This window comes from Nodosilinea sp. LEGE 07298 (assembly GCF_015207265.1).
GTDB lineage: Bacteria > Cyanobacteriota > Cyanobacteriia > Phormidesmidales > Phormidesmidaceae > Nodosilinea.
In genome coordinates, this window is record NZ_JADEXE010000004.1 from 1 (window position 1) to 57,123 (window position 57,123).

The following is a 57,123-nucleotide window of genomic DNA, read 5'->3' on the forward strand; positions in this document are numbered from 1 at the left end:
CCCCCTCTCCCCACAGACTCTCACCCACCGCCGCTAAAGACTGACCTGTAGATAGCCCTATTTCTCCACCAGCTCGCGGAACCAGTTATCGCTCCAGAGTTCGTCGAAGGCGGGTTCGGTACGGGCCTCTTCGCGGTAGTCGGGGTCGAGGCGCACAGCTTGCTGCAGTGCGTCCATGGCATTGTCAAACTGGCGCTGGAGGGCGTAGCAGAGGGCTTTGTTGTAGTGGGCCTTGGGATAGTCGGGGTCGATGGCAATGGCGCGATCGAAGCTCTTGATCGCGTCGTCGTCGCGGCCTAGCTTGATTAGAGCCAGCCCTCGGTTGTCCCAGGCTTTGGGGGCGTCGGGGTTGAACCGGGTGGCCTTGTCAAAGCTGACCAGGGCGTCGTCGTAGCGCTCTAGCTCGATTAGCGAGAGGCCTCGGTTGAGCCAGGCGATCGCATCGTTGGCCTGGTATTCGACCGCTTTGTCGAAGGAATTAAACGCCTCCTCGTGCTGCTGCAAAATGCCGTAGGACACGCCGCGATTTACCCAGGCTTCGTGGTACTCGGGGTGAATTTCGAGGGCGCGGTCAAAGGCGGTAATGGCGTCTTCGCGGCGCTTCAGGCGGCTCAGCACCATGCCTCGGTTGAGCCAGACTTTAGCATCGTCGGGGGTGACCTCGGTGAGCTGGTCGAATACGGTCAGGGCGTCTTCGTGACGGCGCAGCTCGCGTAGAATCAGGCCTTTTTGCATCAGCGCCCCGGTGTGTTTGGGCTCTAGCTCCAGAGCGTGGTCGAGGGAGTCGATCGCCCCTTCCAGCTGCTCTAGGGCCTGCTGGGCCTGGGCGCGGTTGAGCCACACCTGGGTGTTGACGGGCTGAATGTCGAGGGCTTTGTCGTACTCGGCCACTGCCAGGGCGTAGTCGTTGTCGGCCAGGTAGCGATCGCCCCGACCAATGTACTCATCGGCGGTGAGAAATAGCTGGGGCCGGTTGGTCTCCAGCCGACCAATCTTATCGGTAATGGTCTCAAACTGCTGTCGTGCCTCGCTCATAAACGAGTCGGCCAGGTACTGGGGAGCTACCTCGCCCAGGCGCTGCATAATCTCGTCTTTTTGGTGCTGGGCCTCGGCGGCGATCGCCTCTAGCCGCACCCGGTAGCCCTGCTGCAAATCCTCCAGCCGACCCAGGGATACCTCGCGCCCGGCCTGGATATCGGCCTCAAGACGGGCAAAGCGCTCGGCCATCTCGGCCATCAGACTGTCGAGCTGAGTGCGGGCGGCGGCTTCGCGCTCGGCGGTGGTGGTACCCAAGTTAGCCAAGTCTTCGCTGAGGCGGGCATCGAAGCTGTCAATTTTGTCGAGGACGCGATCGCGCTTGGTAAAGATTGCCCCCCGCACCTGGTTTAGCTGCTCGGTAAAAGCACCCTCCATCGCCCGCAGCCCATCGATGATCTGGATTTGCTGCTCCCCTGCCGCATCCTGTAGCACCCGCACCTGCTGGCGAAAGGCGCTGGCGGTAGCGTCGATATCGGCCAGCAGCGTCGATCGCTGAATTTCGGCCTCGGTTGCCATCTGGCCCAGCTGGCTCTGCAACGCCTGGGCAGAGCGCTGAAAGTCATCGAGGGTGTTCTGCTGGCGAGCATCTACCTCGGTGCGGGTGGCGACAAAGCGCTCCAGAGCTTCGTCTGCGGCTTGGCGCAGATCGCCCAACAGCATATCCTGCCGATTTTCGATATCGATCTTGAGGCCGCCAAACTGGGCCAAAAACTCGTCGGCCTGGCGGCGCAGATCGGCCAAAATGCGGCTGCGCTGGCCATCTACCTCGGTGCGCAGGTTGGCGAAGCGCTGGGTAAATTCGTCGATCGATCGCTGAATGGTTTGCAGAGCCAGATCGCGCTCGCCCAGGGCGCTGACTTGCAGATCGCCTAGCTGACGGCTGATATCGTCGGACTGGGTTTGCAGACGGCTGAGGCTGCTCTGGCGCAGGGCGTCGAGGGCTTCGGCAATGGCGGTAGTCTGGCGATCGACCTGGTCGCTGGCCTGGGTAGTCAGCTGCTGGCGCAGGTCGGCCAGTGCGACCATGACGCGATCGCGCTCCTCCTGCATGGCCTGGGTCATGGTGCCCATCTGGTCGGCGAAGCTGGTTTCGGCATTGCCAATTTTTTGCAGCACCGCGTCCTGCTGCACTTCCACATCGCTGCGCAGGCGGTTGACATCGCGCAAAAAGCCGGTCTGGTTTTCTTCTAAGGTGCGAAACACCACGTCGCGCTGGAGCTGGGTGTCTTTGCGCAGGGTGGTAATTTCGTCGTCGGCAGTGGCCCGTAGCCCGGTCAGGTGGCCGACAAAGTTGGCCTCGGTGCTCTCTAGCTTGACCTGCAAATCGCTCAGGGTCGACTGCCAGTCGTTGATGGTACGGGCCTTAAATTCAGCCAGGTCATCCACCAGTCGGTTGAGCACCTGCTTTTTGGTCACGGCCTCTTCCTGAAAGCGATCGGTGCGGCTGTTGAGTTCGGTCGCCCGTTCTTTCGCCTGGGTCAAAATATAGTCGAGGTCGCGGGTAGCAGTCTGAATTTTGGTCTCTAAATCGGTGATGTCGTTGATTTGGTTGCGCACCACCACCGAGACTTCTTGAATCACCGATCGCCGCATCAGCCACAGCATAACGACCCCTAGACCCAGCAGCAGCAGCAGGGTGCCCAGCATGACAAAAAATAGCGTGGTGGCGCGACGAAAGGCCAAATCGGCCTCGGTGCTGAGTCGCTCAATTTCGGCAGTGGTGGCCACCTGGGCCAGCAGCACGGGCTCTCGGACTGGGTCAGGCGTTGTGGCGATCGGCTGGGCCGTAATAGTTTGGCTTGTTTGCGCCGCAGCTTGTTCCGCCAGCACGGGCCGTGTCACCACCCCACCGCTGATCCACATCAGCGCCAGCAACAACAGGGGACGGGGAACATCGGCCAGGGAACGCATGGGCTGCCTCATCAGGACTTTCCTAATGGAATATGCCTAGGATACCTGATACTTCAGGGGGTTAGGACAGCGGCTGTCAACATTCACCCTTGGGATTAGCCCCTCTATTGGCCTACTAGCGACCATAGTTGTGACCGCTGGGCAAGATGGTGGTGCGATCGCAGCAGCTCTGGTCTAGATCACCCCCCGTAGCGCGAAATAGATTGCAACGGCTGAGGCTGGCCTGGCTGAGGTCAGCTCCCTCTAGCTTCGCCCCGCAGAGATTGGCCCGCTCTAGATTAGCTCCCTGTAGGGTAGCCCCCCGCAAGTCGGCCCCGCTCAGGTTGGCCTCGACCAGGCTGGCTCCGGCTAAACTGGCCCCCTGCAAGTTGGCGCGAACTAAATCAGCACCGTTCAGTATGGCCTCAGCCAGGTCGGCTCCGTAGAGGTTGACATTGCCCAGGTGGGCTTTGATCAGGCTGGCCCCGGCCAGTTTGGCCATACTGAGGTTGCCGTAGGGAATGTAGCACTCATCTAGGCAGCTGTTCTGCAAATCAATCTGGCGCAGATCTACCTCAAATAATTCAATACCGGTCAGATTGTGCATTGAGAAACATCGCTGACCGTTGTGATATGCCGTCAGCAAGGCATCTTTTGTAATTCGATCCATCGCAGTTGTTGAAGCCAGGTCGTAAACCTGAGTATTTATGCTCAACCAAAGGTCACCTGCCAATGTAATCGTTTACGTTTCGTAACGACGAAGCGTTAATGATGTCTTCAGTTTTCGGCGGTTCCGGAAGGCAGACCTGGGGGTTAGGAATGAGGTGAGCAGGTTTAGCAGCAAGAACCGTTGAAGTGTAGATAGTGGGAGGTTCTCTTCGTTTTGCTCACAGCTGAGAGCAAGTTTGCCATAGCGGCCGTAGACACAACCAATATCTTGGGCGTTGTCCTTGAGGTGGCGACTGAGAATTTGCCTTAGCTTTACCCGAGCCACAACAAAGCGGTGGCGATCGCGCTCAAAGCGAAATCGTCCAGCCCAATCCTGCTCTGCCCCACCGAGCAGTGGATAGAGCTGATGGATTGTTGCTGCTTCCTCCTCTGAGCGCTCAGAGGAGGAAGCTGGTGCCAGCCATCACCTGTGATGACAAGTATTTTCATTTGATCGATCGCATTCTCAAGCTAGAGAATGGCCAAATCGTCGAGCATTCAATGGCTAAGATCTTTTCTTGACAAGGTATAACAAGTTGTTTAAGGTGCAGAAGGCAACCTGCTTGTTGATATGTTTTCTCATCTAAACCATCCTGATTTACGGGGTTGGATCTGGGGGCAAAACCGATGCTGAGGGAAATGCGGTACCTGAAAGGGGCGCTGCTGGCGATCGCCGCCCTGGTGCTGGTGCTGGTCGTCGCCTGCGGCGGGCCATCCCAGCAGGCTCCGTCGGCAAGTTTTGGAGGAGGACGCACCGTTGAAACCGCACTGGGCGAGGTGGTTGTGCCTCAGTCGCCCCAGCGAGTGGTGGTGCTGGCCCAGAGTGCCCTCGACAACACGCTGGCCCTGGGGGTTAAGCCCATCGCCTCGACCTATGCCGGGTTCCCCCAGCGCTCCGACTACGGCAATTTCCCCGACTATCTCGCGAATAAAACCGAGGGCATTGCCAATATTGGCCACGCCTCTCAGTCCAATTTTGAGGCGATTCTGGCCCTCAATCCCGACCTGATTTTGAGCAATGTAGACGACCACGGCCAGTTCTACGATCGCCTCTCGCAGATTGCCCCCACCGTGCTGGTGGAAACCCGCGCCGATGCCCTCACCACCTACGCCGAGGCTCTGGGCAAAACCGAGCAAGCCGAGGCGCTAACCCAAGATTTTGAGGCCAGAATGCAGCAGTTTCGCCAGCAGATGGGCGCTGCCTTGCAAACCACTGAAGTTTCGGTGCTGCGCTTTCGCCCCAACCAGGTGCGCCTCTATATGAAAGATTCCTTCTGCGGCTACATTCTGGAGCAGGTGGGGCTGCCCCGCCCGCCAACCCAGGCCAAAGACAAATTTTTTGAAACCGTCAGTTTAGAGGCCGTTCCGGCGATGGACGGAGACGTGATTTTTTACTTTGAAGACAACCCTCAAGATTCTATGGCCCAGCAGGTGATGACCCACCCGCTCTGGCAACAGCTGCTGGCGGTGCAGCAGGAGCGGGTGTATCCGGTGTCGTTTGACACGTGGTTTTTAGGCAACGGCATTTTGGCCGCCAACGCCGTTCTAGACGATCTGTTTACCTATTTAATTGATGCCCCCGCATGACCTCACCTCAGTCGATTACCGCCTGCCCCGATGTCGATCTCTGCGCCGTATTTTCTAAACGCAGTGGCGAAAACCCGATTGGGTCGGCCCCGGAGTGCGATCGCTACTTGATTGTCGAAGTGCCTATGCCTTGGGGCCGCAATGTGCTACAGAGCAAAAACTTCCCTGCTGCGCTGCTGCCGGTGCTAGAGCAGGCGGCGGCCCGTAGTGCCAAGGGGCGTTGTCTGGCGATCGCCCCCGACCCTCGCTACAGCAAACTAGGCTATCGCCGCATTCTCTACTTTCAGCGCCCGGCTGCCCAGTTCGCCATCTATGACAAACAAGAATTTTGGGTGCCTGAAGACTTGGTCGTGCCGCTGGTGCAGGCCCTGCCCACCCCTGCCGCTCTGGCAGCGTTTGAGCCCTATCGTCAGCTCGCCCCAACGCGAGACTTCTTAGTTTGTGCCCACGCTGAGCTAGATATCTGCTGCGGTCGGTTCAGTCGGCCCGTGTACGACGCCCTCAAGACTTACCCCCAGCCCGTAAGGGTTTGGCGCACCAGCCACATCGGCAATCACCGCCTCGCCCCCACCCTAATTGACTTTCCCGAAGGCCGCTACTGGGGCCATTTAGAACCCGACACGCCTCACCATCTGGTGCAGCGAGATGTACCCATGACCAACCTCAGGGCTTACTACCGAGGCTGGGCCGGGCTACCGCCCCTGGCGCAGATAGTAGAAGGCGAAATCTTTGCCCAACTGGGCTGGAGCTGGTGCGACTATCGCCAGTCGGGGCAGGTGTTGAGCCTCGATGATGCCACGGGTGATGCTCAGGTGCAGATTGATTTCACCAGCCCAGAGGGTGAATCTGGAAGCTACCGCGCCACAGTGGCCGTCGGCGGCACGGTGATGACCCTCAATAATTCTGGCAAGGGCGATTTTAGAGAAGTGAAGCAGTACCGGGTTAGCGAACTGGAGCGGCAATCTAAAACGGCGTGATCACTCCAGATTGCCGCAGATGCGCACAGAAATTTAGTCGGGGCAGCTAAGCTCTTCTCTCCTGCCAAAGCCAGGGTAAGCACCTCCTTAAAGACTCATTTTATTGATATCGAATGTCAATGAAAAACTCATCCAGAGTATTTGGCGGCGAGAAAATCACATACCCAGAAGCCAATCAACCAGTTGTTCTCTAGAGTCTATAGGGGTTTTTTTGCGGGCTTGACCTAAAGCACAATCTCCTTGAGTACTTAAGAGCAATTCTCATCAATAGTTTTTTAATTTAACCTTATTGACTTAAGATCTCATTAGCACGGCGATTGGTATCGTTTCGCCGCGCTCGTTTCAAGCTGTTTAATGGTGTGTGAGGACTTGCTGTGAAGTTACTTTTAGGAACCTGCGCATTGGGGATATCCGGCGCGATCGCCGCCGCGATCGCCCTGCCCGCCTATGCCCAGACCACCGCAATTACCGCCGTGCAGCTGGTGCAAACCGAAGCCGGGCTATCGCTGACCTTTGAGGCGGCCACCGACGCGCCCCTGCAAACCTTTATCAACCGCGATGGCAACACCGTAGTGGTCGATGTGGTCGATGCTCAGCTGCAAACCCCTGAGGGTGGCTCGTTTGAGCAGGCCAATCCGGCGGCAGGCATTGAGTCGATTGTGGTCAGGTCTCTGGCCACCAACCGCCTCCAGGTCACCATCGTTGGCGCAACGGCGGCTCCAGAGGTCGCGATCGCTCAGCAAGCTACCAATTTAATCTTTGCCATCAGCGTTGAGGCCCCCGACTCTGCAACTGCCCCCGACAGCGAAGCACTGACGCCTGATTCCCCGGCATCCCCCGCCGCGCCTACATTAACCAGCGAAGGCGGAGTCCCCATTCGTGTAGTAGTCACCGCCACCCGCACCGAAGAAGCCCTGGAGGATCTGGGCCGCTCCGTCACCGTGATTGACCGTGAGCAAATTGAGCAGCAGTCGGCCCTCTCCCGCGATCTGGCCGATATTTTGGGCAATTTGGTGCCGGGCTTTGGCCCCCCCAACCAGCTGCGCACCACGCGGGGCCAAAACCTGCGGGGCCGCGAGGCCGCCGTTTTGATTGATGGCGTGCCCCTCTCCACCAACTTTCGGGTCAATCGCCAGGAGTTGCGCAGCATCGACCCCTCGGCGATCGAGCGGGTTGAGGTGATTCGCGGCCCCAGCGCCATCTATGGCGGCCAGAGCACTGGCGGCGTGATCAACATCATCACTCGCCCCCCTGCTGAAGGGGAGGTAGCGATCGAAACCCAGGTGGGCGGCAGCGCTTCTCTAGGCAGCCTGGAAGGGGATGGCTTCGGCAGTATTTTCTCCGTCGGAGCCTCCGGTAGCTTCGATCGCAGCGATTTTCGCCTCAGTCTCTCCCGCGACCAGACTGGCAGCTTCTTCGACGCCCAGGGCAACCGCATCGTCTCGGAGGCCAGCCTCAGCGAGACCACCAGCTACAACCTGCTGGGCAAAGTTGGCTACGACCTCAGCGACCAGCAGCGGCTCGATTTCACCATTAACTATTTCGATGCCGAACGCGACACCGAGTACGTCGCCGACCCCTCGACGCTGTTGATTCCTGGTCGACAGGTGGCCCAGTCCTTAAAACTTCCCGGCCTGCAGCGCGACAACAACCCCGGCGATCGCAACCTGCTGGTCAACCTCGGCTACACCCACGAAAATCTGCTCGGCAGCCAGGTGCAGGGCCAGCTCTATTATCAGGATGCGATCGCTCGCGGCGAGTTTGCCGACGGTCGCCTGGGCGGCGAGTTCTTTCCCTTCCTGTTTCAGTCGCGGCTTGATGCCGAGCGCTGGGGCGGTCGCCTGCAAATTGAAACGCCCCTAAACACCGCTAAAACCCTCAACCTGCTCTGGGGCGCAGACTACGAAAGCCAACAAAACCAGCAGATCACGGCCCAGTTTGACCCGGTGGCCTTTGACCGCGATCGCCGTCTCACCACCGTCCAAGAATTTGACTTTACCCCGCCCTACCGGCTCAACAGCCTGGGCCTCTTCACCCAACTCGACTGGGAAGCCAGCGAATCGCTGCTGCTGCGCGGCGGCCTGCGCTACGAAAACATCAACCTCGACGTCGACGACTACTTTTCCGTCACCCGACGACGACCCATTCAGGGCGGTAGCCGCAGCTTCGACGATATCGTTTTTAACGCCAGCGCTGTCTACAGCCCCATCGAAGACATTGTGCTCTTTGCCAGCGTGGCCCAGAGCTTCAGCGTGCCCGAGTTTAGCCGCATTTTAAGAACCCCCCCGGCTGGGTTTGTCAGCGTTGCCGACGACCTCGATGTCACTCAGCCGATCAAAGTTACCGAGTATGAGGTCGGGGTTCGCAGCAGTTGGCCAACGGTGCAGGCCAGCCTCAGCGGGTTCTACAACACTTCAGACCTGGGCGCTAGCCTGGTGCCCAGCGCCACTGGCCTGCTCAGCATTCAGCGCGCCCCCCAGCGCATCTACGGCGTCGAAGCCACCCTTGACTGGCAACCCGGCGATCGCTGGGGCCTCGGCAGCACCATCAGCTGGGCCGAAGGCGAAAACGACGTCAATCAAGACGGCGACTTTCTACCCCTCAACAGCGGTGAGATTGCCCCGCTTAAATTCACCGCCTACCTCGAAAACGAAACCCTGCCCGGCTGGAATAATCGTCTGCAAACCCTGATTGTCGGCAGCCGCAACCGAGCCGCAGCTGCGGGTGTAGAACCCTTAGCGATCGAGAGCTATGCCACTGTTGACTTTATTAGCAGCGTCGATGTTGGCTCGGGCACACTGCAAATTGGCGTCGAAAACCTGTTTGACAGCCAATACTTCCCAGCCGCGGCCCAGTTTCTCTCAGGCTTCGACGATCGCAACTACATCGGCGGTCGAGGCCGCACGGTGCGCATCCTGTATTCAACGACGTGGTAGTTCAACCGGAGAAAATCCCTCTGAATAGGCCAGGCTCCATCCATTAGTTAGGATAGCTCCCAGCAACGGGAGCCAGGATTGCAGGTGCCTCAGTGGGCTGGATCTACTAATTTACAGAGTTCGTCCGGTTGATTGGTCAGCTTGCCGGTAGCGTCTGTTTTGGCTTCGCTGAGCATAGGCTTCAGCTTGTTGAGGGCAGTGTTTTCCCTCACTTTGCCGGACAAACCAGGTTGCCAAAGTTCATCGCGCAACTGGCACTTAAGGGGGTGGTGATTGCCTTTGATGCAATTAGCACCCAAAAAGCCGTGCAACCCCGCGCCGGTTTCCGGCGCTAGGAAACACGCACTAAGACAAAACCTGTCAACTCATGATTGACACCAACCATCGTTACTTGGGTGCCCTTGAATTTAGCCCAGATACCCCCGAGACCATTTTTAGAATGAAATAGCCCTGTACCTACTTGCTGTGCTCGTGGATCAAAACATAGCTTAGCAGGGTAGTTTTGCCTGCCCAGGTCGCCCATTAGCTGGGTTAAGGAACAGAACGTTGTCCACGTCACCCTGACCACAGCGCGATTACAGTCTCTGCGTAATCACTATGCACTATAAAATTTTGGGTAATCATTGAAAACCACAAAATTTTTTCCCTGCAGATAAACATACTTGAACTTATGTGTATGCTTTTTGAAGAAAATAGTTAGATAGTGACCGATAGATTTTATTGTTTAGGGGTAGTCAACCCACCGTTTTATTTGTTAATGGCAAATAAAAAATGACCTAATCAGCCCAGCTAGTCAGGTTCTTGTAGACATTGAAATCGTGTCTAATCCGAGGCTTAAGACTAGGTATCGACTGACCTTTTTCAGGCTGGAAGCTTATCTGCTTTAGGCTAACTGGGGTTCAGATAGAGCCTGCATGAGCGCTATTTTTTTTGGCCGCTAATGGTCAATTTAAGTAGCCTTGAATTGGAGTTGATCAGCTTGGAGCTGGTGAGGTGTTGACACGTCGCTGTTGGCAAAACTGATCCGGTTAATCCACTTAGGAGGATATTTAACGATGAGTATTGTGGCTAAAGTTATTGCACAGTCAGATGAAGCCAATCGTTTTCTCAGTAGTGCTGAGCTAACGAAATTACAAGACTTTTTTGGCAACGGTACCACCCGCATCAGCGCAGCACAGAAATTGGCTGCCAATGAGCAAAAAATTGTTGACGAGGGCAGCAAACGGTTTTGGGCAAAATGCCCCAATACACCAAGTAACAGCGGTAATCCACAGAAAACTGCCCTCTGCCAGCGAGATCAGGGCTGGTATATTCGATTGGTAAGCTATTGTGTGCTAGCAGGTAACGCTAAACCCTTAGAAGATATTGGCTTGGACGGCATGCGCGATATGTACGTCTCTTTAGGCGTTCCTCTCACCAATCTTAAGTTGGCAATGCGCTGCCTCAAAGAAGTTGCCATGGGCACGTTAAGTTCAGAAGAAGGTGCACTGGCTGCTCCCTACTTTGATCAGCTGATTCGAGCTTTTTAGAGCTCCAGTTTTTGTAAATATAGCCGACGAACTGTTGATTTTACGCTTTAAGCGAGAGATACCATGCAAGACACTATTACCGCCGTTATCAACCCTGCCGACGAAAAAGGCAGCTACTTAGAAGGTGCTGAGCTAGAGGCCCTGCAAAAATACTTCCAAAGTGGTACGCTGCGGGTAAAAGCGGCTACCCAAATTGGCGAAACTGCCGCCAGTATCATCAGCGAAACCGTGGCTAAGAGTCTGCTTTACGGAGATATCACTTGCCCTGGGGGCAATATGTATCCCACTCGCCGCTATGCCGCTTGCCTACGCGATTTGACCTACTTTCTGCGCTACGCTACCTATGCCATGCTGGCAGCGGATGCTTCTATTTTGGATGAGCGAGTGCTAAATGGTTTGAGAGAAACCTATGGCTCTTTAGGCGTGCCCATCGAGCCAACTATTCAGGCCATTCAGGCGATGAAGGACGTGGTAACCCAGCGCGTTGGTGCTGATGCTGGGCAAGAAATGGATGTCTATTTAGACCACATTATTTCGGGTCTGAGCTAGGAAAAAGGGTTTGGATGTCAGCTTTACGGTACAGGGGCATAGGTTCATGGCCTGGTCTAGCACCTTGCACCCTGTACCTGCCTGACATCCCAAATCCTTTCCCCGTTCCTTCCTGCTCTTTCCCTTTGTTGATCACTCCTATAACAGTCAAATCATTGCCATGTACGCTGTTAACAAAACCCAGGAACAATACCCCTGGTGGGCGGGTAACGCCCGATTTATTGACCTGTCGAACACGTTCATTGTGGCCCATGTGGCCCAAGCCGCTCTGATCATGCTTTGGGCTGGGGCTTTTACCCTATTTGAGTTGGCGGTTTATTCTCCTGATCTCCCTATGTACAGTCAGGGATTAATTTTGCTGCCTCACCTGGTGACCCAGGGTTGGGGGCTGAACTCTGGTGGAGTTATTCAAGACACATTTCCTCTATTTGCCATTGGGGTGATTCACATTGTGGCGGCTGGGGTACTAGCGGGTGGAGCCTATTTTCACCGGACCCGGCTGGCTCCCAGCTTGGCCAAAGAGAGCGGGCGGGCCGCCAAATTTCACTTTGAGTGGGATGACCCTAAACAACTGGGGCTCATTCTGGGGCACCACCTGGTATTTTTGGGCCTGGGTGCTCTACTGCTGGTGATTAAGGCCATGGCCTATGGCGGCCTCTACGATGCCAACATAGGTGAAGTGCGCTTGGTCACAGACCCCACCCTAGACGTTGGCACCCTGTTTAGCTATCGCACCCACTTATTTGATGTCAATAACCTAGAAGATTTGGTAGGTGGTCATATCTATGTGGCGGTGTTGCTGGTGCTAGGGGGAGCTTGGCACATTTTGGTGCCACCCTTTAACTGGGTACGGCAGCGATTTTTGTTTTCGGGCGACGGCATTCTAGCCTATTCGCTGTTTGGCATTGCCATTGCTGGGTTTGCGGCTTCATACTACTGCGGCTTTAACACCCTGGCTTATCCCACCGAGTTTTACGGGCCTCCCCTGGCGCTGAAGTCGGCGTTCTTGCCCTCTTTTTATGACCCCAGCGGTGCTATGGCATCGGGATATTCCTCCCGCACCTGGCTGGCCAATGCCCATTTTTACCTGGCCTTTTTCTTTGTACAAGGGGGGCTGTGGCACTATCAACGGGCTATGGGCTTTGACCTCAGCAAAGCCTTTGCTAACTGGCAACAAAATATCACCGCAGTCAGCGATAATCCTGTTTTGACATACCAAAACCTGGTGCACCCAGACCCTAAACCGCTGTTGCAGGTGCGATACGAAGCCCCTCAAATAGAGCCACTTCCTTTACTGGCTATGGAGCAGGCATTTACTGATTTTATCTATCGCCCGTCTCAGGGCCTTGAGCAGCCTAGTTTGGCTACGGCAAGCGGCGTGCGGACAACGCTGTATCAGACCACTTACCAGCCTCACAAACGAACGTTTTATCATCCTCCTGAAGCGGACAAAGGCAAGGCTATGTTTGGTTATGGGGGCCGCACCCCAGCGAGTTTGTACGAACAGCCGAAGCGGTCTCAGGCCGATCGCAAGTATCCTACCCCGATAGGTGCGGTGGTATACGAGCCTAGCCAAAATCATGCCAATAGCGCTCAAACCCCTCACGCTGAAGCCGTTGTTTCTAGCAATGGCGCTAGTGCTGGGACTGGCTAGACTAGCCAAACTGCCAACTAGTCGATGGCGAAAGCGGCTGATAAGACCCGCTTTCGCTTTCGATTAGCTGGATTGCATTAATTCATGACGGGTAGGGGGGAGGCGCGATGGTCAAAGACCGATCCCTGAGAGCGATCGCATCTACCCCAGCACCTCTCGCAGCATCTGGCGCTGCTGACTCACCGAGGCCAGCGTGTTGGCCGTAATCAGCCCGCAGGCGGCGACGGCGGGCAGGCCAATACCGGGAAAGGTCGAACCGCCCACGCAGAGTAATCCCTCCAGCGGCGTCTTTGGCCCAGGAAACAGACCATCTTGAGCTGAGATGGCCGGGCCATAGCTACCCCGGTGGCATCGCAAAAAGCGCTCGTGGGTGAGGGGCGTGCCCACCAGCTCAACCTCAACCCGCTGACGCACATCGGGAATGATGCGCTCTAGGGCACGCCAAAGCGGTTCTGCCCGCGTCTGCTTCAGCGCTGCGTACTCGGGGCTGCGCCGATCTAGCCCCTGCCACAGCTCGTAGGGTTCGGTCGCGGGGGTGTAGACGTGGATGGTGTGCTTGCCGGGTGGGGCCAGCGATGGGTCGAGCACCGAGGGAATCGACATCACAATCAGGTTTCGCGGGGCATCAATCCCCCGCGCCCAATCTTCGACGGTAATGTAGTGGCAGGCCAGGTCGGGGGGCAAATTTGCGCCGTCGATGCCCAGGTGCAGGTGCAAAAAGCTGGGGCACTCGGGGGTAGCCTGGCGTTCTTCTACAAAGGGCTTGGGCAATGCGCCGTCGGGTACCAGCTTCAGCGTGTCCCAAATTGAGGCGTTGGAAATAACCGTATCAGCGGGGAGAATTTCGCCCGATCGCAGCGCCACCCCAGTAGCCCGCCCACCTTCTACCAAAATTTGCTCTACGTGCGCCCCCAGCCGCAGGGTGCCGCCAAATTTCTCCAGGCCGCGCACTAGGGCATCGACCATCGCCGCGCTGCCGCCGATGGGATAGTCGAGCGTCACGCCGGGACGGTACCATTCGGCAAACATGAAAGCCATTTCGGCGGTGCTGGTGCCCTCGGCAGGCAGGCCCGACAGCAAAAAGCAGAGCAGATTCATCCAGTTACGAATGAAGGGGTCGCGGGTAGTGCGATCGAGCACGGTGCTGAAGGGTTTGCTCGATTGAGTCAGGGCCGGAGCATTGCGCAGCAAATCCCAGCCGTAGGAGGCGACGGTTTGCAGGGCACCCAAATCTAGCCGCAGGGCAGCGGGGGGAAGGGCGGTGGCGGCTTTGCCCAGCGGCTCCATGGCCTTTTGTAGCCGCCGCCAATCTTGTACGGCGGCATCGCCCCGCAGGGATTGCAGCACCTCGGCAAACTGGTGATTGCCGACGGTGGTGTCAAAGTTGCCCTCGGGAATGCGCACGCCCCAGGTGTCGTAGTTGGCCCAGGTAATGCTGTCGGCTTCGCCAATCGCATCGAGCACGTGGCGCAGCGGATTGGTCGAGCCCCGGTAGGACATACCCGAATAGAGAGATGGCCCTGAGTCGAAGGTATAGCCCTGGCGCTCAAAGCCGTGGGCTGCCCCGCCAGCAATCGTGTGGCTTTCGCAGACGGTGACGCTGTGACCGTAGCGAGCCAGCAGCGCCCCGCAGCACAGGCCACCAATGCCGCTGCCAATGACCAGAATGTTGGAGGAAGATGCCATGCTCGATCGCTGAGAACAACAGCGACTGACTGCGATCGCTGCCTCTTAATCTTGACGCTCTTGCCCTATTTTTGCAAAGCGAGTAAAAAAGGCCCCAGCTATTTCAACGGTTTCACTTTCTTCAACTGTTCCCTAGGCATTGTGTTTTAGGGGCTTGCTGACATAGGTATAGCCATAGTCACGTTGGTTAGGACATCCAGAAACCCTATGAACGTTCAAATGTTTGAACGTTCATAGGAGACCTGTCTTAACCAAACTGGCCACAGCTATATGAATCAACAAGTCAACGTCCCTCGTAGGGGCAAACGACCGTTTGCCCCTACCCAAATTTATGCCTCAATTCAGCAACGCCGTATTTAGAAGGTTGCCTAGGGTTTAGTTGGACGGTTTTACCCAGGCTTTGAACTGCATGTAGGCCTCCTCTGGGGTGAGGGGTTCGCTGTGTTCGTCGGGGATGTAGAACTGGCGGCTGTCGGCAAAGTGGCGCACCACAAAACTGTGGACTAAGCCCTGCTGGAGGGCCTGGTTACCGAGGTCTTCGGCGGTATCGGCCAAGCTTTGCTCGTCGTGGAAAGTAGGTTTACTCATGGTTCTTTTCTAAAATTCGGCTCTGCCATAAAGGCCCATTAGCTCTGCCGCCGCCAGGGTGCGATCGCGCATGGCCTGCAAGACCTCTTCCTCACTGGCTCCAGCCGCCACATCGAGCGGCTGGTCGAGGGCGTAGAGTTTGAAAAAATAGCGATGAGTGCCCTGGGGCGGGCAGGGGCCACCAAACCCAATTTGGTCAAAATCGTTTTTGCCCTGCTGCCCACCGTTGGGCAGGGTCTCTCGCTGGGGCAGCCCGGCGGGCAGTTCGCGCAGGTCGGCGGGCAGGTTGTAGAGCACCCAGTGGGTGAACTGGTTGGGAGCGTCGCGATCGCGCACAATCAGGGCAAAGCTGCGGGCTTCGGCTGGTGGGTCAGCCCAATTTAGCGGCGGCGACAGGTTTTCACCATCGCAGGTGTAACGGTAAGGAATCGAGGTACCGGTCAAAAATTCAGAACTGTAGAGATGCATAGGCCTGCTGCGTAAATAACAATGAAATGAGTCCTGCCCTAGCTGTCTCCAGGACTGGCAGCATGAACAGGCTTCGGTGTTTTTGGGCTAGGGGGCTGAACCGTGATCAGCTCAGGGCCGGGGTGACGAGAATGATCCATCTGGTCGAGGGCGATGGGTTTAATCTGCTGAACTGACTGGTGCAGCGCCTGGATGATGCGGATATCGTTTAGCCCTTCTACCCCTGAGGGTTTTAAGTCTTCACCCTGCAAAATGCAGTTCGAGAAATAGGTAAACTCAGCCGCCAGCTGACTATGCGGCTCAAACGTTTGCTCCTGGGTTTCACCATCGATAGCCAAGCCGATCTATGGGCAATAGACAATCAATTCTTGGGATCATTTTTGAAGACTAATGCCATCACTCTAAGGGTCTGAGCAGTATGCCTCCTCTGGCAGGCGAAGCAAATTATCGATAACGACCCCTCAACCTTTAGTTAGAAATAGCGTAAACATCCCTGCAATTATGCTGGCTGAGCGAATTCGTAAGCCTTTCGGCAGGCTCCGCCAAAGACTCCGCTCAGGGGACGGTTACAAAAAACAGCTGGCGTGGCGGCGATCGCATCAAGGCCTTCGTATTTGGCTTTCAGACGTAAGCTGTGAAACTATTTGAAAGCCGGACTAATGTAGTACTTCTTAATCTAGCTGAACATGCGATCGCAGTAGATTGGCCCTTTACTATACGCCTCGCTGGTCCAAAGCTGGCTATAGCTAGACCCTAAAACTTCAAGCTTTGAGCTAATAAAAAAGGTTATGCCCCTGGGCCGATGAGGATTGTTGTGAAAACCAAAAGGATGAAGGAGAGCGCTATGTTAGCGCCTCACAACATCGGATATCGAGGAGACACCTATGACAGAGCAATCCACGCACAGAGGCATCGGGTTTTTCCCTGAGGAAGCGCAGGCCGAAAAAGCGGTTCGAGTGTTAGAGTCCTCTGGCTTCCCGATGGATCAGGTGTCGATTGTAGCCAAGCAGCTAGAGAAAGATGAAGTAGCCGGCGGCGCTAAAACAGGGCATCAGGTTCAGGGACAGGATATTAATGCCTCTAAGCGACGGCCCGAACAGGCCAACACCGGAGCCCTTTGGGGCGGTTTGCTAGGGGGGTTGAGCGCTTTTGCCATTCCTGGCGGCCTGGGGGCTTTGTTGGCGGTAGGTTCTGCGGGTGCAGCGTTTGCTGGCGTGATGGCCGGGCAGGGGGCAGGGGCCTTAGCCACCCAAAATCTAAAAGAAGGGTTGAAATCTCTAGGTATTCCCGATGAAAAAGTGGGGGGCTTCAGCGATCGCCTGATCAACCAAGACTTCATGGTGGTTATCGATGGCACCCAGCCCGAACTAGACCAGGCCAAGTCGGCTTTAGCCGATCACGATATTCAAGCCTGGAATATCTATCCTCTGCCTCAATCGTCTCAGGCTTGATTGGCAGATTTTTTGCTGAAAGCCCTACGGGAAGATTTTTCTGAGTTGGTTTCCGCCGCTCCTGCTGAGTAACCTGACCTATGGAAAGCCCCAAACCCTTCCCTTTACCCACGAAAGCATTCAAACTGGCAGGGTTTTTGCTCGGCTTTGGCCTGGGTGGATTCATAGATGCCATTGTTCTGCATATGCTGCTGCAGTGGCACCACATGATTTCAGGTCGGGTGTCGATGGATACCTTTACGGGATTGCAGCGAAATGTAGTCGGCGATGGGGTCTTTAGCGCTGGCATGTGGCTGATTACAGTGACCGGTTTAGGGGTGCTGTGGCGCGGCATGCAGCGAACCCCAGTGGTGCCTCTCACCACATCCGCGTTTATCGGCTGGATTTTGATCGGCTGGGGCGGGTTTCACCTCTTCGACAGCATCGTTTTTCACGGCCTGCTGGGGCTGCACCACATTCGGCAAGTACCCAACTTTTTGGTGTACGACATTGCCTTTTTTCTGATTGGCTTTGGGCTGATCGGCGTTGGATATTTGATGACACGTAAACAAGTTGATGCCTAATCATCTTCCGATCGCAGCTGTTTTGGTTTTACCCGGTCTAGTCGGGGCTGTATTTCTCGCGTTGTTTTTAGCCGAGCGGGTGCGGCCCCTGCGGCAGCCCACCCGACCGCTGTGGCAGCGGCTAAAGGTAAATGCTGGGGTAACAGCGATCGCGATCATTTTCAACTTTGCCGTAGTGCAAACCGCCGCCTACTTCACCATTCAGGCATCAGCAGCGCAGTCCTTTGGGCTGGTGCGATGGCTGCCGGTGCCGCCTCCAGTGGCGGGGGCGATCGCCTTTTTGCTGCTCGATCTAACCTTTTACTACTGGCACCGGGCCAACCACGGCATTCCCTTGCTGTGGCGCTTTCACAACGCCCACCACATCGACCCCGACCTCGATGTCTCAACCGGGTTTCGCTTCCACTTTGGCGAAATGGTGTTTTCGGCGGGGCTGCGGGCGGCCCAGGTGGGGCTAATTGGGGCATCGCTAGGAGCCTACCTGCTGTACGAGCTGGTTTACCAGGCAAATACTCTGTTTCACCACAGCAACTTGCGCCTGCCCTTGGCCCTGGAGCGGCGGATCAACTGGCTGTTGGTCACACCCCGCATGCACGGCATTCACCACTCCCAGGTGCGTGAAGAAACCAACTCCAACTACGGCATCATTTTTCCCTGGTGGGATCGACTTCACCAAACCCTGCGGCTCAACGTGCCCCAGTCAGAAATTACCATCGGCGTGCCAGCCTACACCGACCCCGCTGACAACCAATTGATTCAGGTTCTGAAGCTGCCCTTTCAACCCCAGCGCGACTACTGGCTACAGCAGCAGCAGTTTCCCACCGCCCGCGACCCCGCTGTTTTGAGCCCAGACCGCACTCAGATGGCGAGCCTAAAGCAAGCCGTTGGATAAGTTTTTCCCGTTTCGAATGTCTACAACATAATCCCATTAAGGAGCTACTTCCCATGATTCGTAAGTTTAATCTCATCGATCGTTTGACCTCCCCTAAAAGCGTAGGAGCTATTCTCCTCGCCCTCGGTGCTCTGGTACTGCCTGCCTGCGGGATAGGCCAAGAAGGAGGCTTAGGTGAAGACCAAGAACTCTATGAAGAAGAAGGCGAAGGCTTAGGCGACGAAGGCCTGGGCGAAGAAGAAGGTTTAGGAGAAGAGGAGTTAGGTGACGACTAATTCCTAGTTGATTCCTCAGACTGATCCTCTCAGTAGGCAAGCGTAATTGAATATAAGTCGATGTAGGTTGGGTTGAGGCACGAAACCCAACGCCCGCACGGGTTCCGCTATCGCTAACCCATCCTACATTTGAATTGGCCAACGCACTTACCTGCGCAACACCAACCTAGAAGGACTCGACCCCGACGGCATTCGCCACGGCCTGCAAACGCTGCTGCGATCGCCATACCAGAGATAACCACGGCTTTTCGAAGCCTAACGGGGCAGTCTAGCCCAGCCCACTCATAGCCGGTAGGCCTACCGGCTAATCAAGCCTGGCGCAGCTAGTTACCGCTAGCTGCGCACCCCCTCATAAAACTCTGTTTCTGCCTAAAGGTAGGTAGGAAAAGAACTTTTTAACATTATATTAAGTAAAAATTGAGTAAAGATATAGAAGGATACGGATCTATGACCAGCTCAATCGAGTTCAAGCTATTTGCGCCTTATAACGAAGGCGCTATTTTATTTGGCTCTTTTTCTGACTGGCAAGATATTGCAATGAAAAAGGGGGAAGACGGCTACTTTCGTACCTCTGTAGATCTAGAAGATGGACGCTACGAATACAAGTTTAAGGTACAGTCAAAAAGCTTTTTCCTAGAACCCGATGAGTGGATTGAAGTCATTGATCCTAAAGCCAACCATATAGAAGATACTCATCAAAATACGATTATCTATATTAAAGATGGTGAACCCATCGTCGATGACTACGTGTGGAGTCACGACGACAAGAGTTTGCCCCAAAACGAAGAACTCGTTATTTATGAAATTTTAGTTGGCGACTTTTCGGGTGGCGAAGATGACCCCCATCCTCGGGGAAAACTGCAGCACATTACCGAAAAGCTAGACTACCTCTGCGAGCTAGGCATCAACGCTATTGAGCTAATGCCTGTTCAAGAATCTCCAGGTGATCAAGGATGGGGCTATAACACCCATCACTATTTTTGCGTTGAGACCAGCTATGGCACATCCAAAGATATGAAGCATCTTGTGGACGAGTGCCATGCCAGAGGTATTCGCGTCATTTTAGATGTTATTTTAAATCACTCTGGTTCTGAGGCTCCGCTAACCAAAATTGATTACACCTACTGGTATCGTCGCGACCCCAAAGATGCCGAATATAACTGGGGGCCAGAGTTTGACTACGACCACTACGACGAGCATCTCGATCTTTGCCCAGCCCAAGACTTTGTCAAAGACGTGGTTCGCTTTTGGATTTCGGAGTACCACATTGACGGCTATCGATTCGATGCCGTCAGTCAAATGGGCCACTTTGACTTTCTCAAGGAAATAGCCAGTCAAAATGCTCAAGATGCTCAGCCCAAACCCTTTTACAACATTGGCGAGCTTATTCCAGAGTCTCCCGATGCGACCAATCTCGATGGCCCTCTCGATGGCTGCTGGCGCGATGGCTTTTTGCACAATCTTGTGCCCATGCTGTGGGGAGAAGAAACCGATATAGAGACTGTTAAGGACTTGGTTGACGCTAAGCGATCGGGCTATTTAGGCGCGGTCAATGCCATTACCTATCTCAGCAACCATGACCACGACCATTTAATGGTGCAGTTAGGCAATCATGAAATACTTGATGACGCTGCCTTCAAGCGAGCCAAACTGGGCGCGGCCCTGGTCATGACATCGATGGGCGTGCCTTTAATCTGGATGGGCGAAGAATTTGGTGCCTATAAACCAAAGTCTCTAGAACCGAATAAAACTGACTGGACTTTGCTGAAAAACGATCGCAACCACGACCTGTTTGAGTACTACAAAGGTCTTATCGCTCTGCGGAAGGAGAACCACGCCCTGCGCACCGAAAACGTCGAGTTTTTCTTTGAAGACCCAGACTCTAAGGTGCTGGCCTTCATTCGCTGGAACGATGAAGGTTCTAGGGTTGTCGTCATAGTTAACTTTTCAGATAATTACCTGGCAGACTACAAAATTGACGGGTTTCCCCACAATGGCACCTGGCACGAATGGACCAACAACTACGACGTAGAGATCAATGATGGGGTCTTGGTAACCGATCTGCCTGAATACGAAGCCAAGGTGCTGGTTTAGCGCTAGTACTCTGCGGCGCGAGTTTAGATACTATTCTCGGGGGCTAGGGAGCAGGGGGGCTAGGGAGCCAAGCAGGGATTGCGCCACGATACCTGCGATCGCGTCATTTACCTTGCTTTTACCGAGGAAATCGGGTCAGAATAAAGAGAATCCTTCCCTTCCTTGACTGGCGAGGCTCCGTTATCGGCACCGCTCAAAGGATAGTTGGATCTATAAGGTATAGCAACGGCCAGATTCTGCCCCTATGACTGCCACAACGCCGCAATTTCGCTCGCTCTCCCCAGCGGATCACCCCCAGCTCAATCATGGTGAGGCAGAGTTAACGGTGGATGTGGCCATTGTCGGCGGCGGTATTGTCGGGCTAACCCTGGCGGCTGCCCTGGCCCCCTGTGGCATGAGCATTGTTGTGATTGAGGCTCAAACGGCGACAGCGGCAGCCTCGCGGCAGCGAGCCTATGCGTTCTCGCTAACGTCAGCAGATATTTTCAAAGGATTGGGGCTGTGGCCGCAAATTGGGCCGCATATCTGCCATTTCGACAAGGTGCAGCTCTCCGATGGCGACTACGGCAAGGTCGTGCAATTTTTGCCAGAAGATTTGGGCACTGAGGCGGTCTACTACGGGGCCGAACACAAGGTGCTGATGGCGGCGCTACAGGGGGCGATCGCAGCTACCCCCAACATCCACTACCTCTGCTCTGCCAGCCTGGGCGAGATGCACGATCGCGGCGAATCGGTGATGGCTGAGGTGAGTACACCCGAGGGGATGGTTAGGGTGCGATCGCCGCTCATGGTGGCTGCCGATGGCAAAGGCTCACTCCTGCGGCAGCGGGCCGGCATTGGCAGCGTTGGCTGGCGCTACCAACAGTCCTGTGTGACTACCGTGCTAGAGCCGGAGCATTCGCACCAAAATACCGCCTACGAGCGGTTTTGGCCCAGCGGCCCCTTTGCCATTCTGCCGCTGCCCGGCCAGCGCTGCCAGGTCGTTTGGACCGCTCCCCACGCCGAAGCCGAAGCTATTCTAACCCTGCCCGAAGCAGACTTTATGGCTGAGCTAGAGCAGCGCTACGGTAGCCAAATGGGACGGCTGAGGCGACTAACGCCCCCGGCGATGTTTCCCGTACAGCTGATGCAGTGCGATCGCTACGTACAGCCCCGCCTAGCCCTGGTCGGAGACGCCGCCCACAGCTGCCATCCAGTCGGCGGACAGGGCCTCAACATGGGCATTCGCGATGCGGCGGCGCTGGCCGAAGTGTTAACTCATGCCTACCAACAGGGGCAAAACCTGGGAGATGTAGCCGTGCTGCGCCGCTACGAACGCTGGCGGCGATTAGAAAACTGGGTCATTCTCAGCTTTACCGATGTGCTGACCCGCACCTTCTCAAATCAGATTTTGCCGGTGGTGGTGCTGCGACGGGCCGGGCTGTGGACGCTGGGCTCGGTGCCGATTCTCAAGCGGTTGGCTCTGCGGCTGATGACGGGACGGTTGGGTCGCGTGCCCAAACTGGCACGCCTGGCCCAGCAAAGTAGGCATTAAGAGCCGATCCGAAAACCTCGGAGCCAATCAATCTGTATAGATGCGCTCGATGGAAAAGTCGTTGATCGTGTCTTCAAAGCGATTAAGGGTAACGCGCATTTCGTCGTAGGCGCGGGCCGTAGAAACGCCGCCTGGCGTGGGGCACTGCACCTGCAACAGGGTTTGAAACGACCCGTACGCGGCGTGGGTGTACAGCGCTTTTTCGCACACAGGGCTAATAAACCCTTCGATCGCCAGCTGATTTAGCGCGGCCACCCCCATCGGGCTTTGCAGCACAACGCGCCAAGTCTGCTCCTCATCCTCTGCGCTGGCGGGCTGCCAGACCTCGGGCAGGGCAGAGCTGGCTTCGGCCTGGGCCAGACCGTTTTCGGCTGGGCCAGCATCGACGGCGGGCACCCACGCCCCACCCAAAACGACCAGACCGAGGCCAGCGGCCAGCCCTGTCCAACGTGGCCATAACGACGACTTGTTCATAATCGGTTCCTGTTTGTTTAACTGTTGCCCCATTTTAGAAAGCGGGCCTGTGTCTACAAGCGTGGGTTACGAGATTTGCAACAGAGAGCGCCAACCACCTCACCCCGTAGGGTCTACTGCTTATAAATATCTCGTTGCTGCGTGGGAGTCCCTGCAAGATCCCCCTAAATCTCCCTTAGAGGATGTTTGAACAGTCTTACTTCTTGTAGCGAAAGTGGAGATCCCCCTAAATCCCCCTTAAAAAGGGGGACTTTGATTCCGGTTCCCCCATTTTCAAAGGGGCTAGGGGGGATCATGCGCGATCGCCCTACCGGGCCAGTCTTCGACCATCGCGCTGGCTGTAGCGCAGCACATCACCCACATCGGGGCGAATGATCAGGCCGCTGGCGGGAATGTCGATCGCATGGCTCCAGCTAATGCGCTCTAGGTAGCCGAGCAGGTGCAGGCGATCGATGGCGTGCTGGGTGTCGTCGGGGGAGCCGACCAGGTAGTGCCGCAGGCGGCGATCGCGCACTACGGCGATCGGGTTTCTGAGCAGCAGAGCCGGGGCCGCCTCGGTTGCCGGGGGCGACACAAAAGATTGAGTTTGCAACATTTCAAAACGTCCTCAACAGCAAATTTTCAAATGAACGCTACCCACCAACCAGAGATGACAGCATCCCGTAGGGTGGGCATTGCCCACCACCCACCTCCAGCTTGTTGGCAGCCTATGGACGGCAAAAACTGGCCCCTGCGATCGCAGATGGCAAAAGAACATGATCGGTAACGGTAGAATGGGGCACGACAGCAGGAACCCCGCAAACCTCCGGCAATGGGGAATTTAGGCTTCTCTGCTAATCGCTAACTAGACACATTGTCTAGACAGTTAGTCTATTTGTCAACCTGTCTAGACAGCTTGTCTTGTTTCTCTCACGGATGACAAGGCAAATTACGGCTGATATGGAAGAATCGCCACTGAAGAAATTGCGGGAAGAGATGAGCATGTCTCAGGAAGACTTTGCCCGTAGAATCGGTACCTCAGCCCGCACCATTAGCCGATGGGAGACTGGGGAGAGTGTGCCATCGTTTACCATCGCTCAGATGAAGGCGCTAGATGCTTTGCTGGCTGAGCAGGGGAAGTCGATTAAAGAATTGCCTGATAGCTTTGCAGCAGGGTAGGTTGGCTGTTTGAGGCGGGGTTGGATGGTGGGCGGTGCCCACCCTACGGGATGTTTTTAGGGCGTTTCGAGAAAAGTACTCGGTGTTTCGAGAAAATAACTCGGCGTTTGGAGAAATCTGCTCGGCGTGCCGAGAAAATTACTCGAAACCTGGAGCAAACCGCTCGGAATCTCGCCCTTTGGGGCTGAAGACTGAGGTTAAGATTGACCAAACCGCCCCTTCACCGCCACTGTCGCCAGCCCCGCCACCGATGCCCAGTATTTCTATCTCCTACCGCATCAGCGACAGCGCCGATATCACCGGGCGCATCCGCGAACGGCTGGTGGATTACTTTGGGGCTGAGCAAATTTTTCGCGATGTGCAGTCTATCCCTCTAGGTATCGACTTTCGAGACAACATCAACACCGAGCTAGACAATTGCCAGGTAATGGTGGTGGTAATTGGCCCCACGTGGCTCAGCGTTGAAGATACTGATGGCGATCGCCGTCTTGAGCACCCCGATGACTGGGTGCGGCGAGAAATTGAGACTGCCCTCAACCGTGGGATTCCGGTTATTCCTGTGCTGCTGGGCAACGCCCGTCTACCCAAGGCCGAAGAACTGCCCGAAAGCTTGCAGGCACTGGCCTACCGCAACAGTACCACCGCCAGGGCCGACCCTGATTTCGACCCCGATATGGCGCGACTGATTAAGAGTCTAGAGGCGGTGCTGGCTGAGCCTTCGTCCACGGCCTCTACCCCTAACAACCTGCCTCGCAGCGGTGCGGTGGAGTTTGTGGGCCGCGAAACCGACCTCAACAACCTTCATACCCAACTTCATCAATCGGATTGCGTTGCCATTACTGCCCTGGGCGGCATGGGGCATTGGTAAGACCGAGCTGGCCCTGAAATATGCCTTGCACGACCGCGCCCAGGGCACCTATCCCGGCGGTATCTACTGGCTGCAAGCTAAAGAGCTAGCTATCGGCATCGAGATCGTTAACTTTACCCTTGTCTACCTATGGTCATAGACGACGTAAGCGGCCCCGGCGACAACGCAGTCTATGCTGCTATCAAGCCCTACCTGCCACACTCAAAAAACGCTTTCGGGTGGTGAGCAGCACCCGCCTGCAACTAGACACATCTAAACGATGGTGCAGATCGACGTACTGAGCAAGACTGCGATCGCCTTAGACTTTATCGTGCCGCTTAATGGAAAGAGTTTGCTTACTTTGCAAAGTATGGGCTGGGCTATCTTCTGCCAGTTACGGCCAAAATTAGCGTTGCGAATACTATGAGGTAATGTGATTCTACATTTTATCTATGGTTGATGAACCCGGAAACCAACCTGCCCTGGTCAATCAACTAGCTAGTGCAGCCATCAAAGTCCTTAAACCTGGAGGGGTGGGGGTTGGAAGCCTTTTGGGGCTGTGGTACTTAGTGATAGAAAGCAAAGTGGCGGAGGCGATCGCCGCTACCCTAATCGGTTTTTGCCTCTCTTACGTTAGCAAGCTGTGGGAACCCATCCACCAGGGCAACCAAACTAGGGCAAAAAACACGGGTGAGACTATCAACATCGCCATTAACGAAACTATTGAGCAACTCTTTGCCAAAGCTACTGGAGCCGAAGATATCTATCTGCTGTGCCAAGCCCTTGACTGCCGCGACTACAAACCGGAGGGCATGGGCGCACGGGATCGTATCTTTATTCCTATGCTACAAGAAGTCTTTGTGCCCCTAGAGCTAGACAGTAGCTCCATTGCTCCAGGACTAAACCGCCACGGGCAATCGCCAGAAGACTGGCAAGAACTGCGGATTTGGACATTTTTAGCTCAGGCCCAACAAGAACCTGCCTATCGACAACTGGCCGTTGTGGCTTGGGGTGGATTTGGCAAAACAACTCTGCTTAAACATCTGGCTTATATCTACAGTATGCGGCAGCATGAGCAGTATGGCGTACCACCGTTGGTGCCCATACTGCTTCCCTTACGTAAATACCGCACCCAGCTCACCAGCGCACAACCACCCACCCTGCCTGAACTGGTCATGAAGCACCACCTCAAGCACCTGGCAGAGCTTGACCCACACATTCAACGTCTACCAAATAACTGGGCTGCAACACTATTGCTCAGTGGCAAAGCCCTGACGATGATGGACGGGTTTGACGAAATTCCAGAAGCCGATCGCCCTGCCCTTAGCCGATGGATCAGCGATCAGATGCGCCGCTTCGACCGTTCAGTGTTCATCCTCACTTCGCGCCCCACTGCCTACAGAGACAATTTTGCTGAACCCCTACGTACCAAACTGTGGGTGCGCCCCTTTAAACCTAAGCAGCAGCATGACTTTGTGCAGCAGTGGTATCTGTGCCAAGAGCGGCTTGACCGGGGTGGGCGCGACACCCCTGAGGTGCAGCGCGAAGCCAAGCGCAACGCAAACAACCTGCTAAGACAACTCAACGACACTAATCGCCCAGAACTCGCTGATTTAGCCAAAAATCCACTGTTGCTCAACCTGCTCGCCACCTACCACCGCAGCAACCCCGGCGTAGAGCTACCCCGCCAGCGGGCTGAGCTTTACCAAGATATTTGCACCCTGCAACTGCGCAAACGCCCGGATGCCCGCAGTATCGAGTTGCCCCTATCGCCCAGTCAACGCCAAAGTGTACTTCAGGCTGTGGCTCTGACAATGATGCAGCGCAACCTTAGGCTCATTCCAGAGCACGAGCTAGTGCAGCAAATTGCCTTGATCTTTCAGGCTCAAGGCCATACCGTTGACCCAAAAGTCTTCCTGAGGCAAATTATCGATGTCAGCGAACTCGTTGTGCGCCAAGGGTTAGAGGGCTGTGAGTTTGCACACCTTAGCTTCCAAGAATTTTTGGCTGCCGCCCAAATTAGTGCCCTCAACCAAGAGGCGCTGCTTTATCCCCACCTGGCCAATGCCAACACACAAGGCGACGACCTTGCTTGGTGGCGACAGACCATTTTGCTTTACGCTGCCCAAACCAATCCCACTGGTCTGATCAAAGAAGTCCTGCGCCAGGGTGCCCACGATCTAGCCTACGCCTGTTGGCAAGAAAGCCAGCGCACCCTAGATGCTAATATTGCCGCCGAGCTAGAAGCGCTTAAACTTACATTGCAAACCTCTCGCTATGCGAAGCTAGAAGAACTGCTAAAAACCCAGCAGTGGTGTAAAGCGGATGAAGAAACCTATAGGCTGATGATTACCACCGTAGGCAAAGAAGAAGGTCAGGAGTTTGACCCAGAGGACCTGCTCAGTTTTCCCTGTGACGATTTAAAGACTATTGATGAGCTATGGGTGACCTGTAGCGATGGCAAATTTGGCTTTAGCGTACAAAAGCAAATCTATGTAAAGTGTGGTGCTAAGCTGGACAGCAAATACCCAGGTGATACGATTTGGGAAAATTTTTGCGATCGCCTAGGCTGGCTCAAAGCAGGCAAGTATCTGGGCTACAACGACCTGAAAGCAGACCCATCTATATCTCCCACCGGAGAATTTCCGATTGCGAGAATCTTTTGGGGGTGGGGACAATTTTCCTTTGGTGAAGGTGGTGGAGCGAGCAGGAAAGAAAAGGAAAGTGGATGGAGCTTGGAGGAAGAGATCGAGCGCAGAAGGAATAAATCAAGGGGATCAATGGGATGGACAGTCGAAAGAGAACAAATGAAAATGAAGGAAAACCTTAGGAGGATTGTCCATCTTCTCTCACATCAAGACTTATAAGGTCAATATCTGTTGATGCTGCGATTATTTAGAAACGTGAAGTCTGTCTCCCCGACTCAGTTCTTAAATGCCGTGGGTCAGCCGTAGGATCAGGTGCATAAATAAAAAAAATGCGATCTTTGTAAAGATTTTATATTCGCGGTTGGGAATCCTTCTAGAAACCCTCTAGGAGGCATCTGACCATGACCAGCAACTACATTAGCGCCACCCTCTCCCTGCAAGACCGCGACGAGATCATGGCGGCCATTGCCACCATTCGCGACCGACTCCCCTTCGTCATCGACGTAGCACCCAAAGTCAAACGCTCCATGCCCAAAATGGGCGACAAGAGCCGCGCCTTTGTGCAAAAAGCCCTCGACGTCGCCATCCAAAACCCCGACTTTTTGCCCCGCTCCTTTGATATCGCCGAACTCCAGCGCGATGTAGAGCTGTTCGAGAAGATCTATCCCCTAGCCATGGCCCTCACCCAGCTCCAGGCCGACCTCGACGACACCCTCGCCGCCGTTGGCAGCGACGCCTTTACCGCCGCCCTTCAGGTTTACCGCCACGCCAAAGCCCACGGCGACGGCAGCGGCCTCGACACCCTGGTCGAAGAACTGGGCCAGCGCTTCGATCGCCAGCCCCGCAAAAAAGCTGTCGCCGTCGAGCCAGCAATGTAGGCCCTTGATGTAGGCAATTACAGAGCAATCCCCCCTGTCCGCGGATGGCGTGGACAGGGGGGATTGCTTCATCTACCTAGAATTAGGCCTCCTCGGGCACAAACTCTAGCGAGACGCCATTCATGCAGTAGCGCTGGCCGGTGGGTTCAGGCCCATCAGGGAATACGTGGCCCAGGTGACCACCGCAGGTGGCACAGTGCACTTCAACGCGGGTCATAAAGAAGGAGCGATCGGTAGTGGTTGCGATCGCGCCCTCAATCGGCTTGTAAAAGCTGGGCCAACCGGTGCCGCTGTTGAACTTGGTGTCGGAGGTAAACAGCGGCGTGCCGCAGGCTGAGCACTTAAATACGCCGGGTTCATACACCTTGTCGAGGGGGCTAGAGCCAGCCCGCTCTGTGCCGTGCTTACGCAGCACTCGAAACTGCTCGGGGGTCAGCTGCTCGCGCCACTGCTCTTCGGTCTTGTTGACGGTAAATTGCTCGTTGGAGGTTGCCATAGTCTCTACTAATTTGGAATCGACTTGTTTGGAAAGAAGTTCAGCGGTGAAATTGTTCAACAGCCAGGTGCCGCCAACCACGGCGGTACCGGCTTCTAGGAGCTTACGTCGCTTCATGGCGAGGTCAAACCATCGGTGGGTAGGTGAATGGAGGCGGGCGATCGCCCTGCGGCTCGTTTTATTTAACTTAACGTATCTGCCCAGCTCACCGCTGATAGCCCGGTGAGAATTTGCCCCAGCTCCCCTGAACCCCCGGTTCTTTAGTAGGCTATGACTACTATTGATACCGTCTGATCACCCTCCAGGGATTGCCGCTCCGCCCCTATGTCAGCTATCGCTTCTGCCCCGTCTAAACGTCGCGACCACGCCTGGCCCTTTTGGCCTGTAGTGCCCCTCTACCCCTACGGCCAGCGGCCAACCCTGCGAGTCGAGGTGGTCAAAGACCAGGTCTGGACCTTTGAGCAGTTTCAGGGCATTTTCTACGTGGTGGTGCCCATTCGCATGACGGTGGTGCGGCTAGAGCCGACGGGGCTGCTGGTGTATTCGCCCGTTGCCCCCACGCCAGAATGCATCGCCCTGGTGCGCGAGCTAGAGGAGCGCTACGGCCCGGTCAAGTACATCATTATGTCTACGGTGACGGGCATTGAGCACAAGGTGTTTGTCGGCCCCTTTGCCCGCCGCTTTGCCCAGGCCCAGGTCTACGTCACCCCCAACCAGTGGAGCTTTCCGTTCAACTTGCCGCTGCCCTGGCTGGGGCTGCCGCGCGATCGCACTCACATGCTGCCCGCCGATAGCTCCCAGGCCCCCTTTGCCGACCAGGTTGACTACGCCCTGCTGCCCCCGATTGACCTGGGCCTGGGGCCATTTGGCGAAACCGCCTGCTTCCACCGGGCCAGCCGCACCCTGCTGCTAACCGATGCGATCGTGGCGGTGCCAGAGGAACCTCCCGCGATCGTGCAGATCGACCCCTTCCCGCTGCTGTTCCACGCCCGCGACAGCGCCACCGAGGCGATAGTTGATACGCCCGCTAATCGGCGCAAAGGGTGGCAGCGCATTGCCCTGTTTGCCTTTTATTTTTGCCCCAGCACCCTGGAGGTAGCCACCACCGGGGAAATGTTCAAAGAGGCGAAGCAGGCTCCAGTGCGATCGCGCCGCCACTACTTTGGCTTCTACCCCTTTCGCTGGCGGCCCGACTGGCCCCAGTCGTTTCAGGCTCTGCACAACCACGGTCAGCTCCAGGTGGCCCCCATTCTGCAAACGCTAATCTTTAACCGTGGCCCTCAGGAGGTTTTAGACTGGGCCAAAAACGTGGCTAGCTGGCAGTTTGAGCGTATCATTCCGGCCCATCTGGCCGCGCCCATTACCGCTACGCCAAAGCAGTTTTTGGCGGCATTCGAGTTTTTGTATACCGAGCAAACCTCAGCGGCCCCACAGAGCTTGCCCCAGGCCGATTTCGACCTGCTGCGCCAGATCGAGGGGCTCTTGCTAAGCCGAGGAATTTCTCGGCCGCGCCAGTCTGCGCCCGCGATCGGCACAACCATCGGCCAAAAAACAGACGACAAAAAAACAGAGGCCTAAGCGGCCTCTGCGGCGGAAAAAAGGGCGGAAACCGATGCCGTCTAGAGCAAACCTACTCGGCCATAGCCTCCATTTTGGCGGAAATTTTTTCTTTGATTTCTTCAATGCTGGGCATAAATGCTTTCTTCTTCTCAAAGCCTAGCTTGATTTTTTCGGCAATTTCTTCGGGGGTAGGAGCCATTTCACCGTCAACGGCATCGGGGGCAAACGACGCTTTACTTTCCATACCCAGCTTGATTTTTTCAGCAATTTCATCCGGAGTCGGCATGAACATTTCCTTCTTGTTCATAAAGACCTCTTTTTTCTGCTCCGGAGTTAGCGCCGCAAACAGCTGGCCCTTGGGAACAGTCTTGATGATGGAGGCCAGTTCACCCTTTTGTTCGAGAGTTAGCGCCATGCGTCTAAATGCTTTACGCAGGCTATAGCCCTCCTGAATGGCCTGCTCAAACTTTTCGCGTTGTTCAGGAAAGAGAATATTCTCAATTTCAGGCACGTATTTTGACTGCAAATCCTCGATTAGAGTTGCCTGCTCAGAGGTAAGATCAACGTCATTAAAGAACGGCAGCGAAAAGGGAAACGGCTTGGCACTGGCTGGGCTGACGGCCAGGGTTAGTGAAACCAAAGTGCAAAACACAACGGCGAGAAGCTTTCTCAACATACTAATTCTCCGTACTAGTTAACTAACACAACGCTAACGTAAACCAACTGTAGCCGCCCTTTAAAGGAGTGACCTAGCTCTCGTCGCTCACCGTCTTAAAATGTTCAGAGAAGGCTACAACTGCCATGAACGATATTACAATGACCGGTATCACCAGGCTCCACCAGGTTTCAGAAATTAGCACAAAGTAAGTAGCCCCCAAGCCTCCCAGCGCGAAACCAGCCATAATGGGTAAAATTCGTCCCATCCGTTCTATAGATTCGGCAGCGGCGAGGGAGGCCTTTTCGTCGCCTGACGGGGCAAGTTTTGATACAGCCACCTGCACCAAATCGATTGTGAGCTGGGTCGTATTGCCGGTCATGACAGTGGTGGGTATGTAGCTTTTAAACACCCCTTTGGCCTCCTTCATTAGGGCATTTTGAATTCCCATAGCCACTACTCCAGTAATGCCAATAGGCAGAATGTACTCTTCTTGAATGCTAAAGATAAGCGCCGGGGATAAGTTGACGCCAACAATCAAAAAAGTCGTTAAGGCCACGGCCTCAGCGGCCAGTAAGATCGCAAAAACAGGCCACTTTTTCTTGCGAGCATAGCGGGCCAGCAGCGACGTGCCCGCCACCGACACCATGAAGGCTGGAATCATCAGCAGGTGGGTAATGACAGACTCTTCGTCGGCCATCACAAACTCGTACCCGGCCAGGGCAATATTGCCGGTAACGTGGGCCGTGAAAATGCCAAACAAAATAATAAAGGCAGAGGTATCGACAAACCCCGCCACCCAGCTCAGCATAAACCCGGCTGGGCCATCGCTAAGTAGGTAGCTGCCCAGGCTAAACTCAGATTTAGTCGGAGAACTCGCAACCATGGTAACTATCTAAACTGTGCAGCGGTAAACCAAAAGATGACCGACCTTAAAACTACTTGGAGCATTAGAACTACTTGGGGCTATCATGGGCGGTTGTCCGCTCGTCGTCGGTAGCAGACATAACGGTATTACCCCTTGCCATCGGTTTCGGCTTTGGGGGCAATGATTTTAATCGCCTGGTACAGGTGGCTATCGGTTGTAAACGCTACCGTTTCGGCGGCCTCGTCCTCTTCAAAATCATCTTCAGATTGGGCAGTAGCTAGCGCGATCTGGGGCACCTGGCTGGGGTCGCTAAACTCAGCGGCGCTGCCCCAGTAAGTCAGCAGGGCAATATGAGGCGTATCAATACCCTTGAGCAGTACGGCGGTGCGGGGGGCAGGATAGAGCTGGGGAATAGTCTCAAGGGCTGCTCGGGCAAACACCAGGAGTTTGGCCTGATGCTCAGCGGTGTCGGTGGTCATATCGCTAATTTGCACCAGGGCCGTGCTGCCAGGGATACTCGCTACCATACCGGGCGGCGCTACTACCTGGTCGATGGCAAACGAAGTTGTCAACAGGGGGTCGCCCAGGTCAGTACTTTCTTTGTCTTTACCCTTGCCCTTGCCGCCCTTACTGTATTGCGCATAGTACGTTTCGTAATCTTTGCCGTCGCTGGTCAGCGAGCTTTGAAAGGCGTTGTAGCTAGCCTGGTCGGCCCACTGGCTCAGCTCTACAGCCCTGAGTCCATCGGTACTAGAGAAAAGTGCTAGCCCATAAAAGCCAGGAATGGTTTTGTAAAAGGATTTAGTGGTCTTGTAAAAGGATTTAACGGCATCGGCTTGGGTGGCAGGGTTGGTTTCGTAGAGGGAAATTACCGCGATCGCATCGTCGCCCGCCTTAAACACCATGGGTTCAACAGTCTTGTCCGCTAAGGCAGGGTTGCTGGGCAGCAGCAGCAACAGACCCAGTAGGCACACACCCAAAAATTTTCCCAAACCCTTCGTCATGACTCTTCTAACACCTCATTAGGGGTGATCGGGGGCAGATTTAGGATCCTGACGACCGACTCAACGCCCCATCCTAGCGGCAGGGACATGGGCATTTTGTTAGTTTCAATACCGTTTCTCAGCATCCTTTAGGGGCATAACGTAAAGCACACCTCTCCTAGGAGAGATTTTTCAGTGATTTTCGATAAATTTAACCCCGCGTCCAACAGGAGCATGGTGTCCTGTGCTCTTCACTACAGAACGGCCTGAGCCTTTCTCTTATAACTTCCTTGAGCATGTGTATACAGTACACCGTATTCAACTTGCTTTTGTCGGTTTAGAGAAAGTGCCGGGTGCTGTAGGGGGTTTACCAGAGGATTGGACGGTCAAATTGGCTGAAGTTTTACCACATGAATCTCTCAAAGCTTTTTGTTTGTATCTCAGTGAACAAAAAAACTTGTTCTTGGTTGTAATCCTTTGTTAGGTCGCAAAGCCCAGGCATTTTAAGAAACATTTTTGGGAGGGTATATGACACAGGCAGACCGTGAAAGCGCCATTGAACAAGAGATGGGCGGCGACAGAATTAGTTTTCAGTCTGAATTGCTCTACGGCTTAAACGATAAACCGCCGGTTGGGGAGTCAATATTTGTCGCTATTCAGCACGTTCTAGCGTCGTTTGTCGGTATTATCACCCCAGGTTTAATCATCTGTGGTGCGCTGGGGGTCAGTCCCGCAGATACGGGTATTATCGTCAGCATGTCCTTGTTTTCTAGCGGACTTTGCACGTTTATTCAGTGTCGAAAGTTTGGGCCGATTGGGTCTGGTCTACTGAGTTTACAAGGCACTAGTTTTGCTTTTTTAGGGCCGGTGATTGGGGTGGGCTCAGCAGCGATCGCTACCGGAAGTACGCCTGAGCAGGCGCTGGCGCTGATTTTTGGCGTCTGCTTTTTTGGCTCTGCGATCGAGATTATCTTGAGCCGATTTCTGCACCTGCTCCAGCAGATTATTACTCCAGTGGTGACGGGCACCGTAGTAATGATCATTGGTTTGAGCTTGATCAAAACCGGGTTTTTTAGCTTGGCTGGCGGCGCACCGGCTCTGGCAAGCGAAACCTTTGGCAGTACTCAGAATCTGACTTTGGGTGGGTTCGTCTTGGCGATCGTGGTCTTTCTTACCCTCTCGCAAAATCGATTTTTGAGAATGGGGGCGATCGCGATTGGGTTAGTAATCGGCTATATTATTGCGATCGTTTTAGGCCTAGTAGACTTCAGTTCTCTCAGCACGCTGCCGCTGATTCGCCTGCCTCTTCCCCTGCGCTACGGCCTAGACTTCAACTTTGCGGCCTTTGCTCCCTTTGCAATTCTCTACGTGATTACCGCCATTGAAACTATCGGTGATCTGACCGCAACCTCTGCGGTTTCGGGTGAGCCGGTTTCGGGGCCTATCTACTTTCGTCGGATTAAGGGCGGTGTACTAGGCGATGGGGTTAACTCAGCGATTGCGGCCGTTCTAAACACCTTTCCCAATACAACCTTTAGCCAAAACAACGGCGTAATTCAAATGACCGGTGTAGGCAGCCGTTATGTGGGTTTCTACGTAGCCGGTATCTTCGCGATTCTCGGTCTAATCCCCATTGTTGGCGGTATCTTTCAGGTCATTCCTCAGCCGGTTTTAGGCGGGGCTACCCTGGTTATGTTTGGTTCAATCGCGGTGGCAGGCTTGAACATTGTGGCGTCTACCGGGCTCGATCGCCGCACTGCCGTTATCGTTGCGGTTTCTCTAGCCTTGGGTTTAGGGGTGGTTTACTCTCCCGATATCTTTGCTGATAAGCCTGCGCTGATTAAGAACATTTTTTCATCTGGTATTTCTACTGGCGGTCTAACGGCCATTCTTTTGAATATTGTTCTGCCCGGTCGTCCCAAGGCCAGGGTTGAAGCCAGTCCTGGGTTGTCAGAAGCCTAGGAAATCTCTAGCGAGTCATCTGGGGAGAACGTTGAGTGTTTCAGGGGGGGGGCATGATCATTGGCTGGTTTTAGCTAATGCCTCAGCCTGGTTGTAGTCGTAGCCAATGCCCGTAGCTACGACCGCAGCAGATTTGAAGTAAACGCCGATGAGGTGGAACAAGCTCTCGTTGGTGGTCTGTCAGGTCAGCCCCGAAGTACTGGGGCCATTGCATTGGGTTGAGTGCGATCGGCCAGGGAAAAGACTACTGAGTGGCTCTGTCGGAGATACGGTCTTGACCTGGTTTCTTAACCCCTTGGGAGTGATGAGTCTAAAGTTATCGACTAGCTTTCGCTCATTGAGTTCCCAGAGATCGACGGATGTGAGGATGTGTTTTGGTGTGAGGAAAATCGATGGTGAATGTTTTGTCTTGGCAGGCTATGGCCCGCTTATGTTTGGGCGGCTGCGAGCGCAGCCTGGTAGCGACAGCGGTGCTGCTGCTATCGGCGACGGCGGCAGTAGCGAGTGCGCCCGATGCTGAAGGCGTAGATCGGGGCGGTGGGGCTGCGATCGCGGCCGCTACGGTCGAAAATGTAGCGCTACCCCCAAATGAAGCACCCGTAGCGCTAGCCGTGGTGCCAACGGCTCAAACCGCTGCACTGGCAGCACCAACCGATAATTTGATCGCTGCTGAGCCGCTAGAAACGACCGAGCCAGACGCTACCGGCATATTTCGGGTTGACGACCTGGAAGCCAGCTTAAATGACGAGGCCACGGTACAGCCAGTCCTCACCGATGACCTGGCTCAGGTCACTCGTGTTACTGATTTTTCCGATGTATCGCCCTCCGATTGGGCCTTTCAGGCGCTGAGCAACCTGGTCGAAAGCTATGGCTGCATTCAGGGCTACCCCGACAGCACCTTTCGGGGGCAGCGCTCTCTCACCCGCTTTGAGTTTGCCGCTGGCCTCAACGCCTGTCTAGATGTGATTGTTAGTACCCTAGGCACCGACGTTTCAGAAGAAGATCTGGCTACCATTCGTCGCCTTCAAGAGGAGTTTGCAGCCGAGATAGCGTCTCTGGGCGGTCGAGTCGACCAGCTAGAGGCCGAAACCGCTCAGTTGCAGGCGCAGCAGTTCTCCACGGTTACCAAACTGCGGGGCCAGGTTTTTTCCAGCCTGGGCGGCGGTTTCACGAACGGAGATATCTTAGCTGAGGGGCGCAGTATATTCGATCAAAATCCCCGTGGTATTGTGCGTACGGTCACCGGCAACCCGGCGATCAGCACCACCAATCTGCTCTGGCTCAACCTAGATACCTCCTTCAGCGGGGCCGATCGCCTCAAGCTACAGCTGTTGACCGGTGCTGGTAGTGGCCCTGCCAACCTCTATGGCTCGGCGGGTCTGTTTAATACCTTTGGGACAACCTTTGTCAATCAGGGTGGCGTACCTGCCGGGCGAGACTTTAGCGTCTTTATCCGAGAGCTGAGCTATGCCTTCCCGGTGGGAGACAGCTTGACCATTGACATTGGCCCCCGAATTAACTGGTACGCCTACTTCGACAACAACCGCTACACCTTCTTTTTGACTGGGGCTAACAGCTTTAACTCCAGCGGTGGCACTCAGGTCAACACAGTTGACCGGGGTACGGGCGCGATCGCGGTTTGGAACGTAGCCGACTGGCTCGATGTGCGAGTTGGCTATCTGGCCGAAAACACCGAATTTGTCGGCGGCAACAAGGCCCCAAGCGACCCCAGTATCGGCTTGTTTGGCGGCACCAGCACCCTCACGGGTCAGATTGGCATCAGGCCCTTTGATAACTTAAACCTGCGGTTTTTGTACACCCGCTCCAACCTAATGCCCAACGGTTTTGGGCTGATCGGCGGTACCTTTGGCGAACCGATCTACGGCTTTGCCGACGATGGGGCTGGCGGCCCGTTGACCAATGCTCCGGCTGACACTTTTCTAGTTAACTTCGACTGGACGCCGGTGAGCTGGCTCGGTCTCTTTGGCCGCTATAGCTACGGGAGTGTCGATCTAACCTCTGCCATTAGCCGGGCTGGTATAGGCAGTGTCGATTCCCAGTCTTTCCAGGTTGGGCTGGCCTTTCCCAACTTGTTTAAGGAAGGAGCACTGGCGACAGTCTCCTACCTAGTTCCCTTTAGCGTTCTCAACGGAGAGCAGTTTTTGGCCTCAGGGTATGGCGATGGTGGTCGACAGCAGGAGATAGAGCTGTCCTACCGCTATCCACTTAGCCGAAACATTGCTGTCATGCCCTCGGTCTACTGGATCCAACAAGCTAACAACTTCAGCAGTAACCCCGACATCTTCATCTTCAATATGTTGGCCCAGCTGAGCTTCTAAGGCCAGCCGTTCTGTTCAGCAGACCAGCCTATCGCTTTGCCCCGTTTGCTAGCAGACGGGGCTTTTTTAGTCTTCAACAATAACCGGCATTTTGCGGGCGGTGACCCCCAGCTGACCTTTGTGGGCCAGGCGATAATTAGCAGTAGTTCTCACACCAAAAATTGCTGGCGCTATTCCACATAGTCGGTGGCAATATCAATGTCTAGCGAAACATCGTCTACTGTGATGTAGAGCTGGTTGGGACGACAGCACACCTGGCAGTCTTCAATGTAGGTCTGTGTCAGCCCAGCAGAGAGATCAATAAATGTAGTGTTGGGTTCGCCGCAAAAGGCACAGATATACTCAGCAGTAGATTGCATTAGCAGAGAGTTACGCGGGGTTAAGCAGGAACATTTGAAGGAGCAGCGCGTCCTCTAGCTTGAGAGGTCGTTTTGAGCGATCGCGGGCCGTATGGGCTTAACTAACCTATCATTCCCACTGACTCTGTGCCCGCTTTCTGGAACCGCTTCATGATCAAGGCACCTCTACAGTTTCAACCCCGTTTCTGGAGATTGCGATGAAAGTAAGTCATCTAGCCGCTCTTACCCTGGCAATAATGCCCGTTGGCGCTCTGGTGCAGACCTCCGTTGCCCAGGCTCAGCTGTTTGTGTCATCGCCCATTCAAGCTGTTACCCCCAACAGCGAAACCCTCTATCTCAACACCGATGCAACCGTCGAACAAACCCTCCAGGTGGGGGCAGCCACCAATCTAAACGGCCGCAACATTCCGGCTGGTTCTATCGTTCGAGGGCGGTTTGAGCCTGCCGAGGGTGGGGTCCGCTACGTCGCTACTGCCGTCGAAGTGGGCAACCAGGTTTACCCCGTCAACGCTGTTTCTGAGCTGCTGCGCGATATCAAAGACCCCAGGGAAACCAGCACGGGTGCCATTTTGACCGATGCCGGTATTGGGGCAGCGGGCGGGGCGGCTGTTGGCGGTATTCTCAGCGGTCGGCTTTCTGTTGGCAGCATTCTCGGCGGGGCCGCTGCCGGGGCCGTTATTGGCAATACCACTGCCCAGAGGGTGGTCGTGGTCGAGCCCAACCAAACCCTGACGCTGACGAGCAAGTAGTTTCGACTGCGCTCAACTACCAAGTTTCGACTGCGCTCAACTACCAAGTTTCGACTGCGCTCAACTACCAAGTTTCGACTGCGCTCAACTACCAAGTTTTGCTCAATTCCTGGAGGTTAGCGCCGTATCTCCTTGGCTTAGGCTTTGGGGCGGCGGCACTTGGCGTCAATATCGGCTAGCTCGGCCTCGATCGCTCGGGTGCTGATAGCAATTTCGTAGAGCGAGGTCAACAGCGAGGCCACCAGCAGCAGCAGGCTGAGGCCAAATAGAACTTCCGCCAGCCACTGCTGGTTGATGAATAAGCTCAGCATCGACAGGGTACAGACAATAAAGCTCGACACCCCCAGCGCCTGCATCAGGCGAATCAGAGCGATCCGCTGGCGCAGGTTAGAGATTTGGCGCTGCACCATGCTTTCAAAGTAGTCGCGCTCAGAGCTGTGGAGCTGACGAATCAGCTGAGCCAGCACCAAAAAGCGGTTGGTATAGGCCAGCAGCAGCAGCGAAATGGCCGGAAACAGCAGCGCCGGGGTAGTCAGTTCCATAGCTAGCAAAAAGAGAGGACGTCCCAAGGGATATCCTCTCTCAATTTAGCCAGACAACAAATTAAATCAGACCGGTTTAAGATTCGAGGCATCAAGTGAAAGGGCAAGCCTTAAACCTTGAACCCGATACCCTCAACCTCTCTTACCTAGGCCGTAGCGGCGACTTCGCGATTGGCGGAAATCAGACGCTCGTAAGTGGCGCGCATTTTGAGACCCACCAGCACCTGGAACAGACCGCTACCGTTGGTAGAACCGGGATACTCACGGTGCTTGAGCAGCAGCTCGGTCATTTCGCCGTAGTACTTGGTGGAGGTGTTGCTGAGGTGGCTCTCGATGTAGATCATCTCTTCGAGACGGTCGAACTGACCATCAACCTCAAGCACCGAGACCTCATGACCGTAGTAGGAGTCGGGGCCGTAGTGCATGCGAATGCCCGGATAGGAGCAGGTAAGCTTGCGCCCGCAGGGAATCCAGTCGATGGTGGAGCCTTCGTCGAACAGGTAGACGGGGTCAAAGCCCTCAATGCCTTCGCGCTGCATGAGCCGTACCCGCAGCACCTTCTTCTCCTCGTCGTTGGGAATGAGCTGGGTAGGCAGGATTTGAATGACTACATCGGCATACTGCTTTTGAATGTCGACGTAGGCTTCAAAGTCGGGGCGGCGGGCATTGATGGAGGCCAGCACGTCTTCGTAGGTGTGACCGCGCTCGGCCATATCGCGCTGAATCTTCCAGGCAATTTTGACCTCGTCGCTGATGTCGAGGTAAACGCTGAAGTCGATTAGGTCGCGCACGCGCTCGTCGTAGAGGGGGTGCAGCCCTTCGATCACGACGATGCGGTTGGGGTCAACCCGCTCGGGGGGGTCGAGTTCGCCGGTCTCATGGTTGTAGATGGGCTTGTCAATGCTCTTGCCGTCTTTCAGCGCTTTGATCTGCTCGTACATGAGGTCAAAGTTGTTGGCCTTGGGGTTGAGGGCAGTAACCCCAGCGACTTTACGCTGCTTGCGATCGAGGCTGTGATAGTCATCTAGACAGATGACGGTCATGAATTCAGCGCCGAACAAATCGCTCAGTCGTCGTAGAAACGTAGACTTGCCGCATCCAGAGTCGCCGGCGACACCAATTAGAACTACTTTGCCTGGCTTGCTGATCATAAGTTCCCTCTAAACAACCTTCTATAAAAAATAGAACCCAGCGTTGCAACGTAGTAAAGAACCCGCCAACCCCAGAGGTGGCTCTGGCCTGGCCCTTATACCCCGCGCTCCAGGGCGATCGCCCTGGTCGGCACATTACCTGTCAGTGTCGCAGTTGTGAAGCCAAAAATGCCTGGCAAAGGAAAACTAACTTTCCCTAAGGTGCCAGCACCCTACCGCTCATACAGCTGAAACTGACAACTATCAGCCTAAGCGTCGACGCTTCTACTCTCTTTGGCCTAGCTAAACCGCCGATGGCATCGAGCTAACCCAGAAGATAAGTATTTCTACCGCGATTAGCTTCATCGTATCAGAAGCTAGTATCCTTCACAACAGTTTTTGGCGGGGGATCGATGACCAATAGCGACTGAGGGTTTTGGCCTAAAGAGAGATTTTTAGACAAACTTAACGCCCACTGCTGCAAAGAACACAATCTTTCCCACAGGATGTTAATAGAGTGTAACTATTCACTGGGGCATTGGCTGGATACGGAGTTAAATGCAGGCTGCTTGGCCTGCTATATCTCTCAACCCTCAGTATTACACCGTCTTACAGTGATACCCTAAGCTAAAAGCATTTCTGATGTCACCGTCTCTGGGTTGGCCCTATGGCTGGTCGAGCAGGCGCATTAGATAGTTATGCGACGGGTCATGACGGTGTGCCTCCGTCGCACTTAGTTGGGTCTAGAGAGTCACTGAATTTTAGATATGTACAATCCAAGTGTGAGCGGCGGCAACGCCAGTACTGTGGCCGGAAGCCGTTTGTTTTTATACGAAGTGCAGGGTCTGCACCAAAATGCAGAAACCGACAAGATGAACAACCCCATTCGCAAGAGTGGCAGTGTTTTCATCACGGTGCCCTACAACCGTATGAACCAGGAGATGCAGCGCATTACCCGTATGGGCGGCAAGATTGTCAGCATTCGACCCATCGAAGAGGTGGGTACCGTTAACAATGCTGAACCTACACCCATTACGGCTCCCGTGGTTGCGCCCGCCGAAGCTGCTGCCCCAGCAGAGACTGCGCCAACCCAAACGAAGAAAAAGCCCATGACTCAAGCCGCACAAAAGCCGGGTGCCGATGTGCCCGTTAACCTTTACAAGCCTAAAGACCCCTACGTTGGCAAGGTGTTGTCGAATGAACCGCTGGTTCAAGAGGGCGGGTCAGGTATTGTTCAGCACATTACCTTTGACCTGTCTGAGGGCAACCTGCACTACGTGGAAGGCCAGAGTATTGGCATTATTCCTGCCGGTACCGATGATAAGGGTAAGCCCCACAAGCTGCGCCTTTACTCCATTGCCTCGACTCGCCACGGCGATCACATGGATGACAAGACCGTGTCGCTCTGCGTTCGCCAGCTTGAGTACAAGAGTCCTGAGTCGGGTGAAACCGTCTACGGCACCTGCTCGACCTACCTGTGTCACATTAAGCCTGGCGACGACGTGAAGATCACCGGGCCGGTGGGCAAAGAAATGCTGCTGCCCGACGATCCTGATGCCACGGTCATCATGCTGGCCACCGGAACGGGTATTGCCCCCTTCCGCGCTTACCTGTGGCGCATGTTCAAAGAAGCTGAGCGTCAGAAGAATCCTGACTACCAGTTCAAGGGCCTGGCCTGGCTGATCTTTGGTGTGCCTTACACTCCCAACGTTCTCTATAAAGAGGAGCTGGAGCAGATCCAGGAGCAGTATCCCGACAACTTCAAGCTCACCTACGCCATTAGCCGCGAGCAGCAAAATGCTGACGGGGGCCGCATGTACATTCAGCACCGGGTGGCTGAGCATGCCGACGAGCTTTGGGATCTAATGCAAAAGCCCAATACCCACACCTACATGTGTGGTCTAAAGGGTATGGAAGACGGCATTGATGAAGGTATGACCGTGGCAGCTACCAAACACGGTGTCGACTGGACCGAGTTCCGCAAGCAGATGAAGAAAGAGCACCGCTGGCATGTGGAGACCTACTAGGTCGCGGGCTAGCCAAAAAAAAGAAGGGCCGATTCGGCCCTTCTTTTTTTTGGCTAGCAACAATCCCTTTACAATTGGGCATAGCGATCGCGGTTAAGGAACTCAGGCTATGCGTGTTGGGCTGCTAGGACTGGGAACGGTGGGGGCGGGAACGGCCAAGATTTTGCTCGACCCGGCCCACCGCCATCCCCTGGTGGGGCAGATTGAGCTGGCTAGGGTGGGGGTGCGAAGCCTGGATAAGCCCCGCTCGGTCACGATTGAGGGCGATCGCCTGACGACGGATTTAGAAAGCATTGTCAGCGACCCTACTATCGATGCGGTAGTGGAGGTGATGGGGGGGCTGGAACCGGCGCGATCGCTGATTTTGAAGGCCATTGCCCACGGTAAGCATGTGGTGACGGCCAATAAAGCGGTGATTGCTCGCTACGGCGACGAGATCTTTACCGCTGCCAACGAGGCGGGGGTCTACGTGCTGCTAGAGGCGGCGGTGGCAGGCGGCATTCCGGTAATTCAGCCGCTGAAGCAGGCGCTGGGGGTGAACCGCATTCACGCCGTGACGGGGATTATTAACGGTACTACCAACTACATCCTCACTCGCATGCAGCGGGAGGGGGGCGACTTTGAGACGATTTTGGCCGATGCCCAGCGTTTGGGCTATGCCGAGGCCGACCCCACGGCGGATGTGGATGGGCTGGATGCCGCTGATAAGATCGCGATTTTGGCGTCGTTGGCCTTTGGCGGGCGGATTAAGCTGTCGGAAGTTTATAGCGAGGGTATTCGCCAGGTGACGGCGGCGGATATTGCCTACGCTGACCGATTAGGGTTTGTGATCAAGCTACTGGCGATCGCCCGTCGCGACGGCGAGTTTGATGAGACCTCTAAGCAGGCGCTCGATCAGCTTCAGCTGCGGGTGCATCCGACGCTGGTGCCGGTAGCTCACCCGCTGGCTTCGGTGAATGATGTCTATAACGCGATTCTGATCGAGGGCGACCCGATTGGGCAGGTAATGTTTTTTGGCCCTGGGGCTGGGGAGGGGCCGACCGCCAGCGCGGTGGTATCGGACCTGCTGAACTTGGCGGCAAATTTAAGGGCGGGGACGACGCCTCAGCCTACTAACCCCCTGCTGGCCTGTAGTCATCAGCACTACTGTAAGGTCAGCCCGATGGCCGATATTATCAGCCGTTTTTATGTGCGGCTGCTGGCGGCAGACGCGCCGGGGGTGATTGGTAAGCTGGGAACTTGTTTTGGTCGTCACCAGGTGAGTTTGGAGTCGATTGTGCAGATTGGTCAGCACGAGACGCGGGCGGAGATTGTGATTGTGAGCCACGAGGTGACGGAGGCGAATTTTCAGACGGCGCTGGATGAGCTGCGGAATTACGCTGAGATTCACAGCGTAGCGAGTGTGCTGCGGGTGTTGTAGGGTGCATTCGCGGCTGGAATCCTGCTCAGGCGCTGACCTGAGATCTGGGGGCTGCAATGCATCGCCCACGGTATTGGGTATCTTGCTGGGCTGAGTGGCGCACAATTGGGGGTGAAAGCCAGATCTACTGCTGGGGCCATTTCGCTGGCCCCAGACCCCCGTCGAGCATGACGTTCCGTCGTCCTGCACCTCACGGAAAGGATGAATCGATCATTGGTTTAAACGTCTGTTCTGCAGATTGATTGGTGGGCGGCTTTGGCGGAACGCCTGGTCGATAGTAGGGAGGGCATTGCCCTCCTTCTGCATTACAACGGCTGTCATTCTGACTTGGGGCAAATCCAAAATCCAAAACCGATCTTGGGTTGGTTACACTATTAGCCTTTGCAGCTGGGGCATCTATGGCCAGTATTCAATCGAGGCGACACCCAGTACAGCGGCTGCTGCGCTACGGGCGCAACTATCGATCGCAGGTTTGGGGGGCGATCGCGAACTCCATTCTCAATACCATTTTCGACTTGGCTCCGCCCTACCTAATCGGTATCGCCATCGACGTGGTCACCAACCAAGAAAGCTCCCTAATTGCCCGTACGGGGATCACCAGCATTTCGGGCCAGCTGGCGGTGCTGTCGGGGCTGACGTTTTTGATCTGGACTCTGGAGTCGCTGAGCGAGTATGTTTACGCTACTCTGTGGCGCAACCTGGCCCAAAATCTTCAGCACGACTTGCGCATCGACACCTACAGCCACTTGCAAAGCCAGGATCTCAGCTACTTTGAAGACCGCAGCACCGGCAGCCTGCTGTCGATTCTCAATGACGACATCAATCAGCTAGAGCGGTTTTTGAATACGGGTGCCCACAACCTGCTGCGGTTTTTGACTACGGTGATTTGGGTGGGGGCCACGTTTTTAATCCTAGCGCCGGGGGTGTCGTGGATGGCAATGCTGCCGATTCCCTTTGTGCTGTGGGGGTCGATCGCCTTTCAGCGGCGGCTGGCTCCCCGCTATGCCGAGGTGCGTGACAAAGCAGGGCTGATTAGCGGGCGGTTGGCCAATAACCTGTCGGGCATTGCCACGATTAAGAGCTTTACGGCGGAGGGGTACGAGCGCGATCGCGTGTGGCAGGACAGCGATACCTACCGCCACAGCAACCGGAAGGCGATCGCCCTCAGTGCCGCCTTCATTCCGCTGATTCGGATTGTGATTTTGGTGGGCTTTACAGCCATGCTGTATCTGGGCGGTATGGCGGTGGCCAACGGCACCCTGTCGGCGGGCACCTACGGCTTTATGGTGTTTATCGTGCAGCGGCTGCTCTGGCCCTTTACCCAGCTCAGCGAAATTATGGACGAATACCAGCGAGCGATGGCCTCGGTGCGGCGGGTGATGGGAATACTCGATACCCCGGTGGAGCTAATTCCCGGTCGCAACCCGCTGCCGGTGGAGCAGGTGCGCGGCGACGTGCGCTTTGATCAGGTTACGTTTGCCTACCGCGATCGCCAGCCTGTGCTGAAAAATCTATCGCTGCACATTCCCGCCGGGCAGAGCATTGGGGTTGTGGGGGCCACGGGCTCGGGCAAGAGCACGCTGGTGAAGCTGCTGCTGCGCTTTTACGAACCTCAGCAGGGCCGTATTTTGGTGGATGGGCAGGAGATTCAGGACCTGCTGCCTCAGGATCTGCGCCGCTGCATTGGCCTGGTCAGCCAGGATGTGTTTTTGTTCTCGGGTACCGTGGCTGAGAATATTGCCTACGGCACCTTCGATGCCGCGTTTGAGCACGTTCTTCACGCCGCTAAGCTGGCGGAGGCCCACGAGTTTATTGTGCAGCTGCCCCAGGGCTACGACACCATTGTGGGCGAGCGGGGCCAAAAGCTCTCGGGCGGGCAGCGGCAAAGACTCGCGATCGCTCGCGCCATTCTCAAAGACCCGCCGATTTTGGTGCTCGATGAGGCGACCTCTGCGGTTGATAACGAGACCGAGGCGGCGATCCAGCGATCGCTAGCGGTGATTACCCAAAACCGGACTACCTTGGCGATCGCCCACCGCCTCTCTACCATTCGCCACTGCCATCGAATCTACGTAATGGCCCACGGTGAAATTGTCGAACAGGGCCGCCACGAAGACTTGCTGGAGCTAAACGGCATCTACGCCAGCCTGTGGCGGGTGCAGTCGGGTGTGCGGTAGTGCAGGTTTGCCCACCATAGCGGCACTATCCTCTGCTGGGGATGCTTTGAGCAACCCAAACACTGATCACTCTGGCAGCTCGTAAGCCCTACCGTCTTGCAAATTCCGTAATCCTGTGTTGTAGCATGTATACTACAACGTACTCGATCGCAGGACGGTTACCGTCATGGCTTCCTTTCAACACGTCATTCGCTACTACAGTCGCTACCGCCGGGCGGCAATCTGGAGCATTGCCGCCAGCAGCCTGTTTCAGGTGGTGGACTTGGCGGTGCCCTACAGCATCGGTCAGTTGCTCAACGTGCTCTCGAACCAGCCCATTGACCCTCTAAGTCAGGGTATGGTCGATCGGGTCGCCGCTACGGTGAGGTATCCGGCGGGGCCTGGTTTGGCGATCGCCCTTTTTCTGGCCGTTATCTTCTTCGCCACCGTAGTCCGCGCCCCCATTCAGCCCTGGGTGGCCGACTGGTTTCACTGGGATATCGCCCTGCGCACCCGGCGCGACCACACCCACTCGGTGATTCGCAAACTGCTGACCCTGCCCCTGGGCTTCTACGACGTGAACAACCCCGGACGGATCTCAGGGCGGGTGGCGCGGGGGCTGTCAAACCACACCTGGACCTACCCAGAAATTGCCAATCAACTGATCCCCAAGCTGGGGCGCATCACCGGCATAGTCGTTCTGATCTGGTGGATTGACTGGCGCATTGCCCTGGTCTTTTTGGTGTCATTCATCGGCATTCTCAGCTTCAGCCTGAAGGATCTAATTCGCCTGAACAAAAAGGAGCAGACCCTCGATACCTACATGGAAAATACCGAGAGCCGCACTTCGGAGATCATCACCAACATCAAAACCGTAAAAGCGTTTGCCGCCGAGCGGGACGAGCTGCGGCGACAGAGCCAGCGGCTAGAGCGCGAGTTCGCTGTCGTCATCCGCGTCATTCACAAGGGTTACGTCATCCTCGGCACCTGGCAGGATTTAATCGTGCAGAGCTGTGTATTTGGTCTGCTGGTGATGACCCTGTTGGCCACGCTGCAGGGTCACATCTCGCTGGGGCACTTTATCACCACCCTGACGGTGTCGAGCATGGCCTACTCGGAGCTAGGGCCGATCAGCGAAGTGGGCGAAGTCTTCGCCCGCCGCTACGCCTCGATGCTGCACTTCCACGAGTTTATGGAAGAGCCTCTGGGTACCGATGCCGTGAACCTGACCGACGCTCCTGAGAGCCTGCCCACCTACCAGTTCACCGGCAAGGTGCACTTTGACCAGGTGAGCTTTGGCTACGATGACGAAAAGCCCGTACTACAAGCCATCGATCTGCTAATCGAACCGTACCAAACGGTGGCGCTGGTGGGGCGATCGGGCTCGGGCAAGTCAACCTTGGTAAAACTGCTGTTTCGCTACTTCGACCCCCACAGCGGCCGCATTTTGATCGATGGCGAAGACATTCGTCAGCTAGATGTGACGGGGTACCGCAAGCGGCTGGCGATCGTACACCAGGAAGTGGACGTGTTTAACGGCACTCTGCTCGACAACCTCAAGTACGGCAACCCCACGGCATCGATGGAGCAGGTCAATGAAGCCTGCCGCATTGCTCGGGTCGACGAGTTCATTCACCGCCTGCCCAAGGGATACTACACCGTAGTGGGCGAGCGGGGGGTGCGGCTCTCGGGTGGTCAGCGTCAGCGGTTGGGCATTGCCCGCGCCCTGCTGGTCAACCCCGACGTGCTGGTGTTTGACGAAGCCACCTCTAGCCTCGACTACGAATCGGAGCGGTCGATTCAGCTGGCGATGCGATCGATTCTCGGTACCCGCACCACGATCATCATCGCGCACCGGCTCAGCACGGTGCGCGAGGCTGACAAGATTGTGGTGCTGGACGAGGGCCGCATTGCCGAAGTGGGTAACCACGAGCAGCTATTGGCCCACGGCGGCATCTACCACCGCCTGCACGTGCTGCAAGAAACCGGCGAAATGGTGAGCTAAGCAAAAGCCCGTGAATGAATTCATTCACGGGCTTTTTGACTACATAGTTGACCTCTGGCAACGTTGCTGGCTCGTCAACAGCCGGGACGATACTCAGGGCGCACGGTAGTCGCGCGTCGGATTGATTCTCCATTCCAATGGCACAATTTTGGCGGCGGCAGAACCGACTCGGCGCGGCGGCACGCGATAGTAGTAGCCCACTGAATCGTCAGGGTACCTGCGTAGGGCAATCTCGGTAATCACCTGAGCGGCGCGATCGGTGTGCTGGCCTTGTCTAACCCGTCGATGACTTACCCTTAACCCTGCTCAAATAATTACCGAACTAGGGCACAGAGGCCGTCGCCACCGTAGTTTCGGTTCCTATCGGGCGAATGACCAGCGTATTGAACAGGCTAATATCGGTACCCTCAGGTACCGATAGGTCAAAAGCACCGCTTGTTTGAGGCAGTGGCCCCAGGGCAATAGAGCGCTTAGCCATGTTGCCGTTAATGGTTAAAAACGCCTCCAGCATGTCGTCCTTGGCGGCGGTGGTGAAATCTTTGAGCGATAGCGTAATGCTGCTGCCCACAACGGCTGCCCCTACGTAGCCACTGGCGGTGTAGTTCTCGGTACCGGCAACGCTGCCCATGATCTGTTCCCTCGGTAGTTTGTTTAAAACTGTGCGGCCTGCAAAACCACGGCCATCATTGTAGAAAAAATTGGCTATTTAACCGCCGTTCCGTCGCCCCCATGCTCAGCGAGTAGTTGGCTTCAGGGCAAGCCTTGCGCCGGATACCTTGAACCGCACACCGTGAACCATTCACCTCAAATCGCGCGATCGCTGTAGGCAAATGATGGGTTTTCACCACCCATTCACACCCCGATGGCAGCTATCCTTGGTAAAAGAACCTAGTAATAACTCTCCCCTCTTTCACGGATGTGTCAGGGGGTTTTACAATAGTTCATAATTAGGTGTTGTTGCCGCGGCCTTAGCTCAGACTCCCCGTCATGGTCTCGTGATAGAGTTTTCTGTTGTCAAGGCTACCAAGACAACCTAGATCCCGCTTGAGTTACCCATGCAGATGGTCACCAGCGGCCCATCGCCCAGAATCCGGAGAAGCAGTTATGGCTAAAGACATCACCCGTTATCGCAATATTGGTATCTTCGCCCACGTAGACGCAGGCAAGACTACCACCACCGAACGCATCCTCTCCCTCACCGGTAGAATCCACAAAATGGGTGAGGTGCACGATGGTGCCGCCACCACCGACTTTATGGAGCAGGAGCAAGAACGGGGGATCACGATTCAGTCGGCGGCCACCACCTGCTTTTGGAAAGAGCACCAGCTCAACATCATCGACACCCCCGGCCACGTTGACTTCACCATTGAGGTGTATCGCTCCCTCAAGGTACTCGATGGTGGCATTGGCGTGTTCTGCGGCTCGGGCGGGGTTGAGCCCCAGTCGGAGACCAACTGGCGCTACGCCAACGACTCCAAGGTGTCTCGCATTATCTATGTCAACAAGCTCGATCGCATTGGGGCCGACTACTACCGCGTCATCAAGCAGGTCGAAAACGTGTTGGCGGCAACTCCGCTGGTGATGGTGCTGCCCGTCGGCACCGAAAACGACTTCGTAGGCGTCGTCGACCTGCTCACCCGCAAAGCCTGGATGTGGGATGAGTCGGGGCTGCCCGAAAACTACACGATCCAAGATGTCCCCGAAGACATGAAAGATCAGGTCGAAGAGTACCGCGAGGCAATGGTTGAGCTGGCCGTCGAGCAGGACGACGAAATTCTCAGTAAGTACCTTGAGGGTGAAGAGGTCACCATCGACGAGATTAAGGAGTGCATTCGCAAGGGCACTCGCGACCTAGCCTTCTTCCCCACCTACTGCGGTTCCTCCTTTAAAAACAAAGGGGTGCAGCTGGTGCTGGATGCGGTGGTCGATTACCTGCCCAACCCCCTCGAAGTGCCGCCACAGCCTGAGATCGATCTAGAGGGTCACCCCACCGGCAAGGTAGCCTACGCCGATGCCGACAAGCCGCTGCGGGCGCTAGCGTTCAAAATCATGGACGATCGCTTTGGGGCACTCACCTTTACCCGCCTCTACTCGGGACAGGTGAAGAAGGGCGACACCATTCTTGACACCTTTACCGGCAAATCTGAGCGCGTTAGCCGATTAGTTGAGATGCATGCCAACGATCGCCAGGAAGTGGAATCGGCCCAGGCTGGCGACATCATCGCCCTAATCGGCATGAAAAACGTGCAGACCGGCCACACCCTCTGCGATCCTAAAGACCCCGCCACTCTGGAGCCCATGGTCTTTCCCGACCCGGTGATCTCCATTGCTGTATCGCCCAAGAAGAAGGGCGACAACGAGAAAATGGGGATGGCAATTAGCAAGATGGTGCAAGAGGATCCCTCCTTCCAGGTGGAAACTGATGAAGAGAGCGGTGAGGTTATTCTCAAGGGCATGGGCGAGCTGCACCTCGATATCAAGGTGGACATTCTCAAGCGTACCCACGGCGTCGAAGTCGAAGTGGGCAAGCCCCAGGTGGCCTACCGCGAATCTGTAACCAAGCGCTTGGTGGATAGCTACACCCACAAGAAGCAGTCGGGTGGTTCGGGTCAGTACGGCAAGATCGACTACGTCATCGAGCCTGGCGAAACCGGCACCGGCTTCCAGTTTGAGTCGGCAGTGACCGGCGGTAACGTGCCTCGGGAATTTTGGCCTGCGGTACAGAAAGGTTTTGAGACCAGCGTTGACAAGGGGCCTCTGGCGGGTTATCCCGTGGTTGACCTCAAGGTGACCCTAACCGACGGTGCCTACCACGCGGTTGACTCGTCGGCGATCGCCTTCGAAATTGCCGCCCGTGCCGCCTACCGTCAATCGCTGCCCAAGGCTGGCCCTCAGCTGCTAGAGCCGATCATGAAAGTCGACGTGTTTACCCCCGACGACTACATGGGCGATGTGATTGGCGACCTCAACCGCCGCCGTGGCATGATCAAGTCTCAAGATCCCGGTGCTACCGGGGTACGGGTAAAGGCCGATGTGCCCCTGAGCGAAATGTTTGGCTACATTGGCGACCTGCGCACCATGACCTCCGGTCGGGGTCAGTTTTCCATGGAGTTCTCCCACTACGCCCCCTGCCCCAGCAATGTGGCCGAGGAAGTGATTAAAGAAGCCAAGGAACGCCAGGCTGCCGCCGCCAAGTAGGCCATAGGGGCACAGCTTGCTGTGCCCCTACTATTTCTTCGGATAGTAGAATGCCCCGACAAGATACTTGCCGGGGCATTTTTGTATAGGTTGATGGGCAAGCCCTACATATCAAAGCTTTCGCCATCTTAGGGAGTCAGGTCATCCTCGCGATCGCCGGTATTAAACGGGTCATCGTTGATATCGATATCATCCGCACTGTTGGTGTAGTTGCCGTCGGCGGGACCGGGCTGCTCGTCGTAAACAGTGGTTTCGTAATTCGGTGTTGATCACAAAGTCATCGGACTCAAAGACATCGTATTCGTCCTCAGACCAGATATTGAAGTTGCTCCGAGAGTCTTCTAATGCGGGAGGAATGCTTTCTTCAATTTCAGCTTCGATAGGTTCTAGCTCTTCTTCGGTGAACGGAGCTTCGGGTTGGGCGGGGGCTTGCGCCATGGCTGCGGTGGGCATACCGATACCCATCAGGGTAGCTAGGGGTAAGCCAAGCAGCAGACCAAAAAAGGTAGACCCAGCGGGTCGGAAAGGGGCGTTTTGAGTTTCCAAAACTAAATCACCTCCTGTTGAGATTTAAATATCGTTATGTAGTGATCCTAAAAACTTTGCCTTAAAGCCTCATCACTCAAAGGATCCATTTTTGTGAACCCAATGGAGGAGTGGCTGGGTTAGCTCCATAGGTGGTGTAAGCGCTGAACCGCTGACCTAGGGCGACCAGAAAAACTGAGGGCCAGCCCTGCGATCGCGGCGATCGCAGGTAGTATTTGAGCAATGTTTTGGGCCGAGATGGAGAAAAACGACGGTGAATGACGCTTCGAAATTTGCGGCCATCTCTCCTACGGCCTACGCCGATGCTCTGGGGCAGGCGCAGGTTATGGATCTGAGCATTCGAGAGCTGTGGCCCCGCATTCCTCGGCTGGCTGGCCCGGCCTACACTGTGCGCTGTCCAGCGGGGGATAACCTGATGCTGCACGCCGCTATTTACCGAGCGGCCCCAGGTTCTGTAATTGTGGTGCAGGCAGGTGATGCTGACTACGCTATGGCGGGGGGGAATGTCTGCGCGATCGCCCAAAAACGCGGCATCGCTGGCTTTGTGATCGATGGCGTCATTCGCGACATTGCCGAAGTACGCGAGGCCCGGTTTCCGGTATTTGCCCAAGGGGTCATACCGGTGCCGGGTCAAAAAAAGCAGTTGGGCACGCTCAATCAGCCGATTGTCTGCGGCGGGGTAAGAGTCAATCCTGGGGATATGGTGGTGGCTGATGAAGAGGGTATCGTCGTGATTCCCGCCGCTCAGCAGGAGGCGGTTTGGCAGTCGGCCCAGCAGCGCAGCGATGCCGATGCCGCCCAGTCGCTCACCGATTGGGAAGCTAACCACCGGGCCAAAGTAGAGCAGGCGTTGCGGTCTCTAGGCTTTACAGAAGCGGAATAGCACTCTATGAAAGTTGACGTCTTTAAGATTGCCCAGAGCGGCCCCGACGACCTGAGCGGGCTGGCGGAACTGATTGCCCGGCAGCGGCTCGACCCCAAAACCATTGTGGCGGTGATGGGCAAAACCGAAGGCAACGGCTGCGTCAACGATTTTACCCGTGGCTTTGCCGTAGCCACCTTAAAGCGATACCTGCAAGATCTCATCGGCGATGCCCTGGCCGATAAGATCGTGTTTGTCATGTCGGGAGGCACCGAGGGCGTGTTGAGCCCTCACCTGACCGTGTTTACTCGCCAAATCCAGGGATTAGCGGGGCCAACCCAGCCCGGTTTGGCGCTGGGCGTCAGCCACACCCGCGATTTTGCCATGGATGAAATTGGCACACTGACGATGGTGCAGGTGGTGGCGGCGGGGGTAAAAGACGCGATCGCCGCCGCTGGTCTCACCCCCGCAGCGGTTCACTTCGTCCAAATTAAGTGCCCGCTGATTACCGCTGCTCGCCATACCCAGGCCGCCGTTACCCAAGACAGCTACAAATCGATGGCTTACTCGCGTGGGGCCTCGGCCCTGGGGGTGGCTCTGGCCCTGGACGAAGTGCAGCTCGACCAGCTCACCAGTGCCGATATTTGCCACAACTACAGCCTCTATTCGGCGGTGGCTTCAACATCGGCGGGAGTAGAGCTACAAAACTGCGAAATTCTGGTGCTGGGCAACGCCTCCGACTCCCACAGCCACTACCGGATTGGCCACAGCGTTATGGCCCACGCCCTCGATGTGGCTGCTGTTAACCGGGCGATCGCCAGCGCCGGAGGGCAAGACAACGCTCAAATTGTGAATGTCTTTGCCAAGGCCGAGGCCGACCCATCGGGCCAGATACTTGGACACCGCCACACGATGCTCGATGATTCTGATATCAACCATACCCGTATGGCCAGGGCGGTGGTAGGGGCCGCGATCGCCTCGGTGGTGCAAAACCCCATGATCTACGTATCCGGTGGCAGCGAGCACCAGGGACCACCGGGGGGTGGCCCGATCGCTGTCATCTTAGGCGATCGCAGCTAATCAAGTGACAAGCCTTGTATTCTCTATCACTTCCATCCCTTCGACTGATGACAATATAGTGCAATTGAACTACAGTGGTTTCGATGGTGATGGCAGGCTTTGAGGTCACAAGCATCAGCCATGAATGAGCCTAATCAGGTGCAAAAACAGGTAGATGCCGTTTACCGCTCCGAGTCGCGGCGAGTGTTTGCCACGCTAATTCGGCTGCTGGGCGACTTTGAGCTGGCCGAAGAGGCTCTGCACGAAGCCTTTGCCGTCGCCATAGAGCAGTGGCCCCGCGATGGTACTCCGGCCAATCCGCGCGCGTGGCTGGTTTCGGTGGGTCGGTTTAGGGCCATTGATACCATTCGGCGGCGCACCCGCTTCGACGCCTCTTTAGCCGAACTGGCCGAGCGGATCAATACCGCTGAACCCGATGTCAAAGCCGATGAAGATGTTGAAGACGATCGCCTGCGGCTGATCTTTACCTGCTGTCACCCCTCGCTGCCCCAAGAGGCCCAGGTGGCGCTCACCCTGCGAGAAGTCTGCGGCCTAAAAACCGAAGAAATTGCCAGCGCCTTTCTGGTTGCGCCCCCCACCCTGGCCCAGCGGATTGTGCGGGCTAAGGCCAAAATTAGGGCGGCGGGCATTCCCTACCAGGTGCCGTCTATGGAGGATCTGCCCGATCGCTTAGATACCGTGCTTCAGGTCATCTATTTGGTGTTTAACGAAGGCTATGCGGCCTCCTCTGGCCCATCGCTGACTCGGGCCGATCTCTCAGGCGAAGCGATTCGATTGGGGCGACTGGTGATGGAGCTATTGCCCAACCCAGAGGTGCTGGGGCTGCTGGCGCTGATGCTGCTGCAAGAGTCGCGGCGGGCAGCCCGTACCTCCCCCCAGGGCGATTTGATTTTGCTGGCCGACCAGGACCGAAGCTTGTGGAACCAGGCCCAAATTGCTGAGGGGCGATCGCTGGTGGAGCAGGCGCTATCGTCGCAGCAGGTTGGCCCCTACTCGATCCAAGCGGCGATCGCCGCCGTTCATAGTTCGGCCCCCACCCCCGCCGCCACCGACTGGGCGCAGATTGTAGGCCTGTACAGCCTGCTGGTCCAGATCGAGCCATCCCCCGTAGTGCAGCTCAACCGGGCCGTAGCCGTGGCCATGCGCGATGGCCCCCAGGCGGGCCTGCAATTATTGGATCAGATTTTGGCCGAGGGCGGTTTAGCCGACTATCACCTGGCCCACGCGGCACGGGCTGACCTGTGCCGACGGCTGGGAGAAACTGCCGAAGCTAAAGCGTCTTATCAACGGGCGCTAGAACTGGTCAAGCAGGAACCCGAGCGTCGATTTTTAGAAGGCCGCCTGCGCGAACTGGTCTGACACAATAATTCTGTCGACCTAAATTCTGGCGACATACCCCAAAGCAGGATATATCCGCGCAGCGATGTACCCTGCTTTGGGGCCAAATGTCACTGAAACAAGTTCTTAGAGATCGCCAAAAGACCTGATCTACCCTAGGACGGGCGCTGCCCCCCAGCCTTAATTCAGTGACATTCCTCTATGGCCAGCTACTTTATGCCAGCTACTCTACGGCCAGCGATACCCGGTTGCCGCCGATCGCCCGCAGGTCGGTCAGCAGGCCAGATACTTCGCTGTAGGTTAGCTCGCGATCGGCTTTGAGCACCAGCTTGCCGTTGGGGTTTTGGGCAAAGTAGGTGCGCACCCGCTGGCTAAGCTGGTTAAAGGTAATCGGCTCGTTTTCAAGCACCAGGTTGCCGTCTTTATCTAGGCCCACCACCAGGGCATCGATCTGCATTACCTGGGGTTCTTCGACCTCATTGCCCGATACCGACTGAGGCAGGCGCACGTTGAGCAACTGCTGCCCAGTTAAACTCATCGAAATAATGATAAAAAAGGTTAACACCGTCATCAGCACGTCCATCATGGGGACGAGGTTGACCTCGGGCACTTGAGAATTAACCTGACGGCGACGGCGAGAACGCATGGTTATTCAACCCAGACAGGGTACAGAAAACAGGCTCTGAGGTAGCCCCAAAGCAGGCCCCTTTAGGATTCCAAACGCCATCAATCCGGCTTTCGGGAATGTCACTAGTATAGGGCCAACCTGATAGCTAAGGGATGCGCCTCAAAACAAAGTACTAGCTAGAGTAGCTACTCCATAGTGGATTCCCGCCTGCGCGGGAATGACGTTGGGACTTTATTAGTTTTCGAGTCCCTAACCTGACGGCGGCCCAGAGATTAGGCTCAGGCTAACCAGGGCTGTGGTCGTGGGAAATGAGGCGAATTCAGCTCGTGGGCTGCTTGATAGAAATCCATTGAAACGATCGTTTCAGTGGATTTTGGACGAGATCTAGACCGTAGCAATTAGCTGTTTTTTCACCCAAATATCTGCCTTAGCGTGAAGGTAAATGGGGTCGGCGGCTAGGCCGATCGCGCGATTGTAAGACTCTATCGCATTGCCATAGGCTCCCATGTCGGCCAGCAGCTTGCCCCGGTTAAACCAGGCCTGGTGATACTGTGGGTTGAGAGCCACCGCGCGATCGTAGGCGGCCAGGGCATCGGCCTGCCGGTTGAGGCCGCAGAGGGCGTTGGCGCGGTTGTTCCAGGCGGTGCAGTAGGTGTTGTCGAGGGCCAAAGCCTGGTCAAAGCTGTCGAGGGCCTGGTCAAACTGGCTCTGTTCGCAGAGGGTACAGCCTCTGGCGTTTAGGGCAGCAGCGCTATGGTCGTGGTCGTGAAGAAGATTCATAGGGGCAGGCTCGGGGGGCAACAGTTCCCATTGTGGAGATGCGGCAAGCGATCGCTACAGGGGGGGTGTTACCCGCCGTTGGTACGGGTTACAGACCGGAGAGAATTTGTTTTATAGTGCACCCTATGCCTCAAGTTTCTCTGACACAACTAGTTGCGGCGGTAGGCGCTGGTGAGCTGGTCAGTTTCCCCACCGATACGGTGCCAGCGCTGGCGGCGCGGCCCGAGGCGGGCGATCGCATCTACACTGCCAAAGAGCGCAGCCCCGACAAGCCCCTGATTCTAATGGGGGCAGCCCTGGGCGATCTGCTGCCCTACGTTACGGGCAGTAAGGCCGAGCTGGCGCAGTGGACCGCGATCGTCGCCCAACACTGGCCCGGTGCCCTCACCCTGGTGCTGCCCGCCTCAGGTCGCCTCCCCGCCGCTATGAACCCACAAAATACCGGCACCATTGGTTTGCGGGTGCCCGATCATCCCCTGGCCCGGCACCTGCTGGCGCACACTGGCCCCCTGGCCACCACCAGCGCCAATCGCTCGGGTCAGCCCCCGCTCGAAACCATGAGCGCGATCGCGGCCAGTTTTCCCCAGGTCTGCACCCTCTCCCCCGCCGCTCAGACCGAGATCTATGGGGCGATCGGCTGTGAGAGACCCTCCGACGACCAGCCCCAGGGCTCGGGGTTACCCTCCACTGTGGTTCGTTGGCAGGGGAGCCGTTGGGACGTCCTGCGAGAAGGCGCGGTGACGCTGTGATGATGCTACCGAAGCTCGATCCGAGAAGCTGCTCCGCCGCGAGATCCCCTCACCCCAAACATTAAACCCTCAAAGCTACCCCAGTTGGCCCCAAAGGCTTAGGCTAGCAGTGGCGCACGTACCTACCGCTCTATCTCACCGCATCTATTCAGTGCTATGGACTACCCTCAGGGCAAAGACTTTACCGACCTGGCTACCCTGCAGTTGGCCTACGATCGCCTGCTGCACCAGGCCCAGCACCAGGCGGCCTTCTTAGGCACCGCCTCC

53 protein-coding genes (1 of these 53 only partly in view) are annotated in these 57,123 nt (G+C 55.8%); 33 read left to right on the forward strand and 20 right to left on the reverse strand.

Annotation, left to right across the window (positions count from 1 at the left end; translation table 11 throughout):
* Positions 1 to 57 precede the first annotated feature (57 nt).
* Positions 58 to 2,961, reverse strand: a complete 2,904-nt coding sequence (locus tag IQ273_RS00910; RefSeq protein WP_194021171.1) for a tetratricopeptide repeat protein — start codon at positions 2,959 to 2,961, stop codon at positions 58 to 60.
* Positions 2,962 to 3,064: 103 nt separating this feature from the next.
* Positions 3,065 to 3,535, reverse strand: a complete 471-nt coding sequence (locus IQ273_RS00915; RefSeq protein WP_228052198.1) for a pentapeptide repeat-containing protein — start codon at positions 3,533 to 3,535, stop codon at positions 3,065 to 3,067.
* A gap of 740 nt (positions 3,536 to 4,275) precedes the next feature.
* Here IQ273_RS00915 and IQ273_RS00920 point away from each other — a divergent pair.
* The 7 genes from IQ273_RS00920 (at position 4,276) to IQ273_RS00945 (ending at position 12,868) form a co-directional block, all read left to right on the forward strand.
* The gene (locus IQ273_RS00920; RefSeq protein ID WP_194021174.1) at positions 4,276 to 5,223 is read left to right on the forward strand and encodes an ABC transporter substrate-binding protein; all 948 of its coding nucleotides are present in this window, start codon (positions 4,276 to 4,278) and stop codon (positions 5,221 to 5,223) included.
* Positions 5,220 to 6,200 (forward strand): sucrase ferredoxin, encoded by a 981-nt coding sequence (locus tag IQ273_RS00925; protein ID WP_194021176.1) that lies wholly within the window; start codon positions 5,220 to 5,222, stop codon positions 6,198 to 6,200. The genes IQ273_RS00920 and IQ273_RS00925 overlap by 4 nt, the downstream gene beginning before the upstream one ends.
* 374 nt (positions 6,201 to 6,574) lie before the next feature.
* Positions 6,575 to 9,136, forward strand: a complete 2,562-nt coding sequence (locus IQ273_RS00930; protein WP_194021178.1) for a TonB-dependent receptor domain-containing protein — start codon at positions 6,575 to 6,577, stop codon at positions 9,134 to 9,136.
* 128 nt (positions 9,137 to 9,264) lie between these two features.
* The gene (locus IQ273_RS33455; protein ID WP_228052199.1) at positions 9,265 to 9,471 is read left to right on the forward strand and encodes a hypothetical protein; all 207 of its coding nucleotides are present in this window, start codon (positions 9,265 to 9,267) and stop codon (positions 9,469 to 9,471) included.
* A 720-nt stretch (positions 9,472 to 10,191) separates the two neighbouring features.
* Positions 10,192 to 10,665, forward strand: coding sequence for an allophycocyanin subunit alpha-B (apcD, locus tag IQ273_RS00935; RefSeq protein WP_194021180.1), 474 nt, complete (start codon positions 10,192 to 10,194; stop codon positions 10,663 to 10,665).
* 63 nt (positions 10,666 to 10,728) lie between these two features.
* Positions 10,729 to 11,214 (forward strand): allophycocyanin subunit beta, encoded by a 486-nt coding sequence (locus IQ273_RS00940; protein ID WP_194021188.1) that lies wholly within the window; start codon positions 10,729 to 10,731, stop codon positions 11,212 to 11,214.
* Positions 11,215 to 11,374: 160 nt separating this feature from the next.
* Complete coding sequence (locus IQ273_RS00945; protein WP_194021191.1) at positions 11,375 to 12,868, forward strand: chlorophyll a/b binding light-harvesting protein; 1,494 nt, start codon at positions 11,375 to 11,377, stop codon at positions 12,866 to 12,868.
* 141 nt (positions 12,869 to 13,009) lie between these two features.
* Here the strand turns inward: IQ273_RS00945 and IQ273_RS00950 are convergent, their stop codons facing one another.
* The 4 genes from IQ273_RS00950 to IQ273_RS00965 form a co-directional block, all read right to left on the reverse strand.
* Entirely contained in the window at positions 13,010 to 14,554 is a 1,545-nt protein-coding gene (locus IQ273_RS00950) for an NAD(P)/FAD-dependent oxidoreductase (protein WP_194021193.1), read from the reverse strand.
* Between the two features lie 375 nt (positions 14,555 to 14,929).
* Positions 14,930 to 15,142, reverse strand: a complete 213-nt coding sequence (locus tag IQ273_RS00955; RefSeq protein ID WP_194021195.1) for a hypothetical protein — start codon at positions 15,140 to 15,142, stop codon at positions 14,930 to 14,932.
* Between the two features lie 9 nt (positions 15,143 to 15,151).
* Entirely contained in the window at positions 15,152 to 15,610 is a 459-nt protein-coding gene (locus IQ273_RS00960; protein WP_194021196.1) for a YbhB/YbcL family Raf kinase inhibitor-like protein, read from the reverse strand.
* A 38-nt stretch (positions 15,611 to 15,648) separates the two neighbouring features.
* Positions 15,649 to 15,948: a hypothetical protein gene (locus IQ273_RS00965; RefSeq protein ID WP_194021197.1), complete on the reverse strand. Its 300-nt coding sequence runs from the start codon at positions 15,946 to 15,948 to the stop codon at positions 15,649 to 15,651.
* Positions 15,949 to 16,494: 546 nt separating this feature from the next.
* Here IQ273_RS00965 and IQ273_RS00970 point away from each other — a divergent pair.
* The 6 genes from IQ273_RS00970 (at position 16,495) to IQ273_RS00995 (ending at position 22,419) form a co-directional block, all read left to right on the forward strand.
* A complete protein-coding gene (locus IQ273_RS00970) occupies positions 16,495 to 17,061 on the forward strand; it encodes a hypothetical protein (RefSeq protein ID WP_194021198.1) in 567 nt (188 codons plus the stop codon).
* 80 nt (positions 17,062 to 17,141) lie between these two features.
* Entirely contained in the window at positions 17,142 to 17,624 is a 483-nt protein-coding gene (locus IQ273_RS00975) for a DUF2243 domain-containing protein (protein WP_194021199.1), read from the forward strand.
* On the forward strand, positions 17,617 to 18,516 hold the full coding sequence (locus IQ273_RS00980) for a sterol desaturase family protein (RefSeq protein ID WP_194021200.1): 900 nt from the start codon (positions 17,617 to 17,619) through the stop codon (positions 18,514 to 18,516). The genes IQ273_RS00975 and IQ273_RS00980 overlap by 8 nt, the downstream gene beginning before the upstream one ends.
* A 53-nt stretch (positions 18,517 to 18,569) precedes the next feature.
* On the forward strand, positions 18,570 to 18,791 hold the full coding sequence (locus tag IQ273_RS00985) for a hypothetical protein (RefSeq protein WP_194021201.1): 222 nt from the start codon (positions 18,570 to 18,572) through the stop codon (positions 18,789 to 18,791).
* 447 nt (positions 18,792 to 19,238) lie between these two features.
* Positions 19,239 to 20,885, forward strand: a complete 1,647-nt coding sequence (locus IQ273_RS00990; protein ID WP_194021202.1) for an alpha-amylase family glycosyl hydrolase — start codon at positions 19,239 to 19,241, stop codon at positions 20,883 to 20,885.
* Between the two features lie 244 nt (positions 20,886 to 21,129).
* Positions 21,130 to 22,419 (forward strand): FAD-dependent hydroxylase, encoded by a 1,290-nt coding sequence (locus tag IQ273_RS00995; protein WP_194021203.1) that lies wholly within the window; start codon positions 21,130 to 21,132, stop codon positions 22,417 to 22,419.
* A 27-nt stretch (positions 22,420 to 22,446) separates the two neighbouring features.
* Here the strand turns inward: IQ273_RS00995 and IQ273_RS01000 are convergent, their stop codons facing one another.
* Together IQ273_RS01000 and IQ273_RS01005 are read right to left on the reverse strand one after the other, a co-directional pair.
* A complete protein-coding gene (locus IQ273_RS01000) occupies positions 22,447 to 22,893 on the reverse strand; it encodes a hypothetical protein (RefSeq protein WP_194021205.1) in 447 nt (148 codons plus the stop codon).
* Positions 22,894 to 23,200: 307 nt separating this feature from the next.
* Complete coding sequence (locus IQ273_RS01005; protein WP_194021207.1) at positions 23,201 to 23,488, reverse strand: hypothetical protein; 288 nt, start codon at positions 23,486 to 23,488, stop codon at positions 23,201 to 23,203.
* Positions 23,489 to 23,808: 320 nt separating this feature from the next.
* Here IQ273_RS01005 and IQ273_RS01010 point away from each other — a divergent pair, with 320 nt between their 5' ends.
* From IQ273_RS01010 to IQ273_RS01030, 5 genes are all read left to right on the forward strand, one after another.
* Positions 23,809 to 24,051, forward strand: a complete 243-nt coding sequence (locus tag IQ273_RS01010) for a helix-turn-helix transcriptional regulator (protein ID WP_194021209.1) — start codon at positions 23,809 to 23,811, stop codon at positions 24,049 to 24,051.
* Between the two features lie 178 nt (positions 24,052 to 24,229).
* Positions 24,230 to 24,919, forward strand: coding sequence for a toll/interleukin-1 receptor domain-containing protein (locus IQ273_RS01015; RefSeq protein ID WP_228052200.1), 690 nt, complete (start codon positions 24,230 to 24,232; stop codon positions 24,917 to 24,919).
* Positions 24,882 to 25,058, forward strand: coding sequence for a hypothetical protein (locus IQ273_RS01020; protein WP_194021213.1), 177 nt, complete (start codon positions 24,882 to 24,884; stop codon positions 25,056 to 25,058). Before IQ273_RS01015 ends, IQ273_RS01020 begins: the two co-directional genes overlap by 38 nt.
* 292 nt (positions 25,059 to 25,350) lie before the next feature.
* Positions 25,351 to 27,765, forward strand: coding sequence for a GUN4 domain-containing protein (locus IQ273_RS01025; protein ID WP_194021215.1), 2,415 nt, complete (start codon positions 25,351 to 25,353; stop codon positions 27,763 to 27,765).
* A 182-nt stretch (positions 27,766 to 27,947) separates the two neighbouring features.
* Positions 27,948 to 28,424 (forward strand): hypothetical protein, encoded by a 477-nt coding sequence (locus IQ273_RS01030; protein ID WP_194021218.1) that lies wholly within the window; start codon positions 27,948 to 27,950, stop codon positions 28,422 to 28,424.
* A gap of 82 nt (positions 28,425 to 28,506) precedes the next feature.
* Here IQ273_RS01030 and msrB read toward each other — a convergent pair whose 3' ends face one another.
* Complete coding sequence (gene msrB / locus IQ273_RS01035; protein ID WP_194021220.1) at positions 28,507 to 29,037, reverse strand: peptide-methionine (R)-S-oxide reductase MsrB; 531 nt, start codon at positions 29,035 to 29,037, stop codon at positions 28,507 to 28,509.
* A 207-nt stretch (positions 29,038 to 29,244) separates the two neighbouring features.
* Here msrB and IQ273_RS01040 point away from each other — a divergent pair, with 207 nt between their 5' ends.
* A complete protein-coding gene (locus IQ273_RS01040; RefSeq protein WP_194021222.1) occupies positions 29,245 to 30,498 on the forward strand; it encodes a DUF4336 domain-containing protein in 1,254 nt (417 codons plus the stop codon).
* A 52-nt stretch (positions 30,499 to 30,550) separates the two neighbouring features.
* Here the strand turns inward: IQ273_RS01040 and IQ273_RS01045 are convergent, their stop codons facing one another.
* The 3 genes from IQ273_RS01045 to IQ273_RS01055 form a co-directional block, all read right to left on the reverse strand.
* Positions 30,551 to 31,120, reverse strand: coding sequence for a hypothetical protein (locus IQ273_RS01045; RefSeq protein ID WP_194021224.1), 570 nt, complete (start codon positions 31,118 to 31,120; stop codon positions 30,551 to 30,553).
* A gap of 109 nt (positions 31,121 to 31,229) precedes the next feature.
* On the reverse strand, positions 31,230 to 32,021 hold the full coding sequence (locus IQ273_RS01050; RefSeq protein ID WP_194021226.1) for a YoaK family protein: 792 nt from the start codon (positions 32,019 to 32,021) through the stop codon (positions 31,230 to 31,232).
* A 128-nt stretch (positions 32,022 to 32,149) separates the two neighbouring features.
* Complete coding sequence (locus IQ273_RS01055) at positions 32,150 to 33,007, reverse strand: hypothetical protein (RefSeq protein WP_194021228.1); 858 nt, start codon at positions 33,005 to 33,007, stop codon at positions 32,150 to 32,152.
* Positions 33,008 to 33,230: 223 nt separating this feature from the next.
* Here IQ273_RS01055 and IQ273_RS01060 point away from each other — a divergent pair, with 223 nt between their 5' ends.
* The 3 genes from IQ273_RS01060 to IQ273_RS01070 all read left to right on the forward strand — a co-directional run bounded on the left by IQ273_RS01060 (position 33,231) and on the right by IQ273_RS01070 (position 37,287).
* Positions 33,231 to 33,470 (forward strand): hypothetical protein, encoded by a 240-nt coding sequence (locus tag IQ273_RS01060; RefSeq protein ID WP_194021230.1) that lies wholly within the window; start codon positions 33,231 to 33,233, stop codon positions 33,468 to 33,470.
* A gap of 44 nt (positions 33,471 to 33,514) precedes the next feature.
* Complete coding sequence (locus IQ273_RS01065) at positions 33,515 to 34,948, forward strand: uracil-xanthine permease family protein (RefSeq protein WP_228052201.1); 1,434 nt, start codon at positions 33,515 to 33,517, stop codon at positions 34,946 to 34,948.
* A gap of 392 nt (positions 34,949 to 35,340) precedes the next feature.
* Entirely contained in the window at positions 35,341 to 37,287 is a 1,947-nt protein-coding gene (locus IQ273_RS01070; RefSeq protein WP_194021232.1) for an iron uptake porin, read from the forward strand.
* Positions 37,288 to 37,457: 170 nt separating this feature from the next.
* On the opposite strand, the gene IQ273_RS01075 is transcribed toward IQ273_RS01070, so the two are convergent.
* Positions 37,458 to 37,646 carry a CPXCG motif-containing cysteine-rich protein gene (locus IQ273_RS01075; RefSeq protein ID WP_194021234.1) on the reverse strand — a complete coding sequence of 63 codons (189 nt, stop codon included), beginning with the start codon at positions 37,644 to 37,646 and terminating at the stop codon, positions 37,458 to 37,460.
* 197 nt (positions 37,647 to 37,843) lie between these two features.
* Here IQ273_RS01075 and IQ273_RS01080 point away from each other — a divergent pair, with 197 nt between their 5' ends.
* The gene (locus IQ273_RS01080) at positions 37,844 to 38,395 is read left to right on the forward strand and encodes a hypothetical protein (protein ID WP_194021236.1); all 552 of its coding nucleotides are present in this window, start codon (positions 37,844 to 37,846) and stop codon (positions 38,393 to 38,395) included.
* A 137-nt stretch (positions 38,396 to 38,532) separates the two neighbouring features.
* On the opposite strand, the gene IQ273_RS01085 is transcribed toward IQ273_RS01080, so the two are convergent.
* Together IQ273_RS01085 and IQ273_RS01090 are read right to left on the reverse strand one after the other, a co-directional pair.
* Positions 38,533 to 38,937, reverse strand: a complete 405-nt coding sequence (locus tag IQ273_RS01085; protein WP_194021272.1) for a DUF2721 domain-containing protein — start codon at positions 38,935 to 38,937, stop codon at positions 38,533 to 38,535.
* Positions 38,938 to 39,083: 146 nt separating this feature from the next.
* Complete coding sequence (locus tag IQ273_RS01090; RefSeq protein WP_194021238.1) at positions 39,084 to 40,088, reverse strand: phosphoribulokinase; 1,005 nt, start codon at positions 40,086 to 40,088, stop codon at positions 39,084 to 39,086.
* Positions 40,089 to 40,834: 746 nt separating this feature from the next.
* Between IQ273_RS01090 and petH the strand changes: the two genes are divergently transcribed.
* The 4 genes from petH to IQ273_RS01110 all read left to right on the forward strand — a co-directional run bounded on the left by petH (position 40,835) and on the right by IQ273_RS01110 (position 47,675).
* Entirely contained in the window at positions 40,835 to 42,094 is a 1,260-nt protein-coding gene (petH, locus tag IQ273_RS01095) for a ferredoxin--NADP reductase (RefSeq protein WP_194021240.1), read from the forward strand.
* Positions 42,095 to 42,203: 109 nt separating this feature from the next.
* Positions 42,204 to 43,514: a homoserine dehydrogenase gene (locus tag IQ273_RS01100; protein WP_194021242.1), complete on the forward strand. Its 1,311-nt coding sequence runs from the start codon at positions 42,204 to 42,206 to the stop codon at positions 43,512 to 43,514.
* Positions 43,515 to 43,912: 398 nt separating this feature from the next.
* Complete coding sequence (locus tag IQ273_RS01105) at positions 43,913 to 45,691, forward strand: ABC transporter ATP-binding protein (RefSeq protein ID WP_194021244.1); 1,779 nt, start codon at positions 43,913 to 43,915, stop codon at positions 45,689 to 45,691.
* A gap of 166 nt (positions 45,692 to 45,857) precedes the next feature.
* Positions 45,858 to 47,675: an ABC transporter ATP-binding protein gene (locus IQ273_RS01110; RefSeq protein WP_194021246.1), complete on the forward strand. Its 1,818-nt coding sequence runs from the start codon at positions 45,858 to 45,860 to the stop codon at positions 47,673 to 47,675.
* A gap of 93 nt (positions 47,676 to 47,768) precedes the next feature.
* On the opposite strand, the gene IQ273_RS01115 is transcribed toward IQ273_RS01110, so the two are convergent.
* On the reverse strand, positions 47,769 to 47,918 hold the full coding sequence (locus IQ273_RS01115; protein WP_194021248.1) for a hypothetical protein: 150 nt from the start codon (positions 47,916 to 47,918) through the stop codon (positions 47,769 to 47,771).
* A gap of 79 nt (positions 47,919 to 47,997) precedes the next feature.
* Positions 47,998 to 48,303 (reverse strand): hypothetical protein, encoded by a 306-nt coding sequence (locus IQ273_RS01120; protein WP_194021249.1) that lies wholly within the window; start codon positions 48,301 to 48,303, stop codon positions 47,998 to 48,000.
* A gap of 476 nt (positions 48,304 to 48,779) precedes the next feature.
* Between IQ273_RS01120 and fusA the strand changes: the two genes are divergently transcribed.
* On the forward strand, positions 48,780 to 50,873 hold the full coding sequence (gene fusA, locus IQ273_RS01125; protein WP_194021251.1) for an elongation factor G: 2,094 nt from the start codon (positions 48,780 to 48,782) through the stop codon (positions 50,871 to 50,873).
* A gap of 189 nt (positions 50,874 to 51,062) precedes the next feature.
* Here fusA and IQ273_RS01130 read toward each other — a convergent pair whose 3' ends face one another.
* Entirely contained in the window at positions 51,063 to 51,419 is a 357-nt protein-coding gene (locus IQ273_RS01130; RefSeq protein ID WP_194021253.1) for a hypothetical protein, read from the reverse strand.
* Between the two features lie 253 nt (positions 51,420 to 51,672).
* On the opposite strand from IQ273_RS01130, the gene IQ273_RS01135 reads away from it, so the two are divergent.
* The 3 genes from IQ273_RS01135 (at position 51,673) to IQ273_RS01145 (ending at position 54,720) form a co-directional block, all read left to right on the forward strand.
* Positions 51,673 to 52,302 carry an RraA family protein gene (locus IQ273_RS01135; RefSeq protein ID WP_194021255.1) on the forward strand — a complete coding sequence of 210 codons (630 nt, stop codon included), beginning with the start codon at positions 51,673 to 51,675 and terminating at the stop codon, positions 52,300 to 52,302.
* A 6-nt stretch (positions 52,303 to 52,308) separates the two neighbouring features.
* Positions 52,309 to 53,361 carry a ring-opening amidohydrolase gene (locus IQ273_RS01140; protein WP_194021257.1) on the forward strand — a complete coding sequence of 351 codons (1,053 nt, stop codon included), beginning with the start codon at positions 52,309 to 52,311 and terminating at the stop codon, positions 53,359 to 53,361.
* 120 nt (positions 53,362 to 53,481) lie between these two features.
* Positions 53,482 to 54,720, forward strand: coding sequence for an RNA polymerase sigma factor (locus IQ273_RS01145; RefSeq protein WP_194021259.1), 1,239 nt, complete (start codon positions 53,482 to 53,484; stop codon positions 54,718 to 54,720).
* 202 nt (positions 54,721 to 54,922) lie between these two features.
* Here IQ273_RS01145 and IQ273_RS01150 read toward each other — a convergent pair whose 3' ends face one another.
* Positions 54,923 to 55,345 carry a biopolymer transporter ExbD gene (locus IQ273_RS01150; protein WP_194021261.1) on the reverse strand — a complete coding sequence of 141 codons (423 nt, stop codon included), beginning with the start codon at positions 55,343 to 55,345 and terminating at the stop codon, positions 54,923 to 54,925.
* Between the two features lie 366 nt (positions 55,346 to 55,711).
* A complete protein-coding gene (locus tag IQ273_RS01155; RefSeq protein ID WP_194021263.1) occupies positions 55,712 to 56,107 on the reverse strand; it encodes a tetratricopeptide repeat protein in 396 nt (131 codons plus the stop codon).
* A 125-nt stretch (positions 56,108 to 56,232) separates the two neighbouring features.
* On the opposite strand from IQ273_RS01155, the gene IQ273_RS01160 reads away from it, so the two are divergent.
* On the forward strand, positions 56,233 to 56,856 hold the full coding sequence (locus IQ273_RS01160) for an L-threonylcarbamoyladenylate synthase (protein WP_194021264.1): 624 nt from the start codon (positions 56,233 to 56,235) through the stop codon (positions 56,854 to 56,856).
* Positions 56,857 to 57,012: 156 nt separating this feature from the next.
* Positions 57,013 to 57,123 carry the 5' portion of a sensor histidine kinase KdpD gene (locus IQ273_RS01165; protein ID WP_194021265.1) on the forward strand. 609 nt of this gene lie beyond the right edge of the window, so the window shows 111 of its 720 coding nt (coding positions 1-111); it begins with the start codon at positions 57,013 to 57,015; its stop codon lies beyond the right edge, outside the window.

Excerpts from the sequence above, each read along its gene's own strand:
- IQ273_RS01065 (WP_228052201.1), top strand. The coding sequence starts at position 33,515 with ATGACACAGGCAGACCGTGAAAGCGCCATTGAACAAGAGATGGGCGGC.
- IQ273_RS01145 (WP_194021259.1), top strand. The coding sequence starts at position 53,482 with ATGAATGAGCCTAATCAGGTGCAAAAACAGGTAGATGCCGTTTACCGC.
- petH (WP_194021240.1), top strand. The coding sequence starts at position 40,835 with ATGTACAATCCAAGTGTGAGCGGCGGCAACGCCAGTACTGTGGCCGGA.
- IQ273_RS01140 (WP_194021257.1), top strand. The coding sequence starts at position 52,309 with ATGAAAGTTGACGTCTTTAAGATTGCCCAGAGCGGCCCCGACGACCTG.
- IQ273_RS00970 (WP_194021198.1), top strand. The coding sequence starts at position 16,495 with ATGACAGAGCAATCCACGCACAGAGGCATCGGGTTTTTCCCTGAGGAA.
- IQ273_RS01155 (WP_194021263.1), bottom strand. The coding sequence starts at position 56,107 with ATGAATCTTCTTCACGACCACGACCATAGCGCTGCTGCCCTAAACGCC.
- IQ273_RS01030 (WP_194021218.1), top strand. The coding sequence starts at position 27,948 with ATGACCAGCAACTACATTAGCGCCACCCTCTCCCTGCAAGACCGCGAC.
- IQ273_RS01100 (WP_194021242.1), top strand. The coding sequence starts at position 42,204 with ATGCGTGTTGGGCTGCTAGGACTGGGAACGGTGGGGGCGGGAACGGCC.
- IQ273_RS00975 (WP_194021199.1), top strand. The coding sequence starts at position 17,142 with ATGGAAAGCCCCAAACCCTTCCCTTTACCCACGAAAGCATTCAAACTG.
- IQ273_RS00955 (WP_194021195.1), bottom strand. The coding sequence starts at position 15,142 with ATGAGTAAACCTACTTTCCACGACGAGCAAAGCTTGGCCGATACCGCC.
- IQ273_RS00910 (WP_194021171.1), bottom strand. The coding sequence starts at position 2,961 with ATGAGGCAGCCCATGCGTTCCCTGGCCGATGTTCCCCGTCCCCTGTTG.
- IQ273_RS00995 (WP_194021203.1), top strand. The coding sequence starts at position 21,130 with ATGACTGCCACAACGCCGCAATTTCGCTCGCTCTCCCCAGCGGATCAC.
- IQ273_RS01050 (WP_194021226.1), bottom strand. The coding sequence starts at position 32,021 with ATGGTTGCGAGTTCTCCGACTAAATCTGAGTTTAGCCTGGGCAGCTAC.
- IQ273_RS01005 (WP_194021207.1), bottom strand. The coding sequence starts at position 23,488 with ATGTTGCAAACTCAATCTTTTGTGTCGCCCCCGGCAACCGAGGCGGCC.
- IQ273_RS00925 (WP_194021176.1), top strand. The coding sequence starts at position 5,220 with ATGACCTCACCTCAGTCGATTACCGCCTGCCCCGATGTCGATCTCTGC.
- IQ273_RS00985 (WP_194021201.1), top strand. The coding sequence starts at position 18,570 with ATGATTCGTAAGTTTAATCTCATCGATCGTTTGACCTCCCCTAAAAGC.
- IQ273_RS00950 (WP_194021193.1), bottom strand. The coding sequence starts at position 14,554 with ATGGCATCTTCCTCCAACATTCTGGTCATTGGCAGCGGCATTGGTGGC.
- IQ273_RS01110 (WP_194021246.1), top strand. The coding sequence starts at position 45,858 with ATGGCTTCCTTTCAACACGTCATTCGCTACTACAGTCGCTACCGCCGG.
- IQ273_RS01070 (WP_194021232.1), top strand. The coding sequence starts at position 35,341 with ATGGTGAATGTTTTGTCTTGGCAGGCTATGGCCCGCTTATGTTTGGGC.
- IQ273_RS00990 (WP_194021202.1), top strand. The coding sequence starts at position 19,239 with ATGACCAGCTCAATCGAGTTCAAGCTATTTGCGCCTTATAACGAAGGC.
- IQ273_RS01160 (WP_194021264.1), top strand. The coding sequence starts at position 56,233 with ATGCCTCAAGTTTCTCTGACACAACTAGTTGCGGCGGTAGGCGCTGGT.
- IQ273_RS01000 (WP_194021205.1), bottom strand. The coding sequence starts at position 22,893 with ATGAACAAGTCGTCGTTATGGCCACGTTGGACAGGGCTGGCCGCTGGC.
- IQ273_RS01090 (WP_194021238.1), bottom strand. The coding sequence starts at position 40,088 with ATGATCAGCAAGCCAGGCAAAGTAGTTCTAATTGGTGTCGCCGGCGAC.
- IQ273_RS01075 (WP_194021234.1), bottom strand. The coding sequence starts at position 37,646 with ATGCAATCTACTGCTGAGTATATCTGTGCCTTTTGCGGCGAACCCAAC.
- fusA (WP_194021251.1), top strand. The coding sequence starts at position 48,780 with ATGGCTAAAGACATCACCCGTTATCGCAATATTGGTATCTTCGCCCAC.
- IQ273_RS01025 (WP_194021215.1), top strand. The coding sequence starts at position 25,351 with ATGGTTGATGAACCCGGAAACCAACCTGCCCTGGTCAATCAACTAGCT.
- IQ273_RS01080 (WP_194021236.1), top strand. The coding sequence starts at position 37,844 with ATGAAAGTAAGTCATCTAGCCGCTCTTACCCTGGCAATAATGCCCGTT.
- IQ273_RS01105 (WP_194021244.1), top strand. The coding sequence starts at position 43,913 with ATGGCCAGTATTCAATCGAGGCGACACCCAGTACAGCGGCTGCTGCGC.
- IQ273_RS00940 (WP_194021188.1), top strand. The coding sequence starts at position 10,729 with ATGCAAGACACTATTACCGCCGTTATCAACCCTGCCGACGAAAAAGGC.
- IQ273_RS00960 (WP_194021196.1), bottom strand. The coding sequence starts at position 15,610 with ATGCATCTCTACAGTTCTGAATTTTTGACCGGTACCTCGATTCCTTAC.
- IQ273_RS00945 (WP_194021191.1), top strand. The coding sequence starts at position 11,375 with ATGTACGCTGTTAACAAAACCCAGGAACAATACCCCTGGTGGGCGGGT.
- IQ273_RS01010 (WP_194021209.1), top strand. The coding sequence starts at position 23,809 with ATGACAAGGCAAATTACGGCTGATATGGAAGAATCGCCACTGAAGAAA.
- apcD (WP_194021180.1), top strand. The coding sequence starts at position 10,192 with ATGAGTATTGTGGCTAAAGTTATTGCACAGTCAGATGAAGCCAATCGT.
- IQ273_RS00920 (WP_194021174.1), top strand. The coding sequence starts at position 4,276 with ATGCGGTACCTGAAAGGGGCGCTGCTGGCGATCGCCGCCCTGGTGCTG.
- IQ273_RS00915 (WP_228052198.1), bottom strand. The coding sequence starts at position 3,535 with ATGCACAATCTGACCGGTATTGAATTATTTGAGGTAGATCTGCGCCAG.
- IQ273_RS01150 (WP_194021261.1), bottom strand. The coding sequence starts at position 55,345 with ATGCGTTCTCGCCGTCGCCGTCAGGTTAATTCTCAAGTGCCCGAGGTC.
- IQ273_RS01085 (WP_194021272.1), bottom strand. The coding sequence starts at position 38,937 with ATGGAACTGACTACCCCGGCGCTGCTGTTTCCGGCCATTTCGCTGCTG.
- IQ273_RS00980 (WP_194021200.1), top strand. The coding sequence starts at position 17,617 with ATGCCTAATCATCTTCCGATCGCAGCTGTTTTGGTTTTACCCGGTCTA.
- IQ273_RS01120 (WP_194021249.1), bottom strand. The coding sequence starts at position 48,303 with ATGGGCAGCGTTGCCGGTACCGAGAACTACACCGCCAGTGGCTACGTA.
- IQ273_RS01055 (WP_194021228.1), bottom strand. The coding sequence starts at position 33,007 with ATGACGAAGGGTTTGGGAAAATTTTTGGGTGTGTGCCTACTGGGTCTG.
- IQ273_RS01040 (WP_194021222.1), top strand. The coding sequence starts at position 29,245 with ATGTCAGCTATCGCTTCTGCCCCGTCTAAACGTCGCGACCACGCCTGG.
- msrB (WP_194021220.1), bottom strand. The coding sequence starts at position 29,037 with ATGAAGCGACGTAAGCTCCTAGAAGCCGGTACCGCCGTGGTTGGCGGC.